Annotated in this window: 72 protein-coding genes and 1 pseudogene (1 of these 73 only partly in view); 58 read left to right on the plus strand and 15 right to left on the minus strand. The window is 41.3% G+C overall.

Going from position 1 to position 55,635, the window contains the following annotated elements:
• From AB1401_00640 to AB1401_00700, 13 genes are all read left to right on the plus strand, one after another.
• Positions 1–144, plus strand: the 3' portion of a protein-coding gene (locus tag AB1401_00640; protein ID MEW6613970.1) for an AAA family ATPase. The gene continues 1,974 nt to the left of window position 1, outside the view; 144 of the gene's 2,118 nt are visible here — the last part of the coding sequence; its start codon lies beyond the left edge, outside the window; its stop codon occupies positions 142–144.
• A 19-nt stretch (positions 145–163) separates the two neighbouring features.
• Entirely contained in the window at positions 164–1,678 is a 1,515-nt protein-coding gene (locus AB1401_00645; GenBank protein ID MEW6613971.1) for a VWA domain-containing protein, read from the plus strand.
• 26 nt (positions 1,679–1,704) lie between these two features.
• Entirely contained in the window at positions 1,705–2,631 is a 927-nt protein-coding gene (locus tag AB1401_00650; GenBank protein ID MEW6613972.1) for a DUF6744 family protein, read from the plus strand.
• Entirely contained in the window at positions 2,628–2,801 is a 174-nt protein-coding gene (locus tag AB1401_00655) for a hypothetical protein (protein ID MEW6613973.1), read from the plus strand. The genes AB1401_00650 and AB1401_00655 overlap by 4 nt, the downstream gene beginning before the upstream one ends.
• 171 nt (positions 2,802–2,972) lie before the next feature.
• A complete protein-coding gene (dnaN, locus tag AB1401_00660; GenBank protein ID MEW6613974.1) occupies positions 2,973–4,049 on the plus strand; it encodes a DNA polymerase III subunit beta in 1,077 nt (358 codons plus the stop codon).
• Positions 4,050–4,067: 18 nt separating this feature from the next.
• On the plus strand, positions 4,068–4,502 hold the full coding sequence (locus AB1401_00665; GenBank protein MEW6613975.1) for a JAB domain-containing protein: 435 nt from the start codon (positions 4,068–4,070) through the stop codon (positions 4,500–4,502).
• Positions 4,480–4,737, plus strand: a complete 258-nt coding sequence (locus AB1401_00670) for a hypothetical protein (protein MEW6613976.1) — start codon at positions 4,480–4,482, stop codon at positions 4,735–4,737. Before AB1401_00665 ends, AB1401_00670 begins: the two co-directional genes overlap by 23 nt.
• A 29-nt stretch (positions 4,738–4,766) precedes the next feature.
• A complete protein-coding gene (locus AB1401_00675) occupies positions 4,767–5,012 on the plus strand; it encodes a hypothetical protein (GenBank protein ID MEW6613977.1) in 246 nt (81 codons plus the stop codon).
• A gap of 55 nt (positions 5,013–5,067) precedes the next feature.
• Positions 5,068–6,642 carry a DUF4942 domain-containing protein gene (locus AB1401_00680; GenBank protein MEW6613978.1) on the plus strand — a complete coding sequence of 525 codons (1,575 nt, stop codon included), beginning with the start codon at positions 5,068–5,070 and terminating at the stop codon, positions 6,640–6,642.
• A gap of 27 nt (positions 6,643–6,669) precedes the next feature.
• Positions 6,670–6,849 (plus strand): SymE family type I addiction module toxin, encoded by a 180-nt coding sequence (locus AB1401_00685; protein ID MEW6613979.1) that lies wholly within the window; start codon positions 6,670–6,672, stop codon positions 6,847–6,849.
• A gap of 69 nt (positions 6,850–6,918) precedes the next feature.
• Positions 6,919–7,386 (plus strand): hypothetical protein, encoded by a 468-nt coding sequence (locus AB1401_00690; protein MEW6613980.1) that lies wholly within the window; start codon positions 6,919–6,921, stop codon positions 7,384–7,386.
• Between the two features lie 13 nt (positions 7,387–7,399).
• Positions 7,400–7,660: a hypothetical protein gene (locus AB1401_00695; GenBank protein MEW6613981.1), complete on the plus strand. Its 261-nt coding sequence runs from the start codon at positions 7,400–7,402 to the stop codon at positions 7,658–7,660.
• A gap of 21 nt (positions 7,661–7,681) precedes the next feature.
• Positions 7,682–8,008, plus strand: coding sequence for a hypothetical protein (locus tag AB1401_00700; GenBank protein MEW6613982.1), 327 nt, complete (start codon positions 7,682–7,684; stop codon positions 8,006–8,008).
• Positions 8,009–8,034: 26 nt separating this feature from the next.
• Here AB1401_00700 and AB1401_00705 read toward each other — a convergent pair whose 3' ends face one another.
• The 12 genes from AB1401_00705 to AB1401_00760 all read right to left on the minus strand — a co-directional run bounded on the left by AB1401_00705 (position 8,035) and on the right by AB1401_00760 (position 15,420).
• Positions 8,035–8,229, minus strand: a complete 195-nt coding sequence (locus tag AB1401_00705) for a hypothetical protein (GenBank protein MEW6613983.1) — start codon at positions 8,227–8,229, stop codon at positions 8,035–8,037.
• Positions 8,230–8,326: 97 nt separating this feature from the next.
• Entirely contained in the window at positions 8,327–8,944 is a 618-nt protein-coding gene (locus AB1401_00710; GenBank protein ID MEW6613984.1) for a hypothetical protein, read from the minus strand.
• 12 nt (positions 8,945–8,956) lie between these two features.
• Positions 8,957–9,439: a thermonuclease family protein gene (locus tag AB1401_00715; protein MEW6613985.1), complete on the minus strand. Its 483-nt coding sequence runs from the start codon at positions 9,437–9,439 to the stop codon at positions 8,957–8,959.
• A gap of 44 nt (positions 9,440–9,483) precedes the next feature.
• Positions 9,484–9,726 (minus strand): Ada metal-binding domain-containing protein, encoded by a 243-nt coding sequence (locus AB1401_00720; protein MEW6613986.1) that lies wholly within the window; start codon positions 9,724–9,726, stop codon positions 9,484–9,486.
• Between the two features lie 18 nt (positions 9,727–9,744).
• Positions 9,745–10,077, minus strand: coding sequence for a hypothetical protein (locus AB1401_00725; protein ID MEW6613987.1), 333 nt, complete (start codon positions 10,075–10,077; stop codon positions 9,745–9,747).
• Between the two features lie 193 nt (positions 10,078–10,270).
• The gene (locus AB1401_00730) at positions 10,271–11,218 is read right to left on the minus strand and encodes a hypothetical protein (GenBank protein MEW6613988.1); all 948 of its coding nucleotides are present in this window, start codon (positions 11,216–11,218) and stop codon (positions 10,271–10,273) included.
• A 177-nt stretch (positions 11,219–11,395) separates the two neighbouring features.
• Positions 11,396–12,004, minus strand: coding sequence for a TIR domain-containing protein (locus AB1401_00735; GenBank protein ID MEW6613989.1), 609 nt, complete (start codon positions 12,002–12,004; stop codon positions 11,396–11,398).
• Positions 11,997–12,419, minus strand: a complete 423-nt coding sequence (locus AB1401_00740; protein MEW6613990.1) for a hypothetical protein — start codon at positions 12,417–12,419, stop codon at positions 11,997–11,999. Before AB1401_00740 ends, AB1401_00735 begins: the two co-directional genes overlap by 8 nt.
• Before the next feature lie 150 nt (positions 12,420–12,569).
• Entirely contained in the window at positions 12,570–13,916 is a 1,347-nt protein-coding gene (locus AB1401_00745) for a hypothetical protein (GenBank protein ID MEW6613991.1), read from the minus strand.
• 18 nt (positions 13,917–13,934) lie between these two features.
• Entirely contained in the window at positions 13,935–14,501 is a 567-nt protein-coding gene (locus AB1401_00750) for a hypothetical protein (protein ID MEW6613992.1), read from the minus strand.
• Positions 14,502–14,509: 8 nt separating this feature from the next.
• Positions 14,510–14,980, minus strand: a complete 471-nt coding sequence (locus tag AB1401_00755; protein MEW6613993.1) for an ImmA/IrrE family metallo-endopeptidase — start codon at positions 14,978–14,980, stop codon at positions 14,510–14,512.
• Positions 14,981–14,982: 2 nt separating this feature from the next.
• Complete coding sequence (locus AB1401_00760) at positions 14,983–15,420, minus strand: helix-turn-helix transcriptional regulator (GenBank protein MEW6613994.1); 438 nt, start codon at positions 15,418–15,420, stop codon at positions 14,983–14,985.
• A 133-nt stretch (positions 15,421–15,553) separates the two neighbouring features.
• On the opposite strand from AB1401_00760, the gene AB1401_00765 reads away from it, so the two are divergent.
• The 26 genes and pseudogenes from AB1401_00765 to AB1401_00890 all read left to right on the plus strand — a co-directional run bounded on the left by AB1401_00765 (position 15,554) and on the right by AB1401_00890 (position 32,270).
• Positions 15,554–15,769, plus strand: a complete 216-nt coding sequence (locus AB1401_00765; protein MEW6613995.1) for a helix-turn-helix transcriptional regulator — start codon at positions 15,554–15,556, stop codon at positions 15,767–15,769.
• Between the two features lie 94 nt (positions 15,770–15,863).
• Complete coding sequence (locus AB1401_00770; GenBank protein ID MEW6613996.1) at positions 15,864–16,358, plus strand: hypothetical protein; 495 nt, start codon at positions 15,864–15,866, stop codon at positions 16,356–16,358.
• The gene (locus AB1401_00775; protein ID MEW6613997.1) at positions 16,355–16,486 is read left to right on the plus strand and encodes a hypothetical protein; all 132 of its coding nucleotides are present in this window, start codon (positions 16,355–16,357) and stop codon (positions 16,484–16,486) included. Before AB1401_00770 ends, AB1401_00775 begins: the two co-directional genes overlap by 4 nt.
• Positions 16,487–16,705: 219 nt before the next feature.
• Positions 16,706–17,761, plus strand: coding sequence for a hypothetical protein (locus tag AB1401_00780; GenBank protein MEW6613998.1), 1,056 nt, complete (start codon positions 16,706–16,708; stop codon positions 17,759–17,761).
• A gap of 125 nt (positions 17,762–17,886) precedes the next feature.
• On the plus strand, positions 17,887–19,023 hold the full coding sequence (gene sbcD, locus AB1401_00785; GenBank protein MEW6613999.1) for an exonuclease subunit SbcD: 1,137 nt from the start codon (positions 17,887–17,889) through the stop codon (positions 19,021–19,023).
• Between the two features lies 1 nt (position 19,024).
• Positions 19,025–19,204 (plus strand): hypothetical protein, encoded by a 180-nt coding sequence (locus AB1401_00790; GenBank protein MEW6614000.1) that lies wholly within the window; start codon positions 19,025–19,027, stop codon positions 19,202–19,204.
• Complete coding sequence (locus AB1401_00795) at positions 19,194–21,434, plus strand: SMC family ATPase (GenBank protein MEW6614001.1); 2,241 nt, start codon at positions 19,194–19,196, stop codon at positions 21,432–21,434. Before AB1401_00790 ends, AB1401_00795 begins: the two co-directional genes overlap by 11 nt.
• A 16-nt stretch (positions 21,435–21,450) precedes the next feature.
• Positions 21,451–21,843, plus strand: a complete 393-nt coding sequence (ssb, locus tag AB1401_00800) for a single-stranded DNA-binding protein (protein MEW6614002.1) — start codon at positions 21,451–21,453, stop codon at positions 21,841–21,843.
• Entirely contained in the window at positions 21,773–22,450 is a 678-nt protein-coding gene (locus tag AB1401_00805) for a hypothetical protein (protein ID MEW6614003.1), read from the plus strand. The genes ssb and AB1401_00805 overlap by 71 nt, the downstream gene beginning before the upstream one ends.
• A gap of 86 nt (positions 22,451–22,536) precedes the next feature.
• Complete coding sequence (locus tag AB1401_00810) at positions 22,537–23,019, plus strand: crossover junction endodeoxyribonuclease RuvC (protein MEW6614004.1); 483 nt, start codon at positions 22,537–22,539, stop codon at positions 23,017–23,019.
• Entirely contained in the window at positions 23,007–23,324 is a 318-nt protein-coding gene (locus AB1401_00815) for an HNH endonuclease (protein ID MEW6614005.1), read from the plus strand. Before AB1401_00810 ends, AB1401_00815 begins: the two co-directional genes overlap by 13 nt.
• On the plus strand, positions 23,321–24,265 hold the full coding sequence (locus AB1401_00820) for a hypothetical protein (protein MEW6614006.1): 945 nt from the start codon (positions 23,321–23,323) through the stop codon (positions 24,263–24,265). Before AB1401_00815 ends, AB1401_00820 begins: the two co-directional genes overlap by 4 nt.
• The gene (locus AB1401_00825; GenBank protein ID MEW6614007.1) at positions 24,171–24,995 is read left to right on the plus strand and encodes an ATP-binding protein; all 825 of its coding nucleotides are present in this window, start codon (positions 24,171–24,173) and stop codon (positions 24,993–24,995) included. Before AB1401_00820 ends, AB1401_00825 begins: the two co-directional genes overlap by 95 nt.
• Positions 24,996–25,532, plus strand: coding sequence for a hypothetical protein (locus AB1401_00830; protein ID MEW6614008.1), 537 nt, complete (start codon positions 24,996–24,998; stop codon positions 25,530–25,532).
• A 140-nt stretch (positions 25,533–25,672) separates the two neighbouring features.
• A complete protein-coding gene (locus tag AB1401_00835; GenBank protein MEW6614009.1) occupies positions 25,673–25,864 on the plus strand; it encodes a hypothetical protein in 192 nt (63 codons plus the stop codon).
• 11 nt (positions 25,865–25,875) lie between these two features.
• Positions 25,876–26,097 carry a hypothetical protein gene (locus AB1401_00840; GenBank protein ID MEW6614010.1) on the plus strand — a complete coding sequence of 74 codons (222 nt, stop codon included), beginning with the start codon at positions 25,876–25,878 and terminating at the stop codon, positions 26,095–26,097.
• A 14-nt stretch (positions 26,098–26,111) separates the two neighbouring features.
• Positions 26,112–26,681, plus strand: a complete 570-nt coding sequence (locus tag AB1401_00845; protein MEW6614011.1) for a hypothetical protein — start codon at positions 26,112–26,114, stop codon at positions 26,679–26,681.
• A complete protein-coding gene (locus tag AB1401_00850; protein ID MEW6614012.1) occupies positions 26,678–26,989 on the plus strand; it encodes a hypothetical protein in 312 nt (103 codons plus the stop codon). Before AB1401_00845 ends, AB1401_00850 begins: the two co-directional genes overlap by 4 nt.
• Positions 26,979–27,176, plus strand: coding sequence for a hypothetical protein (locus AB1401_00855; GenBank protein ID MEW6614013.1), 198 nt, complete (start codon positions 26,979–26,981; stop codon positions 27,174–27,176). Before AB1401_00850 ends, AB1401_00855 begins: the two co-directional genes overlap by 11 nt.
• A gap of 10 nt (positions 27,177–27,186) precedes the next feature.
• A complete protein-coding gene (locus AB1401_00860) occupies positions 27,187–27,855 on the plus strand; it encodes a DUF5131 family protein (GenBank protein MEW6614014.1) in 669 nt (222 codons plus the stop codon).
• Between the two features lie 85 nt (positions 27,856–27,940).
• Complete coding sequence (locus AB1401_00865) at positions 27,941–28,321, plus strand: ASCH domain-containing protein (protein MEW6614015.1); 381 nt, start codon at positions 27,941–27,943, stop codon at positions 28,319–28,321.
• Between the two features lie 150 nt (positions 28,322–28,471).
• The gene (locus tag AB1401_00870) at positions 28,472–28,810 is read left to right on the plus strand and encodes an MmcB family DNA repair protein (GenBank protein ID MEW6614016.1); all 339 of its coding nucleotides are present in this window, start codon (positions 28,472–28,474) and stop codon (positions 28,808–28,810) included.
• Between the two features lie 33 nt (positions 28,811–28,843).
• A complete protein-coding gene (locus tag AB1401_00875; GenBank protein ID MEW6614017.1) occupies positions 28,844–29,158 on the plus strand; it encodes a hypothetical protein in 315 nt (104 codons plus the stop codon).
• Positions 29,159–29,229: 71 nt separating this feature from the next.
• Positions 29,230–29,391: pseudogene (locus AB1401_00880) on the plus strand (hypothetical protein).
• Between the two features lie 13 nt (positions 29,392–29,404).
• Positions 29,405–30,406: a site-specific integrase gene (locus AB1401_00885; protein ID MEW6614018.1), complete on the plus strand. Its 1,002-nt coding sequence runs from the start codon at positions 29,405–29,407 to the stop codon at positions 30,404–30,406.
• A 505-nt stretch (positions 30,407–30,911) separates the two neighbouring features.
• Positions 30,912–32,270, plus strand: coding sequence for a caspase family protein (locus tag AB1401_00890; protein ID MEW6614019.1), 1,359 nt, complete (start codon positions 30,912–30,914; stop codon positions 32,268–32,270).
• A 103-nt stretch (positions 32,271–32,373) separates the two neighbouring features.
• On the opposite strand, the gene AB1401_00895 is transcribed toward AB1401_00890, so the two are convergent.
• The 3 genes from AB1401_00895 to AB1401_00905 form a co-directional block, all read right to left on the minus strand.
• On the minus strand, positions 32,374–33,747 hold the full coding sequence (locus AB1401_00895) for a phenylacetate--CoA ligase family protein (GenBank protein ID MEW6614020.1): 1,374 nt from the start codon (positions 33,745–33,747) through the stop codon (positions 32,374–32,376).
• Between the two features lie 133 nt (positions 33,748–33,880).
• Positions 33,881–35,086, minus strand: a complete 1,206-nt coding sequence (locus tag AB1401_00900; protein ID MEW6614021.1) for an ABC transporter substrate-binding protein — start codon at positions 35,084–35,086, stop codon at positions 33,881–33,883.
• Between the two features lie 103 nt (positions 35,087–35,189).
• Positions 35,190–36,398 (minus strand): ABC transporter substrate-binding protein, encoded by a 1,209-nt coding sequence (locus AB1401_00905; GenBank protein MEW6614022.1) that lies wholly within the window; start codon positions 36,396–36,398, stop codon positions 35,190–35,192.
• 392 nt (positions 36,399–36,790) lie between these two features.
• Between AB1401_00905 and AB1401_00910 the strand changes: the two genes are divergently transcribed.
• The 19 genes from AB1401_00910 to AB1401_01000 all read left to right on the plus strand — a co-directional run bounded on the left by AB1401_00910 (position 36,791) and on the right by AB1401_01000 (position 55,601).
• Positions 36,791–39,952 carry an ATP-dependent DNA helicase gene (locus AB1401_00910; protein MEW6614023.1) on the plus strand — a complete coding sequence of 1,054 codons (3,162 nt, stop codon included), beginning with the start codon at positions 36,791–36,793 and terminating at the stop codon, positions 39,950–39,952.
• Between the two features lie 20 nt (positions 39,953–39,972).
• Positions 39,973–40,485, plus strand: a complete 513-nt coding sequence (locus AB1401_00915; GenBank protein MEW6614024.1) for a gamma carbonic anhydrase family protein — start codon at positions 39,973–39,975, stop codon at positions 40,483–40,485.
• A gap of 497 nt (positions 40,486–40,982) precedes the next feature.
• Positions 40,983–41,801, plus strand: coding sequence for a ParB/RepB/Spo0J family partition protein (locus AB1401_00920; protein ID MEW6614025.1), 819 nt, complete (start codon positions 40,983–40,985; stop codon positions 41,799–41,801).
• A 2-nt stretch (positions 41,802–41,803) separates the two neighbouring features.
• On the plus strand, positions 41,804–42,481 hold the full coding sequence (locus AB1401_00925; protein ID MEW6614026.1) for a hypothetical protein: 678 nt from the start codon (positions 41,804–41,806) through the stop codon (positions 42,479–42,481).
• A 2-nt stretch (positions 42,482–42,483) separates the two neighbouring features.
• Complete coding sequence (locus tag AB1401_00930; GenBank protein ID MEW6614027.1) at positions 42,484–43,095, plus strand: DUF6602 domain-containing protein; 612 nt, start codon at positions 42,484–42,486, stop codon at positions 43,093–43,095.
• Positions 43,096–43,105: 10 nt separating this feature from the next.
• Positions 43,106–44,071 (plus strand): phosphoadenosine phosphosulfate reductase family protein, encoded by a 966-nt coding sequence (locus AB1401_00935; protein ID MEW6614028.1) that lies wholly within the window; start codon positions 43,106–43,108, stop codon positions 44,069–44,071.
• Between the two features lie 396 nt (positions 44,072–44,467).
• On the plus strand, positions 44,468–45,310 hold the full coding sequence (locus tag AB1401_00940; GenBank protein ID MEW6614029.1) for a site-2 protease family protein: 843 nt from the start codon (positions 44,468–44,470) through the stop codon (positions 45,308–45,310).
• Positions 45,311–45,456: 146 nt separating this feature from the next.
• Positions 45,457–46,944: a transglutaminase-like domain-containing protein gene (locus AB1401_00945; protein MEW6614030.1), complete on the plus strand. Its 1,488-nt coding sequence runs from the start codon at positions 45,457–45,459 to the stop codon at positions 46,942–46,944.
• Positions 46,941–47,702, plus strand: coding sequence for an ABC transporter ATP-binding protein (locus AB1401_00950; GenBank protein MEW6614031.1), 762 nt, complete (start codon positions 46,941–46,943; stop codon positions 47,700–47,702). Before AB1401_00945 ends, AB1401_00950 begins: the two co-directional genes overlap by 4 nt.
• Positions 47,703–47,712: 10 nt before the next feature.
• Positions 47,713–49,410, plus strand: a complete 1,698-nt coding sequence (locus AB1401_00955) for a hypothetical protein (GenBank protein ID MEW6614032.1) — start codon at positions 47,713–47,715, stop codon at positions 49,408–49,410.
• 227 nt (positions 49,411–49,637) lie between these two features.
• The gene (locus AB1401_00960) at positions 49,638–49,898 is read left to right on the plus strand and encodes a hypothetical protein (protein MEW6614033.1); all 261 of its coding nucleotides are present in this window, start codon (positions 49,638–49,640) and stop codon (positions 49,896–49,898) included.
• A 14-nt stretch (positions 49,899–49,912) separates the two neighbouring features.
• Complete coding sequence (locus tag AB1401_00965) at positions 49,913–50,266, plus strand: type II toxin-antitoxin system PemK/MazF family toxin (protein ID MEW6614034.1); 354 nt, start codon at positions 49,913–49,915, stop codon at positions 50,264–50,266.
• A gap of 23 nt (positions 50,267–50,289) precedes the next feature.
• Positions 50,290–50,946: an alpha/beta fold hydrolase gene (locus tag AB1401_00970; GenBank protein ID MEW6614035.1), complete on the plus strand. Its 657-nt coding sequence runs from the start codon at positions 50,290–50,292 to the stop codon at positions 50,944–50,946.
• A gap of 82 nt (positions 50,947–51,028) precedes the next feature.
• Positions 51,029–51,235, plus strand: a complete 207-nt coding sequence (locus AB1401_00975) for a type II toxin-antitoxin system HicB family antitoxin (GenBank protein ID MEW6614036.1) — start codon at positions 51,029–51,031, stop codon at positions 51,233–51,235.
• Positions 51,232–51,456 carry a type II toxin-antitoxin system HicA family toxin gene (locus AB1401_00980; GenBank protein ID MEW6614037.1) on the plus strand — a complete coding sequence of 75 codons (225 nt, stop codon included), beginning with the start codon at positions 51,232–51,234 and terminating at the stop codon, positions 51,454–51,456. The genes AB1401_00975 and AB1401_00980 overlap by 4 nt, the downstream gene beginning before the upstream one ends.
• Positions 51,457–51,582: 126 nt before the next feature.
• Positions 51,583–52,233 carry a hypothetical protein gene (locus tag AB1401_00985; GenBank protein MEW6614038.1) on the plus strand — a complete coding sequence of 217 codons (651 nt, stop codon included), beginning with the start codon at positions 51,583–51,585 and terminating at the stop codon, positions 52,231–52,233.
• A gap of 106 nt (positions 52,234–52,339) precedes the next feature.
• Positions 52,340–55,027 carry a DEAD/DEAH box helicase family protein gene (locus AB1401_00990; GenBank protein MEW6614039.1) on the plus strand — a complete coding sequence of 896 codons (2,688 nt, stop codon included), beginning with the start codon at positions 52,340–52,342 and terminating at the stop codon, positions 55,025–55,027.
• A gap of 38 nt (positions 55,028–55,065) precedes the next feature.
• Positions 55,066–55,374 carry a hypothetical protein gene (locus tag AB1401_00995; protein MEW6614040.1) on the plus strand — a complete coding sequence of 103 codons (309 nt, stop codon included), beginning with the start codon at positions 55,066–55,068 and terminating at the stop codon, positions 55,372–55,374.
• Entirely contained in the window at positions 55,356–55,601 is a 246-nt protein-coding gene (locus AB1401_01000; GenBank protein ID MEW6614041.1) for a DUF2283 domain-containing protein, read from the plus strand. The genes AB1401_00995 and AB1401_01000 overlap by 19 nt, the downstream gene beginning before the upstream one ends.
• Positions 55,602–55,635 lie beyond the last annotated feature (34 nt).

Genomic DNA, 55,635 nt, shown 5'->3' on the forward strand with positions numbered 1-55,635 from the left:
AATGCAAAACTGAAGAAACTAAGAGCTGAGATCGATAGTCTGATTAAGAACGCAACTGGTGGTATGACAAAGGCTGAAGAAGTACGAGAGAAGGTGAAGGAGTTCAACAAGGTCATAGTCCAGAAGTGCCTCGGTCTCGAATAGAAAAAAAGAGGCTGTAGGTTTGTTGGAGAAGATGATGGATAAAAATAATGGAGAGTTTGTAATCAGAAATGATGCTTACGATAGGCTGTCCTTTGGTTCGATTAAGGAAGAGTCGAAAGAGTTGAAACGGCTTGAAGAGGATGGTAGTGCGTTCTTTTCGACGTTCAGCCCACTCATGCAGGATTTCTACTCTGCGCTGTACAAGATAACACCACGGATGTCTGAGGAACTGTTTCCCGCATACGAGCTGAATAGGGTGCTGCTTGAGGAAGCCATGGGAACGCAAGAGTTTAGGAACCTAAAAGAATTTACGAAGCTTGATGATTTTAATTCTGCTATGGGGGTGCTAAGCGTTGGAGGCAAGGTGTTGTCGCAACTTCCCGAAGATGTCACTGATGAAACAAATATGATGATGAAAGCTCAGAGGTTTCTTGAAGGTATGATGACAGAAGTTGATAGCTTGGATGACCTATCAAGTCAGGCTAAAGGCAAGAAAAAGCAGAAGTACCATGGAATGATTGAAAACTTGAATAAGCAGATTAATGAGGTAGAAGCCTTAGTAAGAAATCATGGAGAGAAAATTGAAAAGTTACTCGATGGCAAAAAGGACGATATTAGACGAATAATGAGAAAGGTGTGTCAGGAAGCTATGAATGACGTGCAGGAGACATCTGAGTTCCTGGACACATGGGGGTCTGAGCCGGGTAAGCCTTGCCTGTTACCTGTTGACCAGAAGCTCGAATTGGGCAGGGAGATTATGAGATCGAATAAGCTGAAACAGATTGCGAAGATAGCTGGACGATTTCAGAGGATTGCTTTGCATAAGCAGGCTACGAAGACGAAGCATGGAGTTGATGAGATAGTTGAGCTTGAAATTGGGAATGATCTTGGAAGAATTGTTCCTTCTGAACTGGTAAGGCTTGCCCACCCTATTCTTAAGATGGACTTCATGAGGAAGTACCACGAACGACAGCTCTTGCAGTACCGAATGGAAGGAGTTGAAAAGAAAGGAAGAGGTCCGATAGTCTTCTGTTGTGATAGCAGTGGTTCTATGGAAGGAGCGAATGAGATATGGAGCAAGGCTGTTATGCTAGGGCTTTTGACTATTGCTCGCAAGGAAAAACGTAATATGGCTGTTATCCATTTTGGAAACAAGGATCAGATTAAGACGTTCGAGTTTGTTAATGGACAGACTGACCCACATATTGTTGTTGAAGCTGCATCGTGGTTTTTCGGTGGTGGTACTGATTTTGAAGCTCCGCTTCATAAATCGATGGACTTGATCAGTCAATCTGAATGGAACAAGGCTGATATCGTATTCTGTACTGATGGTGAATGTGGTGTTAGCGAAGAGTTTCTTGCCGAGTATCTGGAGATTAAGAAAAGCAAGGAGTTTAAGTGCTTCTCGATTTTGCTCAATGTCGGTATTAACCCGAATAGCGATTACACACTGAAGTTGTTCTCTGATGATGTTGCGACACTGACGGATTTGTCAAGGGATGGTGAAGCAATTGATCTGGCGTTCACAATATAATAAACCACAATAGAGGAGGTAACAAGATGGAGAAAAGATTTGAGCTAGAAAAGGTAAAAGGGCAGTATCAAAATTTCCCAAAGATTGGTGACATAGTCTGGTGGTCGTTAAGTAACATAAAGGTTAGGAGAGATGATATTGAGAATATGTTCAGGCAGGTTGGCCTCGGGGAAAACTACTTGCCGGCGGTAATAACGAATGATTCCGCTTACAGGAAGGCAATCAAGTACAATCGAAAAGTATCTGATCCGCAGCTTCTCAGGTTGATCTTGGACGATAGTGACATAATCGTCCACGGCATTGTCAACGAAAAGGCCGATATGGAAAACATGAACCTCGACTATGCGCTTGAGGCAAGGGTGTCTCTGGACAAAGGAACTGGAGTATTCCACAGTACGACTGAGACAGATAAAACCAAGAAGATCCATGAAGACTATGACTTTTACATGCTGTATTACACAACGGATGATGTCAGGAGTATAGTCGTCCGGGTGATAAGGAGCCTGAACCCAACAGTAATCCGGGAAGGCGGTGGTGTCTACTTTGTGCCTGTTACGTATGAGGATACCGTCAAGAAACTTGAGCAGTTGATCCCAATGATGTCGTGGTCTTCTGTCGTGTATTCGCTCCCTATTATTGACACGGAGAAGACAAGGAAGAACATCTTTGCGGTTTATACGACCCAAGTTGAGAAGGAGATAGAAAGAGTTGTAGCTGAACTTGAAGGGTTCGATAACCCCACTGTTGATGTATTGAAAAACAGGGTTGAGAAATTTAATGCTATTCGTTTAAAGGCGGAAATGTACGAGGATCTGATAAAGATGTCAGCAGATGGGATTAGGTCCAGAATAGATTCGGCTGTTGATGCTGTGACGAAAATAATGTTGGGAACAAAAGGCGATGCGGAGCAATGTAGTCTCAGTATTGGCAACGTTGCAGGAGGAGCACTATGACACTAGCCGAGATGGGGGAAAAGATACTTGCTAGCGATCTGGATGATGAAACGAAAGCTGAGTTGCTTGAGGTGTTGTGTGAGTATTCACGAAGGGCAAAGGAAGAATGGCATGGGTATGACGATAATTGTACATGCAAGGCGTGTCAGGCTGAACAGACTGGACCATAGGGTTTTCTTACCGATGAAAATTCCTGACTCTAAATGACAAAACAAAGGAAAAACAGGAGGGTAAACTCTTACCCCCTACCCTACCATTCCCCCAACTTTGCAAACGGTTTGCAGCTAAAATAATTTGACATTGGATAGAATGAAAATAAGTTAAGGAAAACGAGGTGATAGATGAAAATTAAAATTGGAAGAAAGGAATTAAAAGGCAAATTGCCTATGCTTAAAAAGGTAGCTGGTAGTAAAGCATCGCTGTCTATCCTTACGCATAGTCTTCTTGAGGTTAAAGATGATGGCATATTCATTATTGCGACAAACCTTGAAACAGGTATGTGCATAAAGTTAAGAAATGTTGAGGTGCATGAAAAAGGACAGGTAGTTTTAGATCATGCTATGTTATTGAAAATCGCTACAAACGTTAATAGTGAATATCTTGAAGTCGAAACAGGTGATGACTGTGCTCATGTTCATGCCGGGACATATAAGGCTAAGATGCCTATAAACTTTACACCTGAGGACTTTCCGAAAATGCCTGATATGCCAGAAGATTGCATGAAACCTATACTGAAAAGTGAGTTTCTAGAGGCAGTCGGGAAGGTCATGCATGCACTTCCTTCAGATGCATACTACGCTAATGTTAGGTTTAATGGTGTTTATGTTGGTAAGGATGTGGTTGCTATGGATGGTCATAGAATGGCAGTGGTTAGAAAGGATTTTGGTTTGGGAAATATTCTTGTTCCCAAAGACTTTATGGATAATCTCCAGTGGTTAGAAGACGAGGAAGGCGATGAGATAAAAGTTACAGTTAATAAAGGTACGATAGTTTTTGAGTGTGGTGACATTATATTGTTTGGAAGATTGATAGAGGGGGAATACCCTGATTATGAAAGCATTGTCTCAGATGAAACTACGAAAACCGTAGTTTTTGAGAGAAGAGAACTGGCAAGAACTATAAAAATGTTAAAGGCTGTAGGATCGTTCAGCAGGATCGTGATTGAGTTTGGAGATGGTGATATGGGTAGCGTTAATATAAGGTCATTTGATAATTCTGGCGTAGGAACAAATGAAATCCCTGTCACATATATTGGCAATGAATCGTTGGCGATAGCGTTCAACGGCAAGTATCTTCTGGATATGCTTAATGTTGGAAATGGAAAGGAAGAGTTTGTTGTAAAGATGAGCGATAATAGGTCTGTTGTCATCGTTGAGGAAGAAGATGCAGTATTTTGCATAATGCCTATGTCTCTGTAAGAATAATTGGAGAATAAAATGGAGATTCAAATAAAAGAGGGAATGAAAATAACCAAACCTCAAAAAGTAGCAAAAGTACTTCAATTGATTTTAAACGGAGAGAACGATTTAGATCAAGACAAGGAACACTTTTGGGTAGTAGGGCTCACTGCAGCTAGCTGCATTAAATATGTCGAATTGGTAACTCTTGGCATATTAAACCAAAGCGTAGTACATCCTCGGGAAATTTTTAGAATGGCGATCCTCAAAAGTGTTGTTGCACTAATTGTTGGACATAACCATCCATCAGGAAAAGTAGCTCCATCTGATACTGATAAACGTATAACAGAGGTGATAGCGTCTGCTGGTGATATAATTGGTATTAAGCTGGTAGATCACATAATAATTGGCAATAACACAAAAAGATATTACTCGTTTAAGGAGGATGGTTTTGAAGATAATAGGCAGACATAAATGTGTAGCAGGAGCCACTATCACAGAAAGCTATGATGAAAAAAGAGAAGGATACAAGGACATATTATATAGACGTTTCACTGCCACTATACGAGGCTGGCAAAACTGGAAACTTTTCGAGGGGTATATAGAAGAAGATACCTTTGAAAAAGTAGTAAATAAGGCAATAGAAATTCGAGTTCGTATAGATAGCGGAGATGAAACCGTTTTTGAACACAAGGGATTTTGGCTATAAGCAGGAAAGTGAAGGAGGTTAGGATAGCTATGGATATTTATGACTTGGATCACAACAAGATGGTTGTTCACGCTCCAACAACGGACGTTCTTGACATGCTTCACGCACGTGCCTACAAGAGGACTGTCTTCTGCCTGGATATGGATGACGTTGAATGGCTAAAGGAAGAACATGAAAGTGCCGATGGAATGACAAAGGGGCAAATTGATCTGATCCTGAAGGCTCTTGAGGGGATAAATGATGGTTTTGCGTTTCTTAACCTGATGGTTGAATGATTATGATGGACAGAACCAAGAACAATATGGTTTGCTATGAGAAAGGAAATAACCCATGATAAATGATACTTTTTATCCTACTCCAAGACCATTAATAGAAAAGATGGTAGGCAAAATAACACGAAAAAGCGGATTAATGATCCTCGAACCTAGTGCCGGAAAAGGGGATATTGTTGAATATTTACAAAACAACTGGGATTATAGGGGTATTCAAATTGACGCTATAGAGATAGATGAGACCCTACGAGCTACATTGTGGGGGAAATATATTAATGTAGTTGATAGTGATTTTCTTAACTTTGTTGGGCTAGATAAATACGATGTAATAATAGCAAATCCTCCCTTTGATGAAGGGGATAAACATTTACTCAAAGCTATTGAGATAATGTATTGTGGGGAGATAATTTTTCTCTTGAATGCAGAAACCATTAAAAACCCATATACAAATACTAGAAAAGAACTTGTAAAGCAGTTAAATAAATTAGGGGCAGAGATTGAATATATCCAAAATGGTTTTATGGACGCAGAGAAAAAAACCGGTGTTGAGGTAGCTTTGGTTTATATCAAGATAGTAAAGAGTGTTGAAGAAGATTTATTTGAGGGAGCAAATGATAAAGCCAAGGATACGCAAGAAACGATAGAGACCCCTTATGAAATAGCAACGCTGAACAATATACAAAACATGGTGGATGATTTCAACAGAGTTGTTTCCGTGGGAAGTGAAACCCTGATTAACTACTACAAAAACTACAAACACATATCGAAGTTCATAAAGTTAGCCAGCAAAGATGGAAAATGCCAGGAATACTATAATGATGAAACCTTAACTCAGATCATGCAAGACAAGCTAAATGTTTTTTTAAGAGAGGTAAGAAAGTCGTATTGGGAAGAGGTGTTAAATCTCGACGTAATTAAAAATAGACTGACCAGAGCAAAAAGAGATATTTTTTATCATCAGTTAAAGGCTCGGTCTTATATGGATTTTACAGAAAACAATATTAGGACTTTTGTCCTCAATATAATTAATGGATTTGGGAAGACCCTCACAGAGGCAGTTGTCGAGCTATTTGACATGATGACAATAAAGCATTCATGGGATAAGAATAAACTTTACGAAGAAAACATCCATTATTTTAATGGATGGCAAACCAATAAAGCCTTTTATGTAAATCAGAAAGTCATTTTGCCCTATTTCTATTTTTGGGACAATATATTCAATAAGTGGAGAATGGGCTATGATACAGAGCGAAAGTTAAGTGATATTGATGTGGTTATGAATTATTTTGATGGTATGAATAATCGTTATTTGTCAATAGCTCAAGCATTAAGAGGGGCTTTTGATAGGGGACAAACCAAGAAAGTGCTATCTACCTATTTTGAGATTACGGTCTATAAAAAGGGGACAATACATCTGGTTTTTAGGAATGAAGGAATGAGGCGTAGATTTAATATTACTGCTTGTAAAGGCAAACATTGGCTCCCTGCAGATTATGGGGTTAAGCCTTTTGAACAACTGCCGGCTCCTGAGCAAGAAATAGTAATGTCGTTTGAAGGGAAAGAAACTTATGATAAAAATGTTGGTGATTGTTTTTATATTCCTACGATAGAATCTAATCTGTTAACAATATAATTGTAAAGGACATGGGGTGGTGGATTAATGAAGCGCAAGTTAAAGGTGATAGAAAGGTACTACGATAACGAATTTCGAGGTGGGGGTCACTCTGAAATCAGGCTAAAGGGTAAATGGCTTTTGAAGTTTGGGTTCAAGCCAGGAGCTAAGGTGGAAGTGGTGCCTGAGGATGGTAGGTTGGTTATTCAGTTGATAAAAGATGGTTGATGTTTCCGATAGATTCCACTTGACATAAAGTATAAAACATATTACCTTCTGTTGCAGGAGGTAATTAGAATGCGGAGGATGCGAATGTATGGTAATCCAAAGGTACTAGCGGAGAGGTTAAATGCGGTTTATGGTAATATGGAGTCTCCTGTCTATCTAAGAATTAAAGTGAAAGGGTTTTCTGATGTTCTTGTTTTGAAGGCTCGCTCTAATAGTTCCTGGATGGTCTCTAACGAAAGTATGGCTCCTGATATGTTCAAGGATTATGATAATTCTGAATTTTCTGGATATGATGAGAATGAGGTAATATTACAGCTTGAGGATCGAATTAGCCGAATATGGTTGGATGACAAGACAGTGTTTAGTACCTGGGCTGACTTTATTGACTGGCTTGATGATCTTGATGTCCGTGAACCAGAGTTCAGGACCACGGTTCACCTGCCCATGTCTGTTACTGTTGCACTGAGAGCATTGAAGGATAAGACCGGTAAGGATATGAGGCATATAATCTGTGATGCTGTAAAAGCGTACTTGTAGAGGGGAAAGGAATATGGATTCTAATAAAATTTATCGTTTAAATTATATTATTGAAAAAAACATTAAGATTCCTGAAATACAGGAGTTTCAATTCCCTTTCACTAAGATGGAAATTGATGATTCTTTTTTTATTCCATTACTTGATTGGGTATCTATGGGGGTGGTAAATAGGCGGAGTGGTTTTTGGGAATGCGTACAAAAATATTCGCCTAAAGGCAGAGAATATGAAGTGAGAACTGTCGATGGTGGATTTAGAGTATGGAGAATAAAATAAGGAAGAAAAGAAACGATTAAAATGGTAAGAGATAGCCTGTGCTACGAGGTTGTTGAGCAGAAGGATATAAGTTATGCCGGGACACCACGAATAGCGCTCAAGGCTGTTGTTCAGGCAGATGGTATTCCAAGCAAAGAGCAGCTAGAACAAACAGCTAGTCAGATATATCGCCAGTGTATCAAGAAGATGAAGGTACGCAAAAAGAAGCGTGATGAAGTAGAGGTGACTGTATTTATATATCTGCCTGATATGGATACGGCTTGGTCCGCCTACGGAGTGGCAGAATTCAAGGAGACTGATGGTCTTAAGAAATTTTGGATTAATGATAGTGTGCTTATCTCTCTCTGATAGGTCCTGACTCTTATATTTCACCGTTACCTCTTTTTAATCCTGTCTATCTCACCTTTTAGCATCTTTTCCTTTACAGCCTGTATTTCCTCAAGTACTTCTGCTTTGGTGATTATGCCTTTCCTATCTAGAACGTTTATAAGTGCCTCGGTTGTTACCATTTCTGACACCAAAAGGTCTTCAGTACTCACCATTTCTCGAATGTCTAATTTTTCTGCCATGGGGTACCTCATTTATCAGAAAAGTAGGAGTGCCTGATGTCTATCAAACTTTCCGTTAGAGTAACACAAACTCTTGATTCTTGTTCCCCCGTTACGTTTATTTATCAAGAACATTTGCGATTAATATTATTCCAGGATAGTAGCAACCCTTATATTCTAGTTGACGCACAATCTTGGGAAAACACCAAGCAATTGCATGATCTTGTCTTGGAAGAATCATATTTATGAAGGCTTGGATATCATTGTCCAGGTTTGTTGCTTCCTCTTTTTTGATACAGGGTTCAATGAAAGCAACACCGACCCCAATACCACCATTGCAACGGACACGTTTAATGTCATCAATTGCTTTAAGGATTGTCTTTTCTATCTGACTCGAAGCCTGTAAAGTCTTTAAATTAACTCCATCGTACTTCGTTTCAATAGACCACTCTTCCTCACTGGTGCCTATCCATAAATCGACTCTTCCCTTATAGATTTCTTCTGATTCAGCAGTCACCTTTTTTTCATCCGAATATGCCTCTACGGCCACAAAGCCTGAACGCCAAGCTGCAGCAGCAAGCATACTAGTATTTGCTCTTTCATTGTACCAGTAAGGTGCATCACCTTTACAAACTGTTACATATTTCTCAACTACCCAAATCCAGTCTTTCAAAAGAAAACCCCAAGGCTCTAACGATGCATTATTAATAAGATAACCATCAATTGATTGAACCATGGAAACTACCTCCTATTTTCGTTTCCTATGTTTCCCCCACAACCCCAACCCCTTTTCCCTCGCTTCCTTCTCATATTTCCTGAACTCATCAAGATACTTGAAAGGAAATCTCGTATAAGCGTGTCCATAACCCTGTTTGACTATCTCAGCGTTTACAAAAGTGCCATCTGTTAGGAAGACATAGGCAAGCAACCTTCCATATTTATCTCTTTTTTGCCAATTATATTCAAGACGGACTTGCTTGCCTACGACCATGTTTTTTGTGAATTCAGATGCTTCTTTGCCGTAATATTCAACGGGTTTTAATGGATGCACTGTTTCAGGGGTATCAACTCCAATAAGTCTTATTTTCTCATGCGTTCCATCTATCTCGACAACAATAGTGTCACCATCAACGACTCGTGTGCAGGGGTAAAAGTCTTGTGCAATTAAAATCCCTGTTAAAAGAAAAAGAAACGCAATAATTCCTAAAAAAGACGCATATTTGTGTCCCATAAAATACATATCCGTATCTGGTTAATAATACTATTGATTTCCAATCAATCTGTAGTCGGTGGTTTACAAACCTTGCAGGGTATATATCCCGCTGTTAAAGCCTCTTTTGCAGATTTAAATGTCACTAAATTTTCAGATTTAATCTTTAATGCCCATCTACAACTAGGAAAGTGATACTTATTAGATTTGGCAGAACCGACATACTTATAATCAGCTGCAATGGCTAAGCAGATAACTGAGAAAACCACTAAAACAAGTAAAGATACTGAAATTCTAATTTTCTTCATAACAAGACCTCCTTAAATTTATTTAGTTTCCTCAAAAATTGGGGCGTTTTTATTGTATTGCCATCTGTCTAAATCATCAGATACCCCATCATTGTCATCATCTCTATCCATATAATTAGGAGTGCCGTCCTTATCATAATCTCTGCTCTTGGGATTCATTAACTCATAAGAACTTTTCGAGGGACCATAGTTATCCTGTTTATATTGATTTGGAGCAGACCTTATATGAGGCCGAACATATGTACCATCTTTTCTATAATAGCCTTTTACGTGGACATCTTTAGCAAACGTAATACCAATAAGTGACACCAGAAATAAAACTAATAACACTGAGACAATTAACTTTCTCATAATTTCCTCCTTTAGTTAAAAATAAAAAAGCGTCCTTCCTTTTAGCCCTGTAATCTCAGGAATTAAGAAAAGACGCCCTCATAATTAGCCCCTTTGTGATTAGGGTTTAGAACCACACCATTTTCGGTGGTAGGATAAATCTTTACTTGACTCTTTTTGCCTAAAGGTATGATTTGTTGATCATAAAGTAAAGTCAATCGTCTTCTAATTTTGCATCTTCAGGTAGGCTGGCTCTTATAGTAATTTTTAATCGTTCTGCAGCCTCGTCTAATTTATCGGGTTCCCATAATACCGTGTGTAAGTGGTTTGTATCAAAATGTGTCCCTTCATTTTTAAAATAAGAGCTTTCACATGTATAAATGACAGGCTTACCAAGTCCCTCTGCAAATCCTGCTTCCCAATAAGCTCCATGATTTCTATCTGTAAGTTCCGCAATTAGAAACCTAGCTGTACGAATTTCAATCCTTAGTCGATCGTCAATTGACCCTGCTTTTGGTTTTTCATCAATTCTAAAGAGATTAAACCCTGTTTGCTCAACCGCTTTTTTAAAGTAATCTCTATAGACTTTATCAATTAAATCGTTTTCAAACGGCATTGCCATAAAAGCTTTCCGGCTATCTAATGCCCCCTTTTTTATAAGTTCATAACGCTGCCAACCTTTAAAAGAAAGAGTTACATGACGCTTGACCATGTCGCTCTTGCTAATAAGGAGACCTTGCTCAATTAGGGAGCTTACAATAAAGTGGAAGTTATGGTTGTTTATGGCTCCAATAATCGCTTTATGCAAATCAGGATTAACGTCTATCTCAAGCCCTGGGGTTTCTATATTATCTCCTATCCATAAAACCAGATTATCGGCCTGTTCTGCGGGGGATGGCAAGTAATTGTTTTCCAGTATTTTGTCGAGTATTTTTGAGTCAATCTGAGGCCGGGAATTTTGCTTTTGCATTCTTCGTATGGCATAGCTAAGAACTGCTGATTTTTTTTCAGTTAAATTTTCTGATCTCAGATTATACAAGGCTTTGCGTGTAATAGTAAATGGTCCGCATACCGGGCAATTATAGTCATGGAAATCATCATATCCCCTTCCCTTATATTCCGTTACAATTGATGAACATATTGGACATTTTTGATCACTCATAAAAAACCTCAAATAATACTCATCTTTATAACGCCGAAGTAAATGGCAACCTAGGTTTAGAAGCCCTTTGCAAAGCCAAGAATTCTCAAATTGCTGAAAAATCCAAACCGTGAGGCATTAGGCTCGAGGATGCCGAAAAACGGGCGCACAGTTCCTTGGTCCCCTTTGTTGGGCAGCCTACCTTTGCTTCGTCAGATCGAAGTCGTCTGCTTTTTCTGATTTCTCGAAGGCGTTCTCAATGTATTTCTTTGGAACGGCCAAAAACTCTTCAGCATCGATCAATGAGATATACGATCCGTCTAGTTGGCTGTAAGTTTTGCAGTTAGCGCATGCGTATTTGTTCCCTTTGCGCTTATAGCGGTTTTTGTTGATGATGTCATAAAGTTTGGATGTATCGTAAGACCTGACTGAGCATCCATCGGGCTTCTTCGTAGTTGTGACCAACCAGTCATACCCGCCGTTGACCTTTTGGATAACGCCCACGACGCCGTTTGCCTTGGATGTGCGTCCCTTTCGAGTGATTTCTTTGACCAAGTACTCGATCTCCCAATCAATCCATTTGCTATCTTTCATATTGGGGGAGATGACCACGATGGTGACGGATGTATTGTACATCATGTCCGTTAGATTCTTCTTGATATTCTCCGTCGATGTGTCAGTTAGGTCTGGCGAATCTGCAGTCTCTCCTTGGTAGTATGTTGCATCATCGCCAAGTGCCTTGATGATCTTATCTCTGAGGCCCTGGGCCTCGCTGTACTTGTAACTAATGAATGTCTTTCTAGCCATTAGTTCCTCCTATGATCAGACAGAAAACCATAACTACAACAATGGTAAGGATGAGGATGCCGTGGAATAGGAGCATCGTCTTCGAGAGGATACTCTCGGGCCACGTTGCATTCCCTTCGCCCTTGAAGGTGGCCGCGTTCATTCCGAAGTCGATATCGTCTTGTTCCCGTGCTCGTATCTGGTCGTAGAGCCATCGGTAGAGCCGCTCTTGGTATAGGTAATACCCATCGAGTATCCAAAAGGCGATGGCAGGCAGATAAGCAAGGTACACGAAAAGGGGGTTGGTCTCCTTGGCCGCGAGAGCAAAGAGACCTGAAACCAAAATAACGCTCCAGCCCTTTAGCAAGAAGGAACAATGAGCCATCCGATTAATTATGTCTTGAATCATCTCAAGGTGCTTTAGTTTCTTCTCCATATTCTCTCCTGATTTAACCAGTTCTAATCAGCCGTGCGGCTTTTTGTGTCGGCTGAATTAGCTATGTTATGCAAGTAGTTAATTGGACATTCGAGTAGCATCTTAATCATGCTTGATCGTTTCATTTATCGCCTTTTTAACGCTGCTTACTTACATAGCATTGCTTTCATCTCTCATAATTAGCTCAAGTTCCTTAGTAATAACTCGTCTGCACATCAACTGAAGTACTCTGAAAAGCGCTAGTTCTTCGTAGCTAAGTCTATTCTTGCCTCTATGAACGATCCTCGACCTGACGTCGTAGATATCTTTGAAGTTTTTGAGAATTTCCTCTCTCTGGCTATGGCTCTTTCCTATGAGATAGGCACATCTGTTCCCTAACAGTTCCCCTATACTAAGGAGGTCAGTCTTGTGCTTGTGCTGCTCTCCAAGTAAGATTTCCATTGCTACCATGCTCTGAACAAATGATAGTAGTTGGTTTTTTTCTAAATAACTGTCTAAAAGCCACTGCGAAGCCAATAAGATAGGCTTGGCCTTCTCTGGATTTTGAAATGCTGTTGATACGATGAGAAGCCTGCTCTGAATCATCCCTTTCATTCCCTCTCTGTCAAGGTGACCGTTAAGGTCATCTATTTCAAGCTTGTCAAGTACCCCGGAAAGGTCTGAGGGAAGGTTATATTTAGTCCATATCTCCCAGTTTTCTCCCAGTTGGCGATGCACAATCAACCCTCTCACGGCAGGCAATCCCACCCCAAATGGGGAGATGACTGGCTCCTTGCCTATTTTCATCAAGCGAACCGCTAAGGATAGCCCTATGAATTTTTTTATTTTGGAAATTGCTTCCCGTACAGGTGCGCTTTCCTGGATGTAACCGATGAAGCCTTCAGTATTTATATGAAAGTATGAGCTTTGTTTGTTCCACTGATCCGGTACATATCCTGTGTAGACTCCCAATCCTGAAGGAAGACCTCCAGGACCATGTAACCTTTCATACCTATTTCTATTACTAGACTGCAACGGATAGGTAGTGTCAAAGGTTTCATCGGGAGAAACGATTCTAAAATCCCTGTCAAACTTATAGTGGCCCACTGCCTCTCGCATTTGCTGGCTGATGTTACTAGGAAGCTCAAATGAGATCAAGTACGACCACGGGAGACTTTGAAAAGCGCTGATCAATTTGCTTGCGACTGCATGCAAGTCTTCATACCCAGGAAGCGTATTTAACAGGATTCCCTTGCTATCTGGGTTGTATGTGCCGCTTTCCCCAATGTCCCTAGTTATTGTTTCGTAGATAAAATCAAAGAGTGGTGATTCTCCGGCATACTGATCTAGTTTATCCCTGAGCTTTCCAGTTTTTGGCAGTATCTCATCAACGGCATCAAGACCTAATATCGTATCGGTATCTAGATAGATACCCTTGTTTACTCGGATGTGGGTGAGATTTTCGGCCACTGACTTGATCAGTTGAGATATGCACCCTTGATGCAACCCAAGTGCCATTGTAAGAAGAATCCTCTACTACTTAATTAGGTTTAGTTCCAGGCTATTGATGGCATTTGAAAAGGCTTCACTAATTGACGCTTCGCCACTTCTATATCCCCATACATTGAGTTTTGTAGAGTATCCGCGTATTCGTTTGTCAATCAACATCTCCTTTTCCTTGAAGATTTTGACATCATAAATAACGTCTCCAATCCAATGTCCCTTTTTAAAATCGAGTTTGAAAATGAGGATTGATATATTGAACAGTAATGATGGATTTTGGTCTTTGCCTACAATATCAAAGCCCTGCAACCTGTCTTCAAAGGCATTGTAAAATAGTCTCGAAAGATTTTTATCTACGTCAACTTCCGGTTTCCCTTGTAGAACCGTTATGACATCAAATCTGCTTGCATCGTAAGTTTTTTTAAAGTCCGATCCGAATATCTCCTTGTCTTCCCGGAGGTCCTGGATGTTAAAAGCCAATTTTACATGGTCAAGTTTTTGAGTCTCAATGGCTTTTTTGTACGATACGACTATTCTGCTGTTTAGTGTGGAGCAACCCAAAAGATTTAGTATTATGACCAGGATTGTTATATAGCGCATAAGCCCCCCTACCTCCTAAGTTTCAACTGTCTGTATCCATCATAAACATCCAGTCTAAAGTCAACCAGGTACTTGGGTACGCTATATTTTTCCGAAATGTCTTCATTGTTTTTAATATCATCGATTAGACAACAGGTAGGAATAATTGCTAGTGCAGCAAGGATACTTGCCTGTCTTTCAATCTTGCTCAGCCAGTTCCTTGCCAGGTAGAAGTGGGTTGTACCAGGGTGATATTTGAAGTGGAAGTATTCGTGGAATCCTACAAAGGTTTTGTGCCCCTCCATTAACCGTTTCTTGATAATGATACAAGGATGATCGTCTATAACGAGATACCAGCCATTCCATGGGATCTTACACTGATATGTGATGATGCCCTCTTTTTCGCATAAAGATTCAAAGTCGTCATAATTCAGAGGAGTCTTATTGTATTTTGGAATCTTTGATTCCAGACTATAGATAATTTCCTCTGTCAGTGACATGGTCACCTATTCCGATCACGTTTTCTTTTGATCACTTCCCTTACGTGTCGTATTGCTAGCCTTACATCCTCTTTATCGTTTTCTGAAAGCTCATCGAAGTCTTTGAAGTCGTTGAATAGACCTTTAATTTCTTCATCTTGGTTCATGCGTTTAAGACCCAGGCCTTGTTTGACTTCATTTACTATCTCTGACTTTATAGATTGGAGATACTCTTTCACTTCAGAAGGTTCTTTCTGTTGCCTTCTTGCTTCGAGTATTTCTCTAGGGTCTGTGTTGAATAGTTTGGCGATGTCTATTATCGTTTTCTCTGAAGGAATAAATTTCCCCGATTCTATGTTACCGAAATATGCTTCACTTTTTCCTATTGCCTTTGATGCGGAAAACTGAGTATGCCCGGATTGTTCTCTTAGCCGCTTTATGATGTCTTTGAATTCTTCCATCCATCCCTCCACTTAAATCGACATGATTGGTTATATTAACTTGATTTTTTTTTAAATTCAATGAATTTTTTTCTTGACACATAGATATTTACATGTTAGTATTCAAATAAAAACACCAAAAGTTGGTATTCGAATGAAAAAGAGTGATTTCAATCCTGATAGAATCTACGAAATAAGAATAAAGAGAGGATTTGTTTTAACGGACCTAGCGACACTCTGTGGTGTCTCCCCTGCTCTTGTTCACTATTGGGAGAAGGGTAAATGTACGCCTACCCCAAAGAGGATCTATACTCTGGCTAAGAAACTGGGAATTGAACCAGAATATTTTTTTACAAAGGATACTCAGTAATTTACATGTTAGCATTATGCTATTCTGGAATAATGAAACCACAATAAAATCTCAGTTTCAAGGTAAAAGTAAGGTAAATATTGGAGAGCAAGGAATGAAAACTCTTGCAATTGCCGAGGGCGGTAATGGAAAGCACTTTGCTCTATCGGCACATGTCCTCTACAGGTGCCTGATTTATGAAAAAAGGTACCGCCTACAAGAAGTCGCCAGGAAGATTCGCCTTCCTGTATCCACCCTCTACAAGTACTGCCAAGGAATTTACGCTTGCCCGGTAGAAATACTGAAACGAATCTTTACAGTCACGCAGGATATAGAAATTCTGGAGTTGCTCAAACCGGACGGATATGACTTTATCCGTGCGGAGAAATGTACAGGAGCTCCAATGTCTACTGTTGAGGTTGAGTTCAATGATGACTTTTTGGCTGTGTCAAAGGTAGTAGATGCCTATCGACTGGCAAAGGAAGATGGAAAGATTGATGAGAGAGAAACTGAGATACTTGACCGCCTTTTGGACATAGCAAAATGTGAGATTGAAGAGACAAGACAAGTTATCAGCAGTGAGATAGGCAAGGAAGGAAGGGGACGATGAAAGATGTGTTTATCAGGATGGTCAGGCCGAAGGTGTACAGACGGTCTGATGTGATTGCTGACATGATAACAATGTTCGTTTTAGGAGTTATTGCGGGAGGTTTAGGTATACTGATGTTCCTAAGATGACGCAGAGAGGAGGTGAGAAGGTTGAGAACGTTAGAAGAGCTTAAAGCATTGGCTTCTAATGGACCCAAACTTGAAGGCTACTATGTAACGTATCTGAAGAAAAAAAGAAGGGATCTACGTTCCCGGCCAAGAAAAAGTAGATCCCCTAAAAGCAAATCTTAGGTCTCTTTTAGCATATTGCCGAAGGAGATGTCAAGGAAAAAGTGAGGTGAAGGAATTATGGGAAAGGAATTGGCTATATTTACTGAACAGATAAGTGAGTACAAGAAAAAGAATTACAACGTATTGCTACCATCTGAAACGATCCAAGAGATAGGAGCGTTCCAAAAGCCTGTTCTTGAGATTGTCAGGATCAGCCCATACCCAAAAGATGGTGATGTGTACGTCACAGCTGGGGATTCTGAAAAAATCAACGATAATACCGACCTTGCCCTGTCAAAGGTTGGGCATGAGAAGATTGCATATGCCGCAGGTATTGTATGGGATTACAGAAACTCTGGTAGGACAGATGATGGAAGTGACCCTTACATGTGTTCGTATAAGGCGGTAGGAGCGGTTAAGAAAGAAGATGGTAGCTGGAGGGTTGTAGTAGGAGAAAAAGAGATTAACATCAAAGTCATCGAAGATGAACTTGTCGAACAGTACACGAAGAAGGCGAAGAACTTAAAAGATAATGATGGCAAGCCATATAGTGAAAAGCGCCAGAAGGAGTATGTTGACTTTTGTGTCCGAAGAGACGTACTCCAGAAGCGCAAGCACAAACTCGCCCTTGCTCAGACAGGAGCCATGTTGAGGACTATAAGATCCCTGCTTGCATTGAAATCAACGTACAAGAAAACTGAGCTTGAAAAGCCTTTTGTGGTGCCCAAGATTAGTTTTAACTTTGACCTGTCTGATCCAGTTGTTAAACATGCACTGATTGAAGAAGGGGTGCGCGCTACCGGGCTGCTGTTCGGTCAGGATAGAGATGCTACGCTTATGGGGTTGATAAATGGTGGAGAGGTACTTGATGTGCCGCATGAAGAGGTTGTGGAGAGCGATACTGAAAAGAATCTCGAAGAGAAGTCCGAAGACGCCATGAGCCATCATAAAGCTGACTTTCTAGCGGCTGACAAAAATGGACAGATAGGCGTTCTCAAGGCTATGATGAAAAGGAAGGGATACGACGCAGGTAAACTGAAGAAATCTCTTGATGAGTTTGCTGATGAACATCGTGTACTGTTTTACGAACGGCTTGAGAAAATGGACGACATCGGGGAGTTGCCCTTTGACTAAAACCACGTTTCAAAACTTGCTTCTGAACGACAAAAACAGGCGAAAATCAGGAGAAAAATATTGTGCCCTTCCCTTCTCACTTCTCCTGGCTACTGCAAACCGTTTGCAGGTAAATGGAGGTAAACGTGAAACTGCTTCATCTTGCCGATACGCACATTTCTGATAGAAGGTCTATTGCTGGTAAAGTAATTGAGAGGCAGGGTCTTAATCTTGCTCTTTTCGATACTGCACGTTGTCTAGACGTTGTCATAAATTATGTTCGGAACAATGGCATTGATCTTGTCCTCTACGCCGGTGACGTATTCGACTTTTGGAAACCGACACCGGAAGAGTATAGATTAGCATTGGAAACTGTGACCGAGATTGCCAAGCATTGTAGGATTGTCATCATTCCAGGCAATCACGACGTTGCAAAGAGTGGTAGAAGTCATGGTCTAATTCCATTCAAGTATTTAAGGAACCCAAACCTGTTTTTTTCAGACATACCTGAGATTATCGATCTTGATGAATGCCAAGTCTTTACGCTTCCCTATCCTACCCCATCACTCTTAAGAACCAACGACCAGTACAAGAATTTGACCATTGAGGAACTGAATGGAGTTGTCTCTTCAATACTACAGAAGGTTCTGAGAGGGTTTGAGGTGCAGAGAGACGAGGGGAGGATTTCAATAATACTCGGTCATATCACTGTTGCAGGCGCTATGTATAGTGAGTCGCAGATTGTGCCGATGCACGACATATCCATTCCGAAGAAGTGTTTGACTTGGGCGGACTATGTTGCCCTGGGGCATCTGCATTTAAGTCAGGAATTCTACCCTGGATCGATTAACCGAGAAGGATTTGGTGACGAGAAGGATCTGAAAGGATTCAGGGTAGTAACCATCGAGAAAGGAAAGGAGTCTTTGATTGAGTTTATTGAGACCCCTGCCAGGTCATATCGAACGTTTACCTTAAATGAGTTCGTGGAGTTCATGGCTGAGAAACCTGAAGTGGACAAGGAGACTATTGTACGAATCAAGGATGAGGTTACGAAGGAAGAGTATGAGAAGGCTAAGGAGTTGTTTACGAGACAGCCGTTTACATATCTCCAAAACTCGGTTGTGATTGCGAGGGAAGCCAGAAGAAGAAGCAAGGAAGCGACTGTTGATATGACGATTGATAGAGCAATAGAAAATTTTGTGGAGGTGAATGATCAATATCGAGAGATCCTCGGTCCAATGAAGGAGAAAGCTAAACTGTTAGAAGCACGGCTAGGGGGCTGAAATGATAACAAAAGCACATGAGGATCGAATCAAGAAAGAACTGCGTAAATTCCAAGATCGTCTTTCTGTGCCTGTCCGGGCGATTGACCGCCTTCATGCAATTCTTGGCATTCCGTATGATGAGATAGCGGAGTATTGCAGAAAGCTATGGGTAAGAAAGGAGAAGTTAAATGATCGTTGAAGAGCTAAGACTTGATAATTTTCTTTCCTATAAAGAATTGTCATTGAACTTCGAGCTTGTAGACGCTGTGATAATAACAGGAGAGAATGGGAGCGGGAAAAGCTCCCTGATAGATGCTTTCCTATGGGCACTGTATGGGAGGGCACGAAGTTCGAGTATAGATGATTTTGTAAAACTTGGTAGTGATGGTGCCACGGTTGAGCTTCAGTTCTCGCTTAATGGAGATCGTTACCGGGTTATACGTAAGAGGTCTTTAAAAACTGCCAAAGGGAAATCTGAGTTGGGTTTTGCTGTTATGAATGGCGACGAATGGAAATCGCTCGGAGGGTCCCTGACAGAGACGCAAGAAGCTATTGAAAGGGTTCTCAGGATGGACTACGAGACCCTTATCAGTTCGACTGTCTTGAGGCAGGGCGAGAGTGGTTTGTTCACCAAAGCGCCCCCAAATAGACGGAAGCAGATTCTGTCAAAGATTTTGAATCTCGAACGGTATGGAGAACTGGAAAAGCTTGCAAGACGTGATGCCGATGCTCTGAAAGGAAAAGAAGAGACTATTCGCCTTGAAGTTGGTAAGAGCCAGGAGGTCCTTGCTACGAGAGTTGATACAGAGAAGGAGCTAAGAGATAGGCGTGAGCATCTTGCCTCAATGAATGAATTGATACAGAGCAAAGAGAAGGAAGGGGATGATCTTGCTGGAGACATAAAGGCGCTCGAATTAGAAATTCAGGACCTCGTCTCAAAAAAGCAGAAACGTTCCCTGTTGTCGAATGAGGTCAAGGAACTGTCGGTAAAAAGGAGTGGGATACTTGCAAAGATAGAGAGGTTCAAGAAGGTACTCGATAAGGAAAATGATGTCCGTATGGCGGCTGAAGAAGAAAAGAATAGGCTCAAGGACATGGAATCACACGAATCGAATCTTACCGTACTCGAAGATAGGCATGGTGAACTTGAAAACGAGTATAAAGAAATAGAGATGGCAAAGCTACAGCTCTCTAAGCTGGAGAGCCAGGTCAAAATGGACGAAGTGGATCATGCGAATATGGTTGCCAATGCACGCAGGGATGTTGAGAGAGCTAATAGGGACGTTGCGAGATTGGGAGAGGTGCCATGTTCTGAGAACGCAGAGTACCAAAAAGCTTGTAAGTTCATCAAGGATGCGTTTGAGGTCAAGGCAGCATTGCCTGTTTTAGAAATGAGATTGAGGAAGCTTGAAGACCCGGCATGGAAACCTCCATCTAAAGAGGCACTCGATAAGCTCAAGGATAAGACGAAGGATTACGACTGGCAGGGTAAAGAGATAGAGGTATCAAAGACAACGATTTTAGCCATGAAAGGACGTATTGCGACTGCTAGGGAAGGACTGACGAAAATAAGAGAGATTGTTGGAATGATGCCTGAAATCGAACTGGCTGTTGAGGAACTGCCGTTATTAGAAAACGAGAAGAAACAGGTTGATACCAAAATGCAGACTTCTGAGAAAGAACTGGTAGCACTTGATCAGGAGATATCCAGGTATTCTGACAAGGTTTTGACTATTGAGAACGCAAAGGATCGTCTGAAAAATATCCATGCTGAGGTTGAGGGTTTCAGCAGACACAGGGATACTACCAACCAAGACATCGGTAGGCTTGAACACGTGCTGGCAACGATGGAAGAGTTAAAAAAGAGCATAGAAAAGCTAGAGAGTGAGGTGGTTGGAATCAGAGACCAGCGGCGTGTATCAGAGGCACTTGAAGAAGCGTTCAGGATGATTCCGGTGCTTATCGTGGAGAATGCGATTCCGTTTATTGAGGATGAGGCTAACGAGGTTCTTGGGAAGATTAGTTCCTCAGGAATGCAGGTAAGAATGGAGACGCAGAGAGCACTGAAAACGTCCGATAGATTGGCTGAAACGCTGGATATTGTAATCCAGGATAATGATGGTGAAAGAAAGTATGAGATGTATTCTGGAGGTGAAAGCTTCAGAGTTGATATTGCATTAAGGATCGGGCTGTCGAAATTGCTGGCACATAGGGCGGGAGCATGTCTTGAGATACTGATTATTGATGAGGGTTGGGGCGTACTTGACAACGTTGGAATTGAGCAACTGAAAGAATGCCTAGTAGGCTTAAGTGGAGAGTTCAAGAAGATACTTGTAATATCGCATATTGACTTGGTTAAGGATATGTTTCCGAACAGGATTGAGGTAACGAAGGGGATTAATGGATCAGAGGCTAGATTTTTGAATTGAAAAAAGGAGAGACTACATGCAAGGTATAAATCATGTCGTTATAGGTGGGAATCTTGGCGATAAGCCACTCGTTCGCTATACTCCTGCAGGAACTGCTGTTACGAATTTTGACATCGCTGTTAATAGGAAGTGGAGTGACTCTGAAGGTAATGAAAAAGAGTCAACGGTTTGGGTAAGGATTAACGCATGGGGAAAGCAAGCCGAAAATATAGGAGAGTACCTAGACAAGGGAAGTCCTGTTTTGGTGCAGGGAGAACTTGTAGAAAATCGTTGGGAAGATAAAGAGACAGGAAAGATGAGGTCCAAACTGGAAGTAAGGGCAAGGAGCGTTACGTTTCTTGGTAGTAAATCAGGTAGTAATAGAGAAGTACCACCATCGCTTGAATCAGATGATGATATCCCCTTTTGATATTTTTGTGAGAGGTAATGAAACCATGAAAGCAGAAATCTTACAGCAGTTTTGCGACATAGACAGAGAGGACATGAAAAAACCATATTCTGAAGATGATTTCACCTATGCTACAAACGAGCATATTTTAATCCGAGTACCTCGTATGGATGGAATAGAGGAATCACTCAAAGGGCCAGTGATTAAGGAGAAGGCAGTTGCCATCTATTTCAGTAAGGAGCCTACACAGTGGTTTCCGGTATCGCCTATTTATGTCGAGCAGGAATTATGCCTCAACTGTAAGGGCACTGGCCGTTTGTATACCTGCCATGAATGCGAGGGTGAAGGCCAAGTAATACCATGGACAGACTGGAATGATTATGATGAGCAAACATGCAGAACCTGTGACGGTAATGGCCAACTAGAAGCTGCGTGCATAAAATGTGATGGAACAGGAAAGATTTGGAATGACAAATCCGTTCCTATCGGAGGCGTTTATTTCAGCGATAGATATTTGTCATGGCTATATCAGTTACCGAATTGCGAAATTGGACCCTTTGGAACAAAAGATCCTGCTCGTTTCCGTTTTGATGGTGGTGAAGGTTTAATCATGCCACGATCAAAATAAATAAAATTAGCTAAGTATTTGATATTATTGACTTTTTATCTTGACACAGGTAACCAAATACGCTAGAATAAAGGTAATTAAAAATTATGGTAATCATGGGAATTGACCCAGGGCTTGCTGTGACAGGATGGTTGGTATTGGGTGACAAAATGCTTGCTCAAGGTACCGTGAGAACTCGCTCCGACATTCCAACCCTTGCAAGGGTAAGAGCTATATATGAGGAGTTACAAACCGTGGCGGATCGCTATGCTGTTGATGAGATTGTAATCGAAAACTTTAAGTATTATGGCAAGAATGTGACATCAACGGCAAAGATGAACAGACTGATTGGGGCAATCTATCTTATCGGGAACAAAAGAAACTTCTGTAAGATCACCGAATACTATGCTGATGAGTGGATGAAGGGAATTGTAGGAAAGGCATATAAGCTGAAAAGTAAGGCAGTTATCCGCTTTGTTGTAGAGAAAAGACTCGGCGAAAAGGTAGATACTTACCACACTGCTGATGCTTGTGGTGTTGCCTTGTACCATAGAGATATTAAGCGACTGGGGGATAAATGCCAACCGTAATATCTGATGAGCTCAGGTGGACTATCATAAACCGAGATTGTTATAGATGCAGGCATTGTGGTGAAAAAGGAGAATTGTTCTTTGATGGTAACACGTTAAAAGTAGTAGATAGATACCATAATAGTTATGAGATTGATCATATCGTACCAAGGTCTTATGGTGGTTTGACCGAGGAAGACAACCTGGTTCTTTCTTGCAGAGAATGCAACCGCAAGAAAGGCGATAGTGTTTGGGAGCCAATATCAATGTGCCTAATTGAATTTGCAGATTTTGTAGAAAAGGAAGCTGGCAGAGAGAGAATATGATTATAGCGGATAGGGGTTACATTGTGTTCCAAAGGTCAGGTATTCGTGGCAAACGAGTTATGAAGTTGCGGAAGGAAGAAAGGTGGGATTGGTTTGTGCTTCTGAACATGGCTAACTATTTCACTTTCCCAGGATTATTGGCAGATGACGAGTTGGATCCCTATTATGAGAGAGATTTCGCCTATCTTTTAGGTTTTGATACCCTCGCAGAATGGGAAGAGCTAAAGCAAAAACTCTTAGATGTTGGTTTGATGAAACGTGCTGAAGTTAATGGGTGTGAGTACCTATATATGACAGACTACCACATATACCAAGACCGAGGGTCGAACAAAGGACAGGGTAAGAGGGTAAAGGATCGTTTTTCTATCGGGTATATAAAACTGGATGACGGCAAAAAAGCCATATATGAAAGTCTAGTAAGAATTTTTAAACCAAGAGATATAGAAATCGATGCACTTCAACCTGCACTTTTCCATGCACAAGAATCGCACCAAGACTGCACCTCTGACAGCACCTCAACCCGCAATAACCATAACCATAACCATAACCATAAGAATAATACCCCCCCTACCCCCCCTAAGAAGGTAACTGGTCAACTTTCAAGTGAACAAGAGAATCTTTTTGATAAATTTTGGGAAGCATACCCTAAGAAAAAATCTAAGGGACAGGCAAAAAGAACTTGGTCTAAACTCAATCCGAGCGAGCAGCTCGTAGAGATTATGATCTCCACAATCGAGCGGGCCAAGACCTCAAAGGAGTGGACTGAGCATAATGGAAAATACGTCCCACATCCTTCTACATGGCTGAATGCAGAGGGATGGCTTGATGAATTTGAGGAGGAAAAGCATGGAAGAACTGAAGGAGGCACAGCAACGACTTATCGAAAAACGCAAGCAACAGGCGCAAGAAGTGACGGCAGGCCTTACAGAGTTGACCTATGATTATCCATGGCTGGATCGTAGTAAAATCAAGTTTAGGAAATGTGGTTGTGGAAGGGACCTAGACGAGGTCGTAGGTGGAGAACCCTACTGCTCTGTTTGTTCTAAAGAGACTAGAGAGAAAATTAGAGAAAAGCAACGTAGAGAGGAAATTGAAAGACGAGTTTGTGAGGTAAAAAAGGACGTATTTGGGAGCATGGAAAAAGCAGGGGTTTCCCCACATTATACTAAATGCTCGTTTGATAATTTTCAAAAGACAGGAACAAATGAGAAGTATCTTCGATTTTGTCAAAAGTATGTAGAAGATCCTGTTAGGAACCTTTTCTTTAGCGGAACTTGTGGAAGTGGAAAAACACACCTTGTTGCTGCTATTGTGAGAGAACTGCTACTAAAAGGTAAGAAGGTAAAATTTATATCAGTGCCAGACCTTCTGCTACAGATAAGAAAGACGTTCAATGGAAAGAGTGAGCTTAGCGATATTGACTATATTGAAAGATATGGTCGGTACGAGTATGTGGTTCTGGATGATTTTGGTGCAGAGAAGACAACGGATTGGGCAAGAATGATTCTGTATATGATAGTCGATATGAGAATAAGGTCTGTAAGACCAACAATTGTTACCTCAAACCTGAGCCTTGAACAGATTGAAGAAGATGTTGATGCAAGGTTGGCTTCAAGGCTTGGAGGGTTTCAAGTTATTATTTTTGCCTGTGAGGACTGGAGGAAAAGATAGATGAGAATAGGCAGGAAGTCACTTCTGTTTGGATGTCACCAGTTTATTTTGCATCCGATATTTGTTCTTATCGCCTGGATACGGCTTTATGGATGGCCACGGAATAAATGGATTTATGTCGGGATTCTGATACACGATTGGGGATATTGGTTTTCGAGCGGGTATAACAGCGTATTCGATTCGGATTTTGATATACATACTGTTTGGGCATATAGCAAATTGTTGTCTCAGGACAGAAAAGCGGCTGAGGAATGTTTATACCATAGTAGGTTTTTAGCTATACAACGTAAGAAAACGCCTTCCAGACTATGTTGGGCTGACAAAATGGCAAGTGCTATCATGCCTAGCTGGTTATGGGCTTTGCTTGCGTGGTTAAGCGGGGAAGGGGACATTTATAGGAATAACCGCAAGTATGAAACGTACCGAGACGAGAAGATAAGCCTTAAAGAATGGCATAAAGAATACGCCAAATTCATCTTGCCTGTAGTCGAAAAAAATGGAGGTAGGCAAAATGTTTGGTCTAAAGAAGTTTTGTGAGATGTATTTCAGTAATGACGTAGGATGGTTAATTGTAGCACTGTTGTTTATGCCCTTCGTAGTGTCATGGTTGCTTAGATCTAGGGCAACAGCATGGTTATTGAGGAAATTGGATATAAGATAGGAGGTAGATACATAGCATGGTGGAAACATACAGACTAAAGACTGGAGACAGGATTTATTCAACCGGTGTGTATTTAAGATGGGATGATGAGAGCAGGAAATTTACCGCAAGGGAAAGTGATTTTGAGGATGATTCGTTTCTTGTCGGCACTGGTGAGCATGTAAATATCAGTCAGTTGAGCGATGAAAGACCCTATGTAGAAAGATAAAGAGGTGGAAGTTGGACAGTAATGATAAGATAGTACCGAAAGAACAGGTTGTAGAAGGAGAAGTTAAGTATAAGACGTTTAGAGCAAATGGGAGGGTAGGAATAGTTTTTAGTAGACCTGTTCAACGTATTGATATGGATCCGAATGTGGCAATATCGATAGGAAATGAACTGCTGAAACATGGCAGGAAGGTACGAAAGGAAGAGAGAAAGAATAATGCTGGAGATTCTTAGAGTGGAGATGTGAGATGGAATTTGTTCCGAAACAGGAAAAGGAGAAAGCCCAGGACGTTCCCTATTTTGATGATGTAACCAGTGAAGGAGGCTGGCAGGGGCAGTCAACCAGTAAGTCTTTAGAGACGCTCAAGGCGGAAATCGTATCGGCAGTAGGAAGGCTTGGTGGTTTAGTTACAGGGTTTCAGCAAGGAATGTTCATGGTTGGAGATAAAGAGCGTGAGGGTTATCGAATGTTGTATGTGATTGAACAGCCAAATGGCAATATGATTCGTGGTCGTATGGATATCGCTGCTCTACCGGTAAAGCAAACCTATAGCCTGAGACGATCCCTTGAAACCAGAAAGGAAAGATCGCTTAAAATGGCTTTGTATATGCTTCGGAACGCTCTGGAAGGAACATGGTTCTTGCAACAGTTGTCGCCGGGTTACGCTCCCCTTATGCCGTGGATATTGACGTATACAAAGGATGGGGACAAAACCATCACCCAATTGTGGAGCGAAAGTGCCACTCTAGGTAAACTACTTCCGCCTGGTGAGAGTGAGTTTATTGAAGGAGTCTTGCTCGAGGAGGGTACTGAATGATGAAATACTTTTGTGAGGAATGTGACATCGGTCTTGACAAGCTGATTGATGCAGTTGCTATGGAAATGAAGAAGAAGCTACGGAGAAAGCATGACGAGGGATACCATGGATGGGATGATATCCACTTTGTTCAGGAACTATGGGAGAAATTTGAAGAGCATGTGGACCGAGGACTCGAAAAGGACAACATGATAGACATTATGAATCTGGCAGCTTTTCTATGGAACATGGCTGACGACGCAAAGGAAATGAACATGCTACCGGCAGTAACGATGAGAGGATTTTCTGAGGAAATCCATGGCGAATGACGAATTAAAGATCGGAGACGAAGTAAAGGTGCCGTATGTTCTTGGAAATATCTCTGCCCTTTGCAGAAGTGGTATTCTAGTAGGACTAATGGAGCCATATGCAAAAGTATTTATCAGATACGGTAGTCGCCAAACCGGCTATTGGATAGGGAAAATTGCTGAGGTGCGGAAGATACATCGCAAATAAGAGGATAATTATGAATCGAACCAAGATTGAATATGCTGATTGGACTTGGAATCCGATAGTGGGCTGTAAACATGGATGTTTCTACTGTTATGGTGAAAGACTTAACGATCGTTTTAAATGGATCCCAAATTGGAATATACCAGGCTATTATGATGAAAGGTTGGAAGATCCGTTAAAAGAGAAAACTCCATCAAGAATATTGGTCGGGTCTATGTGTGATTTGCTTGGTGATTGGGTTGTTACGGCATATATCCAGTACATTATAGATGTAACTGGCAAGTGTCCTCACCATACCTTTCTTTTTCTGACCAAAAACCCAAAGAGATACCAAGAGTTTGAGTTCCCCGAAAATTGCTGGTTGGGAATGACCGTTTCTAGCTATTGTCCGGCATTTGGTGTATTCCATCCATTTTATTCCAGAAACCAAGAAAATAAGAAATGGATTTCTTTCGAGCCGTTATTGTATGATCCCTATCCTTTATTAGAAGATTTCGTTTTTAAACCTTGTGATTGGATAGTAATCGGAGCAATGACAGGACGATATCGAAAAGATTATCCTGTAAAAAAAGAATGGATTGAGAAGATTTTAATGCAAGCAGACAAATGGAGTATTCCTGTTTTTATGAAAGATAACCTTAACCCTTATTGGGATGAAGAATGGAGGAGTGAGTTACCATGAAAAAGGCAATAATCAAATGGCTGATTAAGCATTGGTTGAAGGGGTATCACTTGGCAAGAAACCCCAAAAGGAAGGAAAAGGAAACATGAAAGCTCTGTCAATCAAGCAACCTTGGGCATGGGCAATTATCCACGGAGGCAAGGACATAGAAAACAGAACTTGGCCGACAAGGTTTAGGGGGAGGTTTCTCGTCCATGCCTCAAAGACCTTCGACATGGAAGGCTGGAAATGGATTGCCAGGATGGAGGGTAGGCTATGCATCCAACAGTCAATAGCGGAGTTGCCACATTACAAAGATTTTCTGATGGGAGGAATCATCGGGAGCGTGGAGATTGTAGGGTGTGTTAGGCATCATGGTTCTCTATGGTTTGAGGGGCCTTATGGTTTTGTTCTTGCGGATCCTAGGCCGATGGAATTCATGCTATGCAAAGGGAGCCTTGGATTTTTTGATGTATCTGCCTTTTAAACAGAGGACAGGAATACAAGTGGTTTTTGAAATGCTGGACTGCAAACGGATTGCACTGTGCAAGGAGACTAAGGAATGTTGGAAGGCTGTTGGGCTTGATTGGATGAACCCAGGATGTAATTGCAGTCTATAACTATAAAAGTGTGAAGAATGATAGCAAAGATGTCTGAAGTTGAGATTGCGAAAGTTGTAATAGGATGGTTACAAGACCTTCGATGGGAGGTATATCAGGAGGTTCAAATAGGAGCGTGTGGGCCAATAGCTGATATTGTTGCTGTGCAAGACAAGCTATTATGGATTATTGAAGTTAAACGTAGCCTTGGATTATCTGTTATTGGACAGGCACTCCACTGGAAAACATTTTGCCACTATGTTTCTGTAGCTGTACCGTATAAACGATGGACGAAGGAACATGACACTGCTGTCTATTTTATGAAAAGAGATGGGATTGGATTGTTAAAAGTACAATTACCTTCTGAGTACCGGTAGAATGGGAACATATCTGAGGTATGTAGGCCCAAGTTGAGGAGAAAAGCACTCGTAAGTAAGATCATGGCTATACTGACCAAAGAGCACCGGACATTCGCCGAGGCGGGTAATTGTGACGGTAAAAGGTTCACGCCGTTTCAGGCTACATGTATGAAGGTAGCTGCAACTGTAAAGGCAAGCCCCGGGATAATACTAAAAGATCTCATTGAAAGTGTTGATACACATTATACAAGCACTTCTATCGCTAGGACAAGTATTTTAAAGTGGACTCAGCAAGGAATAATTAAGGGTATACATATCGAATATGAAGATGAAGGAAAAACAATTAGATTTTATCCAAATGGCTAACGAGGGAAGGCGATTTTTAAGTGTTCCTATTGACAGGCTGGCAAACCGAGAAATATTGTGGTGTGAAAAATATGGACCAAGTATGGCTATTTAATCAGAAAGAAACCTGCAAAATGCTAGGTATTTCTCCAACCACCCTGATTAGCCTACAGAGGGAAGGTTGGATAGAATTTGTTAGAATCCCTGGGCAAAAAGTGATAAAGTACTCCGCAGATTCAATATCAGAATTTATAAGGAGGAATAGTTATGTCTGTACGAAAGAGGGGGAAAAATCGCTGGCAGATTCGATTCACTCCGCCCAGGGGGGACAGAGTAGAGATAACGGTGAAGGCAAGGAACAGGCGAGAGGCGGAGCAATTGGAGATGGAAGTAAAGATGGAGCTTCAAAGAAAAGATTTGGGCCTCAAGTCAATAAGGCTCACGTTCGGAGAATTGTCCGAGAAGTATGCGAGAGGCATCAAGGATAGGTCTGTTCTTTACAGATTGAACATTTTGACCAAGTATTTTGGGAAGGAAAAGGTTAGTTCTATATCAAAAGGAGAGATAATAGACTGCATTGAGTATCTAAAGCAGGAAAGAGGTGTCAAGCCAGCAACGGCTAACCGATACATTGCCGTTATGTCAAGAATGTGGAATTGGTATGGAATATCTCCTAACCCCTGTGAGGGGATAGACCGGGAATGCGAAGAAGAAAGGCTGAGATACTTAGAGATAGACGAAATTGAAAGACTTGTTAAATGTTTCGGCTATCCCTACAGGTGGATAGTAGAGCTTGCGGTGTATTCGGGGCTACGAAAGGGCAATATCATCGATTTACGTCGGGATTGGGTAGATGGGAAAGATATGGTGTTCAGGATACCGAAGGCGTCTCACAAGAGCAGGAAATTCCTCGAGATCCCGTACACCGAAAGAGTACAGACAATCCTAAACGATATTCCTTTGAGCATTGATGGAAGATACTTTCATGTTGCAGATATACGTAAGGTATGGTATAAAGGTTTAAATAAAGCAGGACTCTATAAGTTGAATGATCCTGAACGATTACGGGATTTTCGGTTTCACGATTTACGACATACATTTGCTACCCATATGTGGAAGGCAGGTTTCCGGCTTGATCAGATAATGGTCATGCTAGGAGTGAGCGATATATCCGTTGTACAGAGATACGCTCATGTGCATAGAGACATGAGGAGCAGGATGGTAATTCAGGCAGATAAGTATTTTAAAGACTCTGCATTTTCTCGGTAAATTGACAAGCTGTGGGTCAGGAATGGGTCAAAGATTGTGTAACTATTTGAAATTATTAGATGGTGTGAGGGATTCCTAATCCCTGTGCCGCGTGTTCGAGTCACGCCGGGGGCACTTCTTCTATTCGGAAGCTTTTATATATATTCTTAGATTTTATAAAAAAGGAGGTACTGAAATGAAAAAACGTGTAGTTATTCTCTGTATGGTAATTTCACTACTGGTCACTTTTTCTCTCGGTTGTGCGAGACCATCACCGTCTCCAGAGAAGAAAGTCAACATAGTTGACATCAAGTGATAGGAAAAGGTGAAAGCCGGCAAGACAAATAAAATGAAAGAGACGCCGAACAGTTAAGTGTTCATCGGCTTTACCTTAACCTAGCTAACCAACAAATACAACAGTGTCATCAATAATACTCGAACCCCGTATTCGAAAGAGGGTGGTGATTTGTTTTCCCCACAGTACCTCCTGCAAACGACTATTATCCTGCATAAATGGAGATCTATTATGAAACGATTATACACATTCATTTTTACCTTTATTATGCTTGTAATGCTTGCGGGGTGTGCTCAACCATTGATGGAAGCAATAGAGCGTGATGACATGAATGCTGTTAAAAAGATTCTGGATGAGGGAGCCGGTACTAAAAAAGAGGATATCAATATGGCTTTGCATGAGGCAGCATATAATGGTCGTTACGAGATTGTAAAATTCCTGCTGGATAGGGGGGCTAATGTAAATAGCAGTTACTGGGGCAATAATACAGCCCTATTCACTGCAATAGATCATGGCCATATCAAAACGGTTGGAGTTTTACTCGATCGTGGAGCTGACATTAATATAAAAAGTACTATTTATTTGACTGTTGGAGGCGTTCTGCTCGGTAGCATGAAGCAATTCCAGATCAGCCCATTGGCGGCAGCAGCATGGAAGGGACATACCGGCGTTACAGCTCTCTTACTGGACAGAGCAACGGATCCAGATCTGGTTTTGGATGTGGCGAAGGCCGATCTGGAGATACTCTCATCAGCCTCACCGCAGGCTAAGAGCGGTATTGTGTTACTGGAACGGTTAGCAAAAAGGCGTGAAACGGCAAAACAACCGATAGCAACTGCACCAGAAAAAGAAACGGGTGAGCAAATGTCTTCTTTAAGCCCGGCCCCGGCATCAGCAATGCAAGGGCAGCGTCTCGCACTGGTTATCGGTAACGACAGTTATGACCTTGCCCGCCTTAAGAACCCTGTCAACGATGCCATGGATATGGCTTTGACCCTTAAAAATCTCGGTTTCATTGTAGAGTTTAGGAAAAACGCAAATCTTCAGGAAATGGAAGATGCGATCGAAAACTTTGGTAATCACCTTAAGCGGGGCGGCGTTGGGCTCTTTTACTTTGCAGGACACGGAGCCCAGATCAGCGGCACCAATTATCTCATCCCGATTGGAGCCAGGATAAACAAGGAATCCGACGTCAAATACAAGGCCGTTGATGCCAACAGAATCCTTGATGAGATGGCTAATGCCAATAACGGACTGAACATTGTAATCCTTGATGCCTGCCGAGATAATCCTTACGCAAAGAGTTTTCGTTCAGCAAGTCGGGGACTGGCAATTATCAGCACTGCACCGAAAGGAACCTTCATTTCCTATTCAACTGGTCCGGGTCAGGTGGCAAGGGATGGCGATGGGAGGAATAGCCCCTACACAGCGGCACTCTTGGAAAGCATTGTAAAACCCGGGCTTCCCATTGAACAGGTCTTCAAAAGGGTTCGCCAGCGTCTGGATGCAGAGACAAACGGCCAGCAAATCCCCTGGGAGCTATCTTCATTAAAGGGTGATTTCTACTTTGCGATGGATAAAAATCAGTAAAGGTTGCAACGCACAGACCTGAATCATTTCTTTCGATTTAATGATGTCATACCACTGGATATCGAGCCCTGGAAATATGGGAGTTGTCCCACATTTTCCTCTCCTATTCATACCTCTTTTCAAAGAACGGTGTCTTAAATCTTGTTCGATCCAATGTATCAGATGGTACAAATTCTATCTCCGATGGAATGTTATTATCTTTCAAAAGTTTTTCTTTTACTTCATGTTCCAGTTGTTTTAGCTGGCTTTCCTGTATGTCCTTTCCGTATTCCAATTTTATTTTCAACGGCGGTGCCACATCTGGAGGTGCTTCGGTCAGTACGATTCTCATTGCCCCTGTTAAACGTGGAACAAAGAGGCTAATAGAATTTTTTATCTCTGTTGGAAATGTTATAACGTCACCCACTCTTAGTATATCTTCAACTCTACCCAATACCCTTTTCCTGTATCCGGGGCCTGGGTAACCACAAGAACACTTTTTTGTGAATACCTGTACTACATCTCCCAAAGCGTACTTAATATAAGGGACCCCTTCTCTATCCAAGGATGTAATTGCTGGCTCTCCAATAGCACCATCTTTCAGGGCAACAGGTTTCTTTGTTACCGGGTCTATCAGGTCTTCACAGCATATACTGAGTTCAGGGGCAACCTCGTGGACGCCAGCATATTCATTCAGATCACACGAACCGGAAAATCCCTCACCGTTAGGGGCTAGCCAGTCACACCATTTACCCCCAAACAGGCTCTCTATTCTACTCCTAACTGCCGGAATCCCTATCCCTGGTTCCCCAGTAAGAAGAAGCTTTTTAAAACCCAGTTCTATTATGTCTTTTCCGGCCATCTCTCTGCACTTTTCTATCATACCCTCCGCAAACGAAGGGCTTGCAGCTAGCGCATTGGTATTAGTCCATAACGCAAATTGAAATGTCTTTTCCAAAGGCGATTCCATGCCCATGTCTATGGGGAGAACCCCTATATGGGTTAATATACCAGAAATAATACCACCACTGCTGCCATAAGAGCCTGTTAAAGGGAAACATAAAAGGGTGCGATCACCTGGTCTGAAACCAGTCAGCCAGAGGGCCCTGGCGTTTCCTTCATTCCACCTGCCAACATCGTTTCTCGTATACGAATAACTGAATGTAGGAATGCCAGATGTTCCCCCTGTAGTCTTTGCAACAACTATCTTCTCGGGAGGAACGCATAGGCTCTTTCCAAAGGTATGCCCCATGCTCTCTCTAGTCTCCGCCTGTCCCTGTCTTTCTTCCTCTTTTGTCATTAAAACAGGGATATTTCTGAACTCTTCCCATGTTTTCAGGTCTTCCGGATTGAGTCCAATATTATCAAATTTGCCCTTATAAAACATTGAATTGGTATAGCAGTATTTCAATTGTTTTTTTAGTTTTTCAAACCTGGCAGCCTCCATCTCATCTCTCGACATTGTCTCTGCCCGCTCATTCCAGAGTCCTTTTGCCATATCAATTTCCTCCCTTATAGAAATACCTTTTTTCACTCATCCTATACCATAAATTCCCCGGAATCTCCACTAACATAAGGCGCTAACTTCCCCAATCCTGCCTCTTGGCTATAGCTTTTATCTTTCAGGACGACTATTTGGAAACCTTCCATCCGGTCACAGGTACAAGTTTTCCGCTGCTCGAATCAGCTTTAAAGATCTTTGTCGAATTCATCCCCTTATGATTACTGGAACTAAAGCTTACCGGACCTGATAACCCTTTCATGTCAAAGTTCTTTATACTCTCCAGTGCCGTTACCAGTCTTTCTCCGTCTATGTCCTTACCAGCTCTTAAGAGTCCTTCCTTCAAAACTGTTGCAATTATCCAGCCGTCTGTGTAGATTTTCCCCCTATATGGTTTTTCTGTGCCAGGTGCATACTTGAGGGTTACATCCCTCATGAGGGCTACATATTCACCATCATCATACCATGAGGCGAAACAGCTTACTGCATAGTATTTCTCTGCTGCCGACCCGGCCAACTGTATAACCTCTTCCGACGCCGCGGCCATATTTCCAAAAACGGATACATCCATACCAAATTTCTTTAATTCCCGGAGCAGTACACCAGCAGGTTGAGCAATAAAACCACACAATATAATGTTGTTTACATGATGCCTTTTCATAGTCATCACCTGGGATGTGGCATCAAAAGAACCAGGGTTTAATACCTCTCTTGTTACGGGAGTCAGTTTATGGAATTTTAATCTCTCAATTGCAGGTTCGAGATCAAGTTTCCCTGTTTCATTATCAGGGTAAACCAGGGCAACCCTGGGGTCCTGAGGCTTCAGATCCTCTACCATGTAGTCAATGATGGTCCTCATCGCATTGGGGTAGGTTTCAAGTACACCAAAGACATATCTTTTGACAGGTGAGACACACCGTTCCACTGCCGGGCAAATCATGGTTGGGATTTTTTCCTTTTCCATATGTCGGGAGAGGATGACGGTTGATGCTGAAGATGAGGTGCCGATCAGCACCAATATTTTATCCTTGTAAAGGAGTTTTTTAAAAGAAGCTATGGCCGTGGGGATTGAATATCTGTCATCCTCAACTATGAGGGCTACCTTCCTGCCGTTAATTCCACCATGTTCGTTGGTATGCCTGAAATAGGTTTTTATAGCATTGGTCAGGGGTACAGTGATACTAGATGCAGGACCGGTTTGATCGAGTATAACCCCTACCTTTAATGCATCACTGGTTACTCCTCTTGCATCGCCAGCATATCCACTGTTCACAAAAGTTAAAACACAGGTCAAAACTACACAAACGGCACAAAACAATCTAAAATTCATCTTCATTACCCTACCTCCTTTACTTAATGGTTAATAATAGTGGTTCTTCTCCCATTTAGTTGGTGGAAAGGATTCCAGGATTCAAGGGTTCAAGTTGCTTCCCTGCGTGTCATTTTTTTGAAGGTGGCAGTCTCCAGCCCTTAATAGGTATGAATCTTCCGTTTTGTGGATCGCTTTTGAATACCTTAACGTGTCTCAACATGTAATGGATGGTGGGGGTATAAGTCACGGAACCACATAAACCCTCAGTATCGAAATCTCTTATCGTCTCCAATGCATTTACAAATGCTTCACCATTTAACTCCTTGCCTGTCCTCTTGATGCCTTCATAAAGTAGCATCGTCCCAAGCCATCCGATACTATAGAATTTATTACCATGCAGGTTCAGGGCATTTGGATTGTATTTGTTGCTTATCTCTGTCATCTTCTTTGTCCCAGGTGTATCTTCGTACCATGAAGAAAAGGAACAAAATCCCAAAAAATTTTTTGATGCCTTGCCAGCTCCTCTAACGGTATCCTCGAGAGTGCAGCCAGTAGTCCCAAGGTAAGGCAGATTTAAACCAAACTTCTCTACCGTCTTAAGAAAGAGAACCGCTCCAGACGTAGCATGATGGAAAATCACATGGGTGGCCTTCGCCCTTTTTAACGAAAGAACCGTCGATGTAAGGTCAATGGTAGTTATAGGAATAACCTCTTTATGAAGCTCCACCCCAAAGAATTTAGCCCAAGCCTCAGCGGCTTCCCTTACGACTTTTCCTGATTCCACATCTGGATAAACAATGGCAATCTTTGGGTCTTTAGGCTTCATTTCATTTAGGATATAGTCAAAGATTACGCCCAATTCAGACTCATAGTTACCAGTTGTGGGAAATACATACCTCTTGTACGGCTCCATCATTTCCTTGTCAAGGCCAATTGATATATTGGGAAGTTTATCCTTTTCTACATGACGGAACAAGGTCTTGGCAAAGCCTGTGGAAACCGGACCTAAAAGAGCGAATACCTGGTCTTTATATACCAGTTTCTTGTAAGCTGCCATACCTAAGGGAATAGTGTAACGGTCATCCTCTATGATCAGTTTAATCTTTCTTCCATGTATGCCCCTTTGATCGTTGATATATTGGATGTAGTTTCTCTGGGCTTCAACAACCCCAAGCCCAAGGTTGGAAATAGGACCCGTAAGGTCAGATATTGAGCCTAGCTTTATGGTGTCATCTGTAACTCCCCTCGTATCTTTTGCATGACCATTAGAACAATAAACAAATAATATAACCCCTAACATTACAATTAATACAAATAATCTGCTTTTTGCCATCATATTTCATACCCCTTTCATTTATTTGTGGTACTTGCTTCTACCATAATTCTGTGCTTAAAAATTTATGGACTCGTAAAAAGTCAAAATTGGGATGGCAAAGTAAAAAGCTCCAGATGCAAGGCGCGCAAATCCTGAGGAGTGAGGCATAGTTAGAGGTACGCTGCAATGACTAAGGATGCAGTGCAACGTAGCAGATGGACTTTTTACGAAGCAATCAAAATTATAGTCAATATACATAAACTAATAAATAAAATCCAGTCCTTTATTTACAAACTTAAAAACTCCGCTTTTTAACCAAACCTCCTAATATCCCTTGACTAAACGCCTATGGGGTTGTATCTTTAAGGGTACTTTTTCAAAGCCCTTGTTAAGGTTAGGTTACAGTCAATACAATGAAACTAAACGAAAATCAACTGAAGGCAGTTACCCACACAGATGGTCCTCTTCTGATTATTGCCGGAGCAGGTACGGGTAAAACCAGCGTAATAGCCTATCGGATAGCCAATTTGATTGAAAACGAAGGGGTAAATCCCGCTAATATCCTGGCCCTGACCTTTTCCAATAAGGCTGCTGAAGAGATGAGGAGCAGGGTCGAGGAACTCCTTACATCAAGTCATGACGATATATGGATCAGCACATTCCATTCCTTCTGTGCAGAAGTCTTAAGAGAGAACGCCCTGGAATTCGGCTTAAGTCCTTTTTTCAAACTCATCACCGAGGCAGAGCAACTGTCTATGATGGTTGCAAATATCGACAGGCTGGATTTGAAATATTATGAAATCAAAGGAGACCCCCATGGTTTACTGAAACAGATGCTGGACATTATCTCCCGTGCCAAAGATGAGATGATAACAGCAGAGGATTATACCGAGTTTGCCAAAATGTTAGCTTTGGATGGAAAAAAGGGGTTGGATCCTCTCAAAGTCGGTGAGATAGCCAACGTTTATTCCACATATCAAAGGCTTCTCTTAGAGCATGACTGTGTGGATTTCGGCGACCTCATCCTGTATACCTTTCAGGGTTTCGAGGAAAAACCCCATCTCCTCCTTCAATATCAGGAGAGATTTCAGTACATACTGGTGGACGAATTTCAGGATACCAATTTTGTCCAGGGTCAGTTGTTGGATATTCTGGCAGCCTTCCATAGAAATATCTGTGTCGTAGGCGACGATGACCAGAGTATCTACAGATTCCGGGGGGCATCCATAAAAAACATTCTGGATTTTGAAAGCAGGTACCCGGATGCCACAATAATAACCCTGGATGAGAATTACAGGTCGCCCCAAAAGATACTCGATGCCTCACATGCCCTCATAGCCCATAATCTCTCCAGACTGGATAAAAAGCTAAAGGCTGCTGCTGATACCAACCTGCACAACAACGACCCTATCAGGTACCTCTCCTTTAGCAATGATAAGGAGCAGGCAGATTGTCTCGTATGGGAGATACAAAACCTTTTAGCCCAGGATGAAACCCTCAGTCTCTCTGACATAGCAGTCCTTATGAGAAGCATCAAAACCCAATCAAAACCTATAGTTACTGCCCTGGAAAGGGCAGGAATTCCCTATAATCTCATTGGCGGTTCAGGGTTCTTTGAAAGAAAAGAGGTAAGGGATATCCTCTCATGGATGAATGCCATAAACAACCCCTTTGACACCGAAAACCTTATAAGGGCTATCCACACCTCACCATTCAATATAGCACCCATTCATGTGTGCCGTATATCAAATTGGGGGAAAAACAACTCGGACATAAACCTCTTTGATGCGTTGAAGGAGGTGGATTCTGTTCCAAATCTGAATAATGGGGTAATCGAAGAAGTTCACTCTTTTCAATCTTTGCTTCAGTGCCTGATTGACCAAAAAGAGGATTTGACGGCAGGAGAAATAACCAGACAGATTATCGATAAAATTGGGTACAGGGAGAGACTGCTCGAGACAGGCGCAAGGGAATACATGACCGGTTTGACCAACCTCCAGAAGCTGGAAAGTATGGCAGAGGATTACTCTTCTATTGAGGGTTATTCTAACCTGAGAGCTTTTCTCAAATACCTGACCTATCTTATACTTTCAAGTGAAAAGTCTCCCGATCTCCAGCTATTCGATGCAGTCAACGTGATGACCATTCACCAGGCAAAGGGTCTTGAGTTCAGGGTTGTGTTTATGACAGACCTTGCCCAGTCCAGGTTCCCCGGCAGAAGACGTCCCTTGCCCATTGACCTTCCTGATGAGCTTCTCAAAGAAGAGTTGCCCGATGCTTCATCCAGAGAGCTCCATCTGAATGAAGAGAGGCGACTGTTTTATGTTGGAATGACCAGAGCCAAAGATAAGCTTCGCCTCTTTCATGTGAAAAGGCATAAAGAAGAGCAAAAGGAGAATAAACCCTCTCAGTTTCTGGGAGAGGCAATGGGAGAAAACGCTGAAAAAGGGCATGAACCGGACAGGAGTAAGATATTAAACAAGGAGCTACCATCCGGGTTTAATCTTGCAAAATCAATCCTTGACATTGCCAGAGAGATAAAATTCAGGAATGCTGAAAAGATAGATTTTAAAGCCCTTTTAAAGGACGGTCTGCGGTCTCAGATTGAGTTCCTTAAGGCTCAGTTATTAACTGAAAGGGATATGGACAGATTTGAATTTAAGCTGAAGATGATAAACCAATCTATAAAAGACCTGTTAATCCATGATGTTTCCAGTGACCTCTTAAGCCAAAGCATAGATGAAGAATTAAGGGACACCTTTCTGAGCAAGGAGGATAAAAGCACAAAGCCTGCTCCCAAAGAGTCCGCCAGAGGCGGATCCTACCTGGAATTCCTGCCTATCACAGATGGGGGTCTGGATATTGCTTTTTCTGCACTGAATACTTACGGGAAATGCCCTCTCCAGTTCAAGTATTCATTTATTTATAAAATCCCTCGAAAACCTGCCATCAATATGAGGGTTGGGAATCTGCTGCATAAGGTTTTAGAATACTTTCACAAAAACTATACAAGAAAAGATGCTTCTCTGGGAGACCTCTTGAGATTGCTTGAAGAGGCATGGAAAATGGCACGGCTCCCTGGCTCGATTCAATGGAGACAATTCAAGGAAAAGGCAATAACAGGATTAACCAACTATTTTGACGATTTCAAGCTGGAGAGCAATAAACCGGCGTACTTTGAAAGGTCATTTACCCTGAAGGTGGAAAAACACAGGGTTAAAGGCCGGGTGGACAGGGTAGACATTACTCCAACCGGTGGTTATGAATTGATAGACTACAAAACCGGCAGAACGAGGACTCAAAGAGAGTTAGACACAGACCTCCAGCTCTCTGTTTACAGCCTTGGGGCAATGGAGGCATGGAACATTAAACCGGAAAAGGCAACTTACTACTTTTTGATTGAGAATAAACGGCTCTCTATAAGTCACCATGATGAGCAGTTAGGGGAAGCAAAGGAAAAGATATTGGAGTTGGCTGAGGGTATATTAGCTGAAAATTTTGGACCGAAACCAGATTATCAAAACTGTAGGTACTGCGACTACCAGATTCTCTGTGGAGTGGGAGAGATCGCGTAGAAAAATCAAGAGGAGGCAAGATGATTGTAGAGTTTAATGGGAAGAAACCCCGGATAGACGATAGTTCTTTTGTTGCCCCAAACTCGACCATAATTGGAGATACTCTTATTTCTGAAAATACATTGATACTCTATGGGGCTATTTGCAGGGCTGATTTTAACCACATATTTATAGGTCCTGGATCATGCGTACAGGAAAATGTTGTTTTAAATCCTATGCCGGATGAACCAATAATAATAGAGGGAGAATCCATCATAGGATATGGCAGTATAATACATGGGGGAACAATTGAGAAAAACTCCTTTATAGGAGCAGGGTCAATAATCCTCCATGATGTAGTTATAGGAACTGAATCTATTGTCGCGGCAGGTTCTATGGTAACTGCCGGAACCAAAGTGCCCCCGCGATCTCTGGTTGTTGGAGTGCCCGGTAAGGTCGTCAGAAAGCTGGAAGACCCTGACGTGGCATGGATAAAGAAAGGGGTTAATGGTTACCAAAAGCTGCTGCCTGAATATAAAAATATTCATAGTTGAGCATAATTAAAAGCTACCAAAGCCCTCCCTGTTGGCTACCTATGAGATGCCGCCTAATGAGTAAAGCGGAGGTAACCCTAAGAGAACAAAGAGGAATATGCCCTTTCTTGTTTCAAAAACTGTTTTAAAGGATAAAACAGTAAGTTGAAAAGAAGAGTGGAAGGGTGATATAGTTTTGGGAAAGGGTTGTCTATACGAAGTTATACGGATATATCTCGAAAATGTGAGTATATCGGGATTGGTCTGGATATGAATGAAACCTTAAAATGTCACTTCGGCTATCAATCGTATGGACGGCTGAAGCCCAAATGCTCTTATTGAAGCACCTTGCTCATACGCCAGCCCGTTACGTGAAATTGGTCGCTTTAATAGGGGATGTTTTTTTGTTAAAGATATTATTGGCAAAATTTTAACAGAGTATTCTTAAATAATTAGAAAAGCGAGAAATACAATGAGAGATAAGTATGAGTTCTTTTTAAGGAAAAGGAGATAAGAAAATGGTAGAAAAAGGTATAAACAATAGTAATATACCGACATTACCTGTTAATAAAATTAATATTGGTAGGTGGAATGTAAGAACTTTAGATAGAGAAAAAGGAGTTGATGAACTTGCTGAAAGCATAGAAAAGTATGGATTGCTTCAGCCTATTGTAGTTTTTCAAGAAGGAGATAGGTACAATCTAATAATAGGCCAACGGCGGGTGCAAGCTTTCAAGAAATTAAAAAAGAAAGAGATACCTGCGGTTATTCTGCCAGAGAAGCCTGATGAGGAACACTTAAAAATACTGTCCTTGAGTGAAAATATTCACAGAGTTGAGTTAAACAGAGCAGATATAGTTGAGGTTATTAGTTATCTTTATGAGAAGTATAATAAATCTGCTAAAAAAGTTGCTCAAATTCTAGGTAAAAGTGCTCCTTATATATATGAGCACCTCAAAATTCAGAATGCACCGGAAGAAGTCAAGCAAATGCTATCCAGGAAAGAGATTAGTAAGGAAGATGTAAAAAGGGTGATGGAGATTGCAGCAGATGATAAAGCTACAATGATAGAATTAGCCAGAGAAATGAAAAAACTCACACCTTATGAAAGGAAAAGATTAGCCGATGTTGTGAAGATTAAGCCTAACGCGAAAGTGAAAGAATTAATTGAAGAGGCAAAGAACCCTCGTATAGAAGAAAAGATTATTATCCCACTAACACCTAAATTGCTAAAGGCATTAGATAGTGCAGTAAAAGAGATAGGTTTGAGTCGAGAAGAAATTGCCAAGAAAGCCTTAGAAGATTGGCTCGGCAATAAAGGATATTATAAGGGATAATTATGGATTTTAAGATCTTAGCAAAAATTGGTAAAGGAACTAAAAGAAAAAAAAGGGATATAAATCTTCTTGAAGTAGCCGAAGAAATGAAATCTCTTTACACTATCCATCAGTCATTAGACAAGGTGGCAAAAATTGTAAAACTTTCTCCTGAAATGGTAAGGCAATTTTTGAAAATTAATGAGTTAGATGAAAGCGTTAAGGAATTGATAAAGAATGATTTAATCAAAGGAGTTGATATTGGTTATAGAGTTTCAAAACTTTCTAAAAAAGATCAAATTATATTTGCAAAGCATATTATAGAGAAGAATATTTCTTCTAAAGATGTAAGAGCCATTGTAAGGTATAAAATTGATAACTCTAAAATGCCTGTAGAAAAAGCCATCAACGAAGTTATCCAGTCAAAAGATAAAAAGATTTATGTTGCTTACCTTGGGATTGAAGAGGATACTTATGAAAAATTATTAGAGAAAAACAGAGAACATATTCTAATGTCTATCTTTAATAATGTTATTCCAAGAGAATCCATTATCTCTTTTGAAATAAATGGGAGGGTAGTAATAGCTAAGGTTCTAAAAGAAGGCTTACAGGAAATGAGAAACAAGGCAAAAAATTTAAACGTCCCTCTTGCTAAATTAGCCGATGCTTTAGTGAAAGAACATCTGGGAGGTAATAAATAATCATGCGGACAAGAGCCGATTCTGCTATTGCCCAAGAATTGGATGAATTACTTGCTAAATCTACACCATATGCTTTATCAAGCCCCTCATTTGGAAGTCCTACCATTCATGATTTTGTTAAAGGGCTTATACTTTCAACCAATATCATAGAGGTAATTGGTGGTAAAGATAAACATCTCCCAAATGGATTTAGAGCAGACTGGGGACAGGTGATAGATGAAAAAGATGGAAACACTTTATCTAAAGAATGCGACATCATAATATATAAAGACAAGCCTCTCAAACTCATTGAAAACAAGTCTATTAGATTTGTACTGGTTGGTAAGAAACAGACAAAAATAGTCATTGAGGTTAAAAGTAGCATTCAGAGTGTAACCGCTGATATTAGAAATTATTGTAAGGAGTTAAAAAAATCTGTATCTGATATCTGGTTTATTGCTGAGTGTTGCTGGGCAAAGAGTAAAAATAGAGCAGACACTATAGAGCAAGACTTGAAAAATGCAGGATACAAGCATTTTTTCTATTTTTATAGGATGAATGACAAGACATTAATTAAAACGATTGATTATGAACCATTTATCAAATTTATTAAATTGATTAGAAGAATCAAATGAGGCTAAATTCATGAAAAGTTCTAAAAATAATAATCAATGGTGGCAACCAATAGAGGAAACTTTTGCTGGGATTAGTTTAAAGGGGCTTAAGGTTATATGTCCTCAGTGTGGAGAACATGGTTTGGTTATTACCAGATGGATAAAAGGTCCTGTATTGAAACCCATTTACATCCTCCATATTAAATGGAGAAAAGCAAGAAAAGTATGTGAACTTAGTGAAGAACAGTCTAAGGGTGTTAGGAGTGAAGTTTCTATCTTCAAAAGTGATATTAAGAGACTTTTAGATTCAAGAAAATCGTTTATTCTGTTTAGTGGAGGGAATGATAGTCTTGCTACTTTGTCTTACCTAAAAGACATTACCAAGGGGGTAAAAAGTGATTTAACTGCAATTTATGTTGATACAACCGCAGGACTTCCTGAAAATGCAAAATATGTAAAGGAAGTCTGTAAATATTTGGGTATTAATCTTAAAATAGTAGGCCCCAAGGTGGATTATTTTACTTTGGCTAAAAAGTGGGGTATCCCAAGCTTTAAATATAGATGGTGCTGTCGTGAGTTGAAAATCAAACCTATTGAAGAATTTCTGAGTACTATAAAAGAACCTAAAGTGGTTTTTGATGGAATAAGAGCTGCGGAGTCTAATGCAAGAAGACAATATATACCAGTATGGTATCACCCAACTTTTAAGTGCCTTTCTGTTAGCCCCATTTTCTATTGGTCTAATGAACAGGTAATTTCGTATGTAAATAGTAATGGAATCCCTAAAACCTTTTTGCACTCTTTAGGAACTTCTACAGAATGTTGGTGTGGAGCATACAAAACAAAATCTGATTTTGAAAAGTTATTTAATTTAGACAGAGATATGTTTTATAAATTAGTTGAAGTAGAAGAAGAAAATAAAGGTAGATATACTTTTATTTACGAAAATGGTCAAAAGATTTCGTTAAAAGAATTGGCAAAAACTCTAAAGAAATAACAATTGATAGTCAGTTGTCTTTTGATAATTTTGCCAATAAAAGAAAAGCGACCAAGTTCAGCTAACACGGTTTTGTGGTAAGCTACGCTTCCTTAAATTTTGCTCCATAAAACTTCACAACCACCTGATAGTTTAAAGGAAAACAAGTGAACAAAAAGGGAAAAGATAAACTTGAAAAAGCCCTTAAAGCTTACTTTAGAGAAATTCATGGAATTTATATGGGGGGTAATTTCCGGGAGGAAAGCTTTTATCCCTCGTTAAAGGGGCTTATGGAAGACTATTCTCAACTTTTCTCCCTGAAAGGTGGTTTGTGAACTGCCCCTACAATTTTAAGGAAGGGGAATTATCCGGTAAAGACCTTCTGGAAAGTAGCCGAAAAAACATAAAAGGAAATCTATGGACCAGGAAACAAAGCCTAAATTTAAGATAGCCATCCTGCTTTTTGTTGCAACTTTAGCCACAACAATAATTGCCGGGGCGATTCAACAGGGGGTAAATCCCATAGAAACCCCTTTTAAAATCGTGAAGGGCATGCCCTTTGCTTTGACATTGATATTTATTCTGCTGTCCCATGAATTGGGTCATTATATCATGTCCAAAAGACACAATATCAATGTTACCCTACCCTATTTTATCCCAGCCCCATCGTTTATTGGAACCTTCGGGGCATTTATAAAGATGAAATCACCCTTAGTGGACAGAAAGACCCTATTGGATATAGGTGCTAGCGGCCCATTGGTTGGAACTATCGTTTCCATCCCCTTTCTCATCATGGGCTTGAAGTTGTCTGAAGTAAAAATAGCAACTGAGCCTGGTGGTGCAGCCCTGGGTTCTTCGATACTTTTCTCCCTTCTTGCCAAACTCACCCTGGGTTCTCTTCCGGAAAGTTACGATATTATCTTACATCCCATAGGGTTTGCCGGATGGATAGGGTTATTGGTTACTTCACTGAACCTTCTGCCTGTAGGACAGCTTGATGGGGGACACGTAGCCTATGCAATCATGGGAGAAAAACAAAAAAGGCTTTCCATAATCACCGTTTTCTTCCTCTTTGCCCTGGGTTTCTTTGGCTGGAAGGGATGGTTTATCTGGGGGTTTTTGCTCCTGTTAATGGGGATAAGACACCCTCGTCCACTTGACCAGTGGACACCGCTGGACAGAAGAAGGAAAATTATCGGGTGGATAACCCTCATTACATTTGTTTTAACCTTTACCCCCATGCCGTTTAGGTATATTTAGATTCTTACACATTCAATCTGAGAATTTGTCTCTAAGAATTTAGGATTCGAGGGGTCAAGGATTCGAGGGGTCAAGAAGAGTAGAAAGACCAGGTTTTCACTTGACCCCTTGAATCCTCGAATCCTTGAATCCTTTCAATCTGAAAAATGAAAATATTAAAAGGATACTCTAAGATACTGGCCATCTCCATCATTGCCTTCTGGTTGGTAATGATGGGGCTGCTGGTCAAAAGGACATACTTTAATATCCCGGAATTCTCCCAGCCCCCGGCTCTGGCAGATATTGATAAAGCCGACCTTATCTTAGGAGAAGAATGGATGGGCATCTATATGGGTAAGGATAAGATCGGATACAGTGTCACAAATATCCAGAAGGGGAACGACATCTATCTGGTCTCAGAGAGAACCTTAATGAGGCTAAATGTGATGGGTACCCCTCAGGAGATAACAATTCTTACAAACGCTATCCTTGGCAGGGATTTTTCTATAAAATCGTTTCGTTTCGATCTTCAATCCGGCGTGGTTAAATTCCATGCCCAGGCAAAGGTTAATGAAACTGAGATGGAACTGTATATACATTCAGGAGGACGTAATATTAGAAAGGAAATCCCATTAAAAACAACCCCTTATTTGCCGGGCAGCTTAAGGCTCATGTTATTACAGCAGGGACTGACTGTCGGAAAGGAGTTTAGAGTCCCGATATTCGACCCTTCAACGATGAGCAATGAAGATATAGTTGTCAAGATTGAGGGAAAAGAAAGGCTCAAAATTGGCAATGAGAGCATTTTAGCATATCGCCTGAAAGAGTCTTTCAGAGGTTTAGTGGTTAGGTCATGGATCAGTGAAGAAGGCAAGACACTGAAAGAGGAAAGTCCTATGGGAATGGTAATGGTAAAGGAGACGAAAGAAGAGGCATTAACAAAGAACTGGGGTAGAGGCACCGGTACTGATATTATCCTGTCTACTGCCGTACCGGTAAATATCCGTATCGAAAACCCCAAACTTGTTAAGTACCTGAAGGTAAGACTCAGGGGTATTCCCCTGAGTGATTTCAACCTTACAAGTGGCAGACAGGTATTGAAAGGGGATATTCTCGAAATAACCCGAGAAGAGACCAAGACCATCAAAACATATTTTTTACCTCTAAAGGAAAGGGGATTTGAGGAGCATCTCAAACCATCCCATTTAGTTCAGAGCAACGATGCAAAGATAATAGAAGAAGCAAAGAGAATAGTTGGAAATGAGAAAGATGCCTTAAAGGCAGCAAAAAGAATAATGGAGTGGGTCTATCAAAGCATAGATAAGAAACCTACCATAAGTATCCCGAGCGCTCTTGAGGTACTGGAATCAAAGGTTGGAGATTGTAACGAACATACAACCCTTTTCACAGCATTGACCAGAGCAGTGGGGATACCAACCAGGATCATTACAGGCATTGTTTTATCCGATAATAATTTTTATTATCACGCATGGGCAGAAGTATATGTAGGAAAGTGGCTGTCCCTTGACCCAACTATGGACCAATTCCCTGCAGATGCCACCCATATAGGATTTGTAGAGGGTGAACTCGATAAACAGGTTGAGATGATGAAGGTGATCGGGCATCTAAAGGCAGAAATTCTGGAGCACAAATGATTCAACTCATTGACCTAACAAAGAGATACAGTAAGGTAAAAGCACTAGACAATATCAATCTGGAGGTGAAATCGGGGGAGATATTCGGGTTTCTTGGGCCTAATGGTGCAGGGAAGACTACTGCTATTAAGATAATGGTAGGGCTGCTTAAACCGACCTCCGGGAGAGTTATAATCGATGGGTACGACATTATTACAAATCCAATGGAAGCAAAGAAAGTAGTTGGTTTTATTCCAGACCGTCCCTTCCTCTATGAAAAACTGACAGGTAAAGAGTTTCTTCGCTTTATGGCAGGTCTATACAGTATTGACACAAATAGCTATGAAAGTAAAATCTCTGAACTTCTGGAACTCTTTGAACTTACTCCCTGGGGTAACGAACTGATAGAAGGGTATTCTCATGGAATGCAGCAGCGACTGGTAATGTCATCAGCCTTGATCCATAACCCTAAAGTGATAATAGTGGATGAACCTATGGTGGGGTTAGACCCTAAAGGTGCCAGATTGGTTAAAGAGATTTTCAAGATGATGTCCTCCCGGGGTACTACCATTTTTATGTCTACCCACACTCTGGAGATTGCTGAAGAGATGTGTAACAGGATAGCAATCATTCAGGAGGGTAAGGTAATTGCATTGGGGACAATGGATGAGCTTAGAAATAAAGCAGAGTATACCAAGGATCAGAGGCTGGAATCTGTCTTTCTGTCACTTACTGGTGGCGAAGAGATGAAGGGAATCATCGATGTTCTTAAGAGATAGTTAAAGAAAAATGGAAAACGTCACTCTACTGTTAACCCCACGGCTAATCTCCTTAAAAAACCGGATAAACAGCCGGGATAAATGGGAAATGGCAAAGGCAACCATGCTTCTGTTGCTGGCTGTCTTTTTCTGGATCGGGGTATTTATCGGGGTTTACAGGGTCTTAACATACTTTCAGGGTATTGAGGTCATAGGGGACCTGCTGGCAAGAAGATTGCTTTCCATGCTATTCCTTACCTTCTTTTCCATCTTACTCTTCAGTAATGTAATAACCTCCTTATCCACCTTTTATCTTTCAGATGACCTCAATCTGATACATTCAGCCCCTGTCTCCCTTAGCAAGATATATCTGGCAAGATTTATTGAGACAATTGTCGATAGTTCGTGGATGATACTCCTCTTTGGACTGCCGGTGTTTATCGCGTATGGATTTGTGTACGGTGCATCTTTAACATACTATTTGTGGCTGATCAGTGTAATAATCCCCTTCCTTATCATTCCGGCAGGACTGGGTATAATCCTGACAATGGTTTTGGTAAACGCATTTCCTGCAAAGAGGACTAAAGATATATTTCTGCTGCTTTCTATTGTAGTTGTAGTAATACTGTATTTCCTTTTCCGCTTCCTCAGACCAGAGAAGCTTGTTGATCCTGACACATTTTCTGCTGTAGCAGCTTACCTTACTGCACTAAAGACACCTTCGTCTCCTTTTCTCCCAAGCCATTGGGCAACTGAGGCGATTCTCCCCCTTCTTCAAAACTCCCCGGGCAGTCCTGTCTTCTTTTTACTCCTCCTTTTAAGTACAGGATTGGCATTGATTGTAATTGGAAATTACCTTTCCTCCTATCTGTACTATGACGGGTGGTCAAAAGCACAAGAGGCTAAAAAATCCACCATATCAAAGACCAGGGTAATAGATAGACTTATCACCTTTTTTACCAGACACTTCTCTCCTCAAACCAGGGCTTTAATAATAAAGGATATAAAGACTTTCCTCAGAGATACTACACAATGGTCACAGTTGTTCCTATTGGCTGCCCTGGTTGTCGTGTATCTATACAACTTCAGTGTTCTCCCCCTGGACAGGTCACCTATCCCTACCTTTTATCTGCAAAACCTGATTTCTTTCTTAAACATGGGGCTGGCTGGATTTGTCCTTTCTGCTATAGCAGCAAGGTTTGCATTCCCCGCTGTAAGCCTGGAGGGACCATCATTCTGGATAATCGGAACCTCACCCATAACCATAAGAAGTTTCCTCTGGAGCAAGTTCTTTATCAACCTCCTGCCTTTGCTGGTAGTAGCGGAGATCCTTATAATCCTGTCAAATTACCTTCTGAAGGTCAGCAATTTCATGATGCTCCTCTCATCGATTACCGTATTCTGTATGACCTTTGGCATAATAAGCCTGGCTATTGGAATTGGGGCTTCTTATCCAAGATTCAATGTAGAAAATGTAGCAAAAATGGCAACCAGCTTTGGCGGAGTGGTCTACATGATATGCAGTATGATCTTTATTGGTCTGATAGTTATGTTGGAGGCATGGCCGGTATACATAATATTTATGTCCCAGATAACCCATCACCAACTTCATCTTTCGCAATGGATAGCAATATGGCTATCATTCTTTGCTGTAGGTGTTATAAACGTTCTTGCTGTTTTCCTGCCGATGAAAATTGGGGTAAGGAAGCTGTCTGAGATGGAAAAGTGACGGCTTCGTAAAAAGTCCATCTGCGGCGTTGCGCTGCATCCCTCGTCGTTACAGCGTAACTATAAGTACGCTTCACTCCTCGTGATTTGCGCGCCTTGCATCTGGAGCTTTTTACTGTGCCGTCCGATTTTTGACTTTTTACGACTTCATCAAAAGTAGTTGACGAAGGTGTATAATTCTGCTATAAAATGATGTATAAAAATGGTGTATAATGGAGGTGCAGAAATATGACTTTAGCAGTGCAAAGAAAACATGTCAGAATTAATATCCAGGTTCCGGGCGAAACAAGGGATAAACTGGCTGAAGTAGCGTCTCTGCAGGGGAAAAAGATCTCGGCACTGGTTCGGGAGTCGATTGATGAAAAAATCAGCCGGATTGAAAGAGAATTATTTGAGGAGAAGATGAAGACGGCGTACGAGGGGCTGAGCGAGGAGAACGCCTGCATATCCGAAGATTTCAAATATGTTGACTCAGAAAACCTGGCATGAAAGGAGCATAAAACATGACACCGATAGAAGTTAAACGCGGTGAAATCTACTATGCCAACCTCGACCCGGTTCTGGGAAGCGAAACAGGCAAAACCCGACCTGTGCTCATCATTCAAAATGACATAGGCAACACATACTCCCCAACCACAATCGTGGCAATTATTACCGAATATTCGCAAAAGAAGGCGTCGTATCCGATCTGTGTGGCCGTTCCCAAATCCGAAAACCTGAGAAAAGATTCTATAGTGAATTTGTCCCAGATCAGGACCATTGATAAAAACCGCCTGTCGGCGACAAGGCTTGCTGTTCTTTCCCCCAAGTTGATGGAAAGAGTCGATGACGCATTGAGGCACAGTCTTGCCCTCTGAAAAATAGATGCGCGGTAAAAGAGATGAAAGAGGAAAAGGTATTCTTCAATTCAGGAGGCATAAAGTTAGAGGGCATCCTCACCTTGACAAAAACCCATAACCCCTCTCCTGCGGTGGTGGTATGCCATCCTCACCCTCAATACGGTGGGAACATGCATAATAATGTCGTCACAGGCATAACAGATACCCTCTCTGAACAGGGTTTTATTACACTAAGGTTTAATTTCCGGGGGGTTGGCAATAGTGAGGGAACCTATGGTGGGGGCGTAGAAGAAGTAAAAGATGTAGAAGGGGCAATTGATTTTCTTTCTGAAGGGGTTCAAAATTTTGAACCCCTATCGGAAACCAACGGTATCTTTCTCGTAGGATATTCCTTTGGGGCAATGGTGGGCCTTCAGGTTGCTGATAAGGATGATAGAATCAGGGCTTGGGTTGGGATATCCCCTCCTGTTGCCATGTATGACTTCAGCTTGCTCAAAGGGTCTTTTAAACCTAAACTGCTACTTTTTGGAGATTCGGATTTTGCATGTCCAAAGAAAGAAATGGAAAAACTCTTTGATTCTCTACAAGAGCCAAAATCTATGAGTGTTATCCCTGGCGCTGACCACTTCTACTGGGGGAAGGAAAGGACCGTTGCGGAGCATGTATTGAATTTTCTTGGTACATCTTTTCTTAAATAAAGTTACAATAATGTCATTTCGAGTAAAACGAGAAATCCTTTGAATCACGGTGAATCAGTTTTCTACAAGAAAGGATAAGTAAATGAAAGAGTTTAGTGTTGTTATTGAAAAAGATGAGGATGGTTATTTCGTTGCCTCTGTGCCAACTCTTCGAGGCTGCCATACTCAGGCAAAATCGCTTGATGTCCTGATGAAGAGGATTAAAGAAGCTATCGAACTCTGCCTTGAAGTAGAGAAGCCAACATCGAATGAGTTTATCGGCATCCAAAAAGTAGCGGTAACCGTATGACTACATTCCCATCTGTTACGGGCGTCCGGCTCATTAGCGCATTAAGAAAAATGGGGTTTGAAGTTTTACGAACCAAAGGAAGTCATCACTTTCTGCAACATCCTGATGGTCGGTGCACAGTGGTTCCTGTCCATCGTGGAGAAACCATAGGAAGGGGACTTCTTGCCCAAATTTTAAGGGATTGTGATATTACACGGGAAGAATTACAAAAAATGCTTTGAGCGAACAACGGCATACACCTGATTCCAAAAGTCTTGCGGATTTTGGTCAAGGTGATGGTTCGACGCTAGAATGTTAATCGAAACAATAAGTTGGCCCTTACTGTAATTGTACAAGAGGATTGAGTAATGAGAAAAATCATTTTTGTTATTATTGGTTTGATCCTCCTCTACGGCGCTTATGTAGTATATCGAACTGCATGTACGTCCAACATGGATATTTTGGATGTCGGAACATTTATTGTTATTACCCTCACTTTGGTTGCCCTTATTATTTATGCCAATGATACAAACCTAATTGCTTCGATCACTCGATCGAGGTGGGAACGAGAAAGCATTTTGCAAGCCTATTATATGATGGAGGTTCTGACTCAAGATAAAAGCGATAAAGGGCGCACAATGTTTCGGATCGGAAACCCATCTAGTCTAATACTCAGAGCTAAAGTCTGGTGTAATTTTCAACTTTATGGTCAGTCCGTTGGATACCATGATGACTTTAATGGAAAGAAGACGTGGTATATGTTTCCTCAACAGGTAAATCAAGGATGGTTTGAGATTGCTCCGCTTCTAGACAAGAAAGGAAAAACAATGGGGCAAATAATAGAAGAAGCTACTGATGATAATTATCGCGAACAACTGACGATGGATCTGCAAATCGAGTTTAGAGACGAATTAGGAAATCAAAGGAAGTTGCCGAAAAGAAGGCATTTCTTCGACTTCAAAGAATGGCAATGGATTCCACAGTTTACTCAGAGGGATGACTGGATTGATAAATCTTAGAGAAGATGCTTACAAAGCTAGTGGGTGTCCCCCTATAACAACACAAGATTCTTTTATGACCATTAATAATGATTCGATAGAAAAAATGAATTAGAAGAAATAGAATATGAACCAATTCCCACAAAACCCATATCAGATTCTTGACCCCAATATCCGCTGGGCGCCTTCGCAGGAAGACTTACAAGAAAAAGCCTATGAGCAATTAATCCCGCCGTTGGTTTATAAAATACGCTTAGCTGTGAAAGAATGGTGGGACAGCAATTATTCAGGGGCATCAGATACAACAAAGGCATTATTGCAATTCTGGTTCAAGCCGGACGGCCATCTGCCTGCGCCGGGCAGGGCGCGGCAGGCAGGCAAGAAAAACGGCGATGTTTTCCAGTACTATTTTGCTCAGCGGGAAGCCATTGAATCTATCATCTATTTGTATGAAATCGCCAAAGCCAGAGACAAGTACGACCTCATGCGTTTCGATTCTTCCAATCGTATCAGCACAGGTCATTTCTCCGAAACCTGGCCTCGATACGTGATCAAAATGGCAACGGGTTCGGGAAAAACAAAGGTGTTAACTCTTGCCCTTGTCTGGTCATATTTTCATAAACTCTATGAACCCGAATCTGATCTTTCCCGCAATTTTCTAATTATTGCCCCTAACATAATTGTGCTGAACAGGCTACGTAAGGATTTTGACAACTTTAAGATTTTCAGAGAAGACCCTTTAATTCCGGAAAACGGTTATGCTGACCGTGACTGGCAGAACGACTTTTTTCATCTGACCCTGCATATTCAGGACAAATTAAAACCGATCACCGAAGAAGGCAATCTATTCCTGACCAATATCCATCGCGTTTATCTGAATGATGACAGAGAGTTGTCTCTGGAAGAAGAATTCTTAGGTAAAAAACCACCTGCCGATGCCGATACTTCCAAAGGGATGGATTTAGGGAAAGTGCTACGCAGTGCTAAAATAAAAGACCTGGTGGTGATGAACGATGAAGCGCATCATATCCATGATCCTGAAATGCAGTGGTTCAAAAACATTGAAGATATCAACAATCATTTAAAACTGAAACAGGGCAAGGGAATCTCTCTGCAAATTGACAATACCGCAACGCCCAAACACAATGACGGCGCCATATTTGTTCAGACCATTTGTGATTACCCACTTGTGGAAGCCATCAAACAGCGAATTGTCAAATCGCCTGTGCTGCCTGATGAGGCTTCGAGAGGGAAATTGAACGAAAAGACGTCGTCTGAATTTGTGGAACGCTATAAAGATTTTATCCATCTTGGTTATATCGAATGGAAAAAACAGTTTGATGAATTAAAAAGCCAGAAAACCCCTGTTCTGTTTGCAATGACGCTGGACACCAAGGAAGCCAATCAGACTAAAGATTATCTCGAATCCCATTATCCCGAATTCAAAGATTCCGTGTTGCTCATACACACCAAGAAAAGCGGTGAAATATCAGAAACCACAAAAACCAAAAGGGATAAAGATGAACTGGAACAATTGCGCAAAGCAGCGGATACCGTGGATGAAGACACATCGCCCTACAAAGCTGTTGTATCGGTGATGATGCTCAGGGAAGGATGGGATGTCCGTAATGTGATGACCATTGTGGGGCTGCGTCCTTATGGCTCCCCTGCTAAAATTCTGCCTGAACAAACCCTGGGTAGGGGCTTGCGCAAGATGTTCGGCATGGAGGTGAAGGAAGAACTGGTGGTAGTTGGCACGTCTGCCTTTATCGAATTTGTGGAATCCATTAAAACCGAAGGTGTGGAATTCAGCTACAGACCCATGGGGGAGACGGCCAAATCCCGCAACCCGATTATTGTGGAAATAGACAGTGACAATACAAAAAAAGATTTGGAGAAACTGGATATTCCAATTCCTGTTTTATCCCCACGCATCCATCGGGATTATAAAAATCTGGAGGATATTCAGGTGGATGCCATGCACGCCGCCCCCGTTCCCATGAAACAATTCAGCGAAAATGAATTGAAAGAAATTGTGTTTACCGATATTGACGGTGAATTTTCCCATAAAATTGAGTTTACCGATACCCTGCCTGATTATCGAAACGTGGTCGGTTTTTTTACGCAGGCCATTCTCAAGGAAAGCCGTCTGGTGAGCGGATTTAATCTTCTCTATCCCAAAGTGGAGCAGTTTATTCGGCAAAAATTATTCGGTAAAAGCGTAAACATTGAAGCCCCTGTCATTTTACGAAATCTCTCTGAAATCGAGGCAAAACAGACCATATACGGTGCATTCAAAAAAGCCATTGATGAGTTAACTATAAAAGATAAAGGTTCCGCACAAATAAAAAATTATATTTCGCTGCGGAAAACCAAGCCTCTGGTGGTAGATAACCAGCCCTACCTTGTTCCACAAAGAAGTGTTTACAACAAAATTATCGGTGACAACCAGTTTGAACTGGAATTTGCCGCCTTTCTGGAAAACTGCGTTGATATTATCTCCTTTGCCAAAAATTACCAAACGCTCAATTTTAAAATCGAATATCAGGGTGAGGACAGCAACATCCACGATTTTCATCCTGACTTTCTCATCAAGAAAGCTGAACAGGAAACCTACATTGCCGAGACTAAAGGCAGAGAAGATCTGGACGATGTGAGAAAAATCAAGCGCCTGCAAGTCTGGTGCAATGATGTCAATGCCGCGCAGAATGAACGCTGCTATGTTCCACTGTATGTGAAGCAGGAAACGTGGGAGAAATACGAAAAGGATTTGAAGGTGTTTAAAGACGTTGCGAAATTATTTAAATACTCATAGTTGAAAAAAGCACCTTTAAATGAGAAGGAATAATTATAATGGCGGACATTGCTTTATCCATTAACAATGTACCGATAAGGCTCACTGATGAACGATGGAAACATATCGTCGAAAACCATGATGATATAGCAGGTTATTATGATACAGTTCTCCGAGCGGTCGAAGAAGCAGATTATATTATCAAAGGTTACGGAGGTGCTTTTATTGCTTTACAGGAAATTGACAAAATGAAATTTTTAGCCGTCGTTTATAAGGAATTTATCAATGATGGATTTATCATCACTGCATACTTTACCAGGAAAATTAAACTCGAAAACGAGGTGATAGTATGGAAAAAGAAATCTTAAAGCAAGAGACATTAGCAGAAGTATTCAAAGCTACGCCACATCTGTTAAAATTTCCTGTCACCAAAATGTGGATAGACTATGACAAGGAAGCAGACGCGCTTTATATCAGTTTTGATCGTCCACAGAAGGCTACGGATTCCGAAATGTCGCAAGACGGTATTTTGCATAGATATCGGGGCGAAAAACTTGTTGGAATAACCATACTCGAAGCATCAAAAAGACATTGAACACCTGGGCATAAACAATATTGATACTTCATGA

It is taken from the genome of Thermodesulfobacteriota bacterium, from assembly GCA_040757775.1.
Taxonomy (GTDB): Bacteria; Desulfobacterota; UBA8473; order UBA8473; family UBA8473; genus UBA8473.

Excerpts from the sequence above, each read along its gene's own strand:
- AB1401_00740 (MEW6613990.1), bottom strand. The coding sequence starts at position 12,419 with ATGGAGAAGAAACTAAAGCACCTTGAGATGATTCAAGACATAATTAAT.
- AB1401_00810 (MEW6614004.1), top strand. The coding sequence starts at position 22,537 with ATGGTAATCATGGGAATTGACCCAGGGCTTGCTGTGACAGGATGGTTG.
- AB1401_00815 (MEW6614005.1), top strand. The coding sequence starts at position 23,007 with ATGCCAACCGTAATATCTGATGAGCTCAGGTGGACTATCATAAACCGA.
- AB1401_00970 (MEW6614035.1), top strand. The coding sequence starts at position 50,290 with ATGAAAGAGGAAAAGGTATTCTTCAATTCAGGAGGCATAAAGTTAGAG.
- AB1401_00925 (MEW6614026.1), top strand. The coding sequence starts at position 41,804 with ATGGATTTTAAGATCTTAGCAAAAATTGGTAAAGGAACTAAAAGAAAA.
- AB1401_00765 (MEW6613995.1), top strand. The coding sequence starts at position 15,554 with ATGAAAAAGAGTGATTTCAATCCTGATAGAATCTACGAAATAAGAATA.
- AB1401_00775 (MEW6613997.1), top strand. The coding sequence starts at position 16,355 with ATGAAAGATGTGTTTATCAGGATGGTCAGGCCGAAGGTGTACAGACGG.
- AB1401_00715 (MEW6613985.1), bottom strand. The coding sequence starts at position 9,439 with ATGGGACACAAATATGCGTCTTTTTTAGGAATTATTGCGTTTCTTTTT.
- AB1401_00705 (MEW6613983.1), bottom strand. The coding sequence starts at position 8,229 with ATGGCAGAAAAATTAGACATTCGAGAAATGGTGAGTACTGAAGACCTT.
- AB1401_00700 (MEW6613982.1), top strand. The coding sequence starts at position 7,682 with ATGGTAAGAGATAGCCTGTGCTACGAGGTTGTTGAGCAGAAGGATATA.
- dnaN (MEW6613974.1), top strand. The coding sequence starts at position 2,973 with ATGAAAATTAAAATTGGAAGAAAGGAATTAAAAGGCAAATTGCCTATG.
- AB1401_00975 (MEW6614036.1), top strand. The coding sequence starts at position 51,029 with ATGAAAGAGTTTAGTGTTGTTATTGAAAAAGATGAGGATGGTTATTTC.
- AB1401_00935 (MEW6614028.1), top strand. The coding sequence starts at position 43,106 with ATGAAAAGTTCTAAAAATAATAATCAATGGTGGCAACCAATAGAGGAA.
- AB1401_00945 (MEW6614030.1), top strand. The coding sequence starts at position 45,457 with ATGAAAATATTAAAAGGATACTCTAAGATACTGGCCATCTCCATCATT.
- AB1401_00990 (MEW6614039.1), top strand. The coding sequence starts at position 52,340 with ATGAACCAATTCCCACAAAACCCATATCAGATTCTTGACCCCAATATC.
- AB1401_00980 (MEW6614037.1), top strand. The coding sequence starts at position 51,232 with ATGACTACATTCCCATCTGTTACGGGCGTCCGGCTCATTAGCGCATTA.
- AB1401_00915 (MEW6614024.1), top strand. The coding sequence starts at position 39,973 with ATGATTGTAGAGTTTAATGGGAAGAAACCCCGGATAGACGATAGTTCT.
- AB1401_00675 (MEW6613977.1), top strand. The coding sequence starts at position 4,767 with ATGGATATTTATGACTTGGATCACAACAAGATGGTTGTTCACGCTCCA.
- AB1401_00780 (MEW6613998.1), top strand. The coding sequence starts at position 16,706 with ATGGGAAAGGAATTGGCTATATTTACTGAACAGATAAGTGAGTACAAG.
- AB1401_00730 (MEW6613988.1), bottom strand. The coding sequence starts at position 11,218 with ATGAGTGATCAAAAATGTCCAATATGTTCATCAATTGTAACGGAATAT.
- AB1401_00950 (MEW6614031.1), top strand. The coding sequence starts at position 46,941 with ATGATTCAACTCATTGACCTAACAAAGAGATACAGTAAGGTAAAAGCA.
- AB1401_00870 (MEW6614016.1), top strand. The coding sequence starts at position 28,472 with ATGATAGCAAAGATGTCTGAAGTTGAGATTGCGAAAGTTGTAATAGGA.
- AB1401_00690 (MEW6613980.1), top strand. The coding sequence starts at position 6,919 with ATGCGGAGGATGCGAATGTATGGTAATCCAAAGGTACTAGCGGAGAGG.
- AB1401_01000 (MEW6614041.1), top strand. The coding sequence starts at position 55,356 with ATGGAAAAAGAAATCTTAAAGCAAGAGACATTAGCAGAAGTATTCAAA.
- AB1401_00735 (MEW6613989.1), bottom strand. The coding sequence starts at position 12,004 with ATGGCTAGAAAGACATTCATTAGTTACAAGTACAGCGAGGCCCAGGGC.
- AB1401_00695 (MEW6613981.1), top strand. The coding sequence starts at position 7,400 with ATGGATTCTAATAAAATTTATCGTTTAAATTATATTATTGAAAAAAAC.
- AB1401_00955 (MEW6614032.1), top strand. The coding sequence starts at position 47,713 with ATGGAAAACGTCACTCTACTGTTAACCCCACGGCTAATCTCCTTAAAA.
- ssb (MEW6614002.1), top strand. The coding sequence starts at position 21,451 with ATGCAAGGTATAAATCATGTCGTTATAGGTGGGAATCTTGGCGATAAG.
- AB1401_00920 (MEW6614025.1), top strand. The coding sequence starts at position 40,983 with ATGGTAGAAAAAGGTATAAACAATAGTAATATACCGACATTACCTGTT.
- AB1401_00665 (MEW6613975.1), top strand. The coding sequence starts at position 4,068 with ATGGAGATTCAAATAAAAGAGGGAATGAAAATAACCAAACCTCAAAAA.
- AB1401_00845 (MEW6614011.1), top strand. The coding sequence starts at position 26,112 with ATGGAATTTGTTCCGAAACAGGAAAAGGAGAAAGCCCAGGACGTTCCC.
- AB1401_00930 (MEW6614027.1), top strand. The coding sequence starts at position 42,484 with ATGCGGACAAGAGCCGATTCTGCTATTGCCCAAGAATTGGATGAATTA.
- AB1401_00770 (MEW6613996.1), top strand. The coding sequence starts at position 15,864 with ATGAAAACTCTTGCAATTGCCGAGGGCGGTAATGGAAAGCACTTTGCT.
- AB1401_00900 (MEW6614021.1), bottom strand. The coding sequence starts at position 35,086 with ATGAAGATGAATTTTAGATTGTTTTGTGCCGTTTGTGTAGTTTTGACC.
- AB1401_00960 (MEW6614033.1), top strand. The coding sequence starts at position 49,638 with ATGACTTTAGCAGTGCAAAGAAAACATGTCAGAATTAATATCCAGGTT.
- AB1401_00885 (MEW6614018.1), top strand. The coding sequence starts at position 29,405 with ATGTCTGTACGAAAGAGGGGGAAAAATCGCTGGCAGATTCGATTCACT.
- AB1401_00835 (MEW6614009.1), top strand. The coding sequence starts at position 25,673 with ATGGTGGAAACATACAGACTAAAGACTGGAGACAGGATTTATTCAACC.
- AB1401_00940 (MEW6614029.1), top strand. The coding sequence starts at position 44,468 with ATGGACCAGGAAACAAAGCCTAAATTTAAGATAGCCATCCTGCTTTTT.
- AB1401_00850 (MEW6614012.1), top strand. The coding sequence starts at position 26,678 with ATGATGAAATACTTTTGTGAGGAATGTGACATCGGTCTTGACAAGCTG.
- AB1401_00865 (MEW6614015.1), top strand. The coding sequence starts at position 27,941 with ATGAAAGCTCTGTCAATCAAGCAACCTTGGGCATGGGCAATTATCCAC.
- AB1401_00745 (MEW6613991.1), bottom strand. The coding sequence starts at position 13,916 with ATGGCACTTGGGTTGCATCAAGGGTGCATATCTCAACTGATCAAGTCA.
- AB1401_00655 (MEW6613973.1), top strand. The coding sequence starts at position 2,628 with ATGACACTAGCCGAGATGGGGGAAAAGATACTTGCTAGCGATCTGGAT.
- AB1401_00855 (MEW6614013.1), top strand. The coding sequence starts at position 26,979 with ATGGCGAATGACGAATTAAAGATCGGAGACGAAGTAAAGGTGCCGTAT.
- AB1401_00680 (MEW6613978.1), top strand. The coding sequence starts at position 5,068 with ATGATAAATGATACTTTTTATCCTACTCCAAGACCATTAATAGAAAAG.
- AB1401_00895 (MEW6614020.1), bottom strand. The coding sequence starts at position 33,747 with ATGGCAAAAGGACTCTGGAATGAGCGGGCAGAGACAATGTCGAGAGAT.
- AB1401_00725 (MEW6613987.1), bottom strand. The coding sequence starts at position 10,077 with ATGAGAAAGTTAATTGTCTCAGTGTTATTAGTTTTATTTCTGGTGTCA.
- AB1401_00910 (MEW6614023.1), top strand. The coding sequence starts at position 36,791 with ATGAAACTAAACGAAAATCAACTGAAGGCAGTTACCCACACAGATGGT.
- AB1401_00985 (MEW6614038.1), top strand. The coding sequence starts at position 51,583 with ATGAGAAAAATCATTTTTGTTATTATTGGTTTGATCCTCCTCTACGGC.
- AB1401_00685 (MEW6613979.1), top strand. The coding sequence starts at position 6,670 with ATGAAGCGCAAGTTAAAGGTGATAGAAAGGTACTACGATAACGAATTT.
- AB1401_00965 (MEW6614034.1), top strand. The coding sequence starts at position 49,913 with ATGACACCGATAGAAGTTAAACGCGGTGAAATCTACTATGCCAACCTC.
- AB1401_00760 (MEW6613994.1), bottom strand. The coding sequence starts at position 15,420 with ATGGAAGAATTCAAAGACATCATAAAGCGGCTAAGAGAACAATCCGGG.
- AB1401_00825 (MEW6614007.1), top strand. The coding sequence starts at position 24,171 with ATGGAAGAACTGAAGGAGGCACAGCAACGACTTATCGAAAAACGCAAG.
- AB1401_00750 (MEW6613992.1), bottom strand. The coding sequence starts at position 14,501 with ATGCGCTATATAACAATCCTGGTCATAATACTAAATCTTTTGGGTTGC.
- AB1401_00790 (MEW6614000.1), top strand. The coding sequence starts at position 19,025 with ATGATAACAAAAGCACATGAGGATCGAATCAAGAAAGAACTGCGTAAA.
- AB1401_00905 (MEW6614022.1), bottom strand. The coding sequence starts at position 36,398 with ATGATGGCAAAAAGCAGATTATTTGTATTAATTGTAATGTTAGGGGTT.
- AB1401_00755 (MEW6613993.1), bottom strand. The coding sequence starts at position 14,980 with ATGTCACTGACAGAGGAAATTATCTATAGTCTGGAATCAAAGATTCCA.
- AB1401_00830 (MEW6614008.1), top strand. The coding sequence starts at position 24,996 with ATGAGAATAGGCAGGAAGTCACTTCTGTTTGGATGTCACCAGTTTATT.
- AB1401_00995 (MEW6614040.1), top strand. The coding sequence starts at position 55,066 with ATGGCGGACATTGCTTTATCCATTAACAATGTACCGATAAGGCTCACT.
- AB1401_00890 (MEW6614019.1), top strand. The coding sequence starts at position 30,912 with ATGAAACGATTATACACATTCATTTTTACCTTTATTATGCTTGTAATG.
- AB1401_00720 (MEW6613986.1), bottom strand. The coding sequence starts at position 9,726 with ATGAAGAAAATTAGAATTTCAGTATCTTTACTTGTTTTAGTGGTTTTC.
- AB1401_00860 (MEW6614014.1), top strand. The coding sequence starts at position 27,187 with ATGAATCGAACCAAGATTGAATATGCTGATTGGACTTGGAATCCGATA.
- AB1401_00710 (MEW6613984.1), bottom strand. The coding sequence starts at position 8,944 with ATGGTTCAATCAATTGATGGTTATCTTATTAATAATGCATCGTTAGAG.
- AB1401_00795 (MEW6614001.1), top strand. The coding sequence starts at position 19,194 with ATGATCGTTGAAGAGCTAAGACTTGATAATTTTCTTTCCTATAAAGAA.
- AB1401_00650 (MEW6613972.1), top strand. The coding sequence starts at position 1,705 with ATGGAGAAAAGATTTGAGCTAGAAAAGGTAAAAGGGCAGTATCAAAAT.
- AB1401_00820 (MEW6614006.1), top strand. The coding sequence starts at position 23,321 with ATGATTATAGCGGATAGGGGTTACATTGTGTTCCAAAGGTCAGGTATT.